The following is a 53270-nucleotide window of genomic DNA, read 5'->3' on the forward strand; positions in this document are numbered from 1 at the left end:
CGCTGTTCCTCGCCGCGATCGCCCCGACCGTCGCCCTCGCCGCCGTGCCGGCGCTCGTCGTGCTCGTCGTCCCCGGGGTCATCACCGGCCAGCCGGCCTCGCCCGTGCTCGTCGTTCTGGTCGGCATCGCGTTCCTCGGCCTGCTGTGGCTGTCGGTCCGGCCGGTGCAACGCGCGTTCCCCGCCGCGGTGGTCGGGGCGATCGGACTCGTCGTGGCCGTCGGGCTCCCCGTCGTCGTGCCGCTCAACGCGAGCTGGCTGTCGGGGGTCACCGGGGCGCTGCAGTCGCCGATCCAGCCCGGTCGCCCGGGCACCCTGCTGCAGCTCGGCCAGGACCTGCGCCAGCCGAACGAGCTCGAGGTGCTGCAGTACCGCTCGGCGGACGGGCGGCCGGAGTACCTCAAGCTCGCCGACCTGGACGAGTTCGGCTCCGGGGACTGGGTCCCGACCGTCACGGACGCCAGCACCTCGGACACCGCCGACCAGCAGCAGTTCGCGGTCGGGGTCAACCCGCGCCTGGCGAACCGGGGGGACGTGACCATCCGGGTGACCGGGCTGTCGAGCAACTACCTGCCGGTGCCGTCGGGTGCGGTGTCGGTGCAGTCCCGGTCGACGAACCTGGACCTGGCGAACTGGCGCTGGATGGGCGACTCGAACACCATCCGGTCGACGGGGCCGACGACCCAGCGGGGATCGACGTACGAGGTCTACGGCGCCTCGACCTCGTCGGGGGAGTACCTCGACGCGATCGCGTCCTCGGGGCTGCTCGGTCGCGCCGACGGTCGCGGGTTCCAGGCGCCGAGTCGCGCCCAGCTCCGCACCGACCTGTCGCTGCCGGACGACCTGCCGAAGGACATCGCGTCGACCGCCCGCCGCGTGGCCGGTGGTGCGACGACCGACTACGAGGAGGCCCGGGCGCTCGAGCAGTGGTTCCGGAGCGACCTGTTCACGTACTCCGAGACCGCGCCCGTCGAGCAGGGCTACGACGGCGACAACATGCGCGTGATCGACACGTTCCTGCGCGTCCGCGAGGGCTACTGCGTGCACTTCGCCTCGTCGATGGCGGTGATGGCCCGGACGCTCGGGATCCCCTCGCGCATCGCGGTCGGCTACCGGGCGAACCCGCAGCAGACCGACGACGGCGAGTACACGGTCACCAACCGGCAGCTGCACTCGTGGCCGGAGCTGTACATCCGCGGTGCCGGCTGGGTCTCGTTCGAGCCGACCCCGGACTCCGACGCCGCCGCGCAGCCGTCCACCGAGTCCTCGGTGACGCCGGCCCCGGCCGACCCGCAGACCCCGCTGCCCGCACCCGGCGAGACCGCCCCGGCAGAGGCGTCACCGACCCCCACGCCCTCGGCGTCCGCCGCCCCCGGTGCCGCGGCGCCCGGCAGCAGCACCGGCGCGGGCGCCCTCGGGCTCGCGGTCGGGGTGGCCCTCGCGCTCGTCCTGCTCGCCTCGCCCTCGGTCGTCCGGGCGGTCCGGCGCCGCCGTCGGCTCGCCGCGGTCCGCAGCGGTCGGTCGCCGGCGGTGCAGGCCTGGCGCGAGGTCCTCGACGACGTCGCCGACCACGGGCTCGCACCCGGCGCGGCGCCCCCGGACGACGCCGCGGCGGCCGCACGGACCGCCCGGGCGGTGCTCGGTCGGCTCTCGGGTCGCCTGCCCGTCACGGTGCTGCCGCACCTGACCACGGTGGTCGACGCGGTCGACGTCGAGCGGTTCGCCGCCGACGGTGCGGCTGCGGTGGACCGGGACGCGCTGCTCCGGGCCGTCCTAGAGGCACGGGTCGCCCTGGACGCATCGGTGTCCCGTGGGCGGGTGGTCCGGTCGCGACTGCTGCCGCCGAGCCTGCTGCCGTCGTCGGCCTGGTCGCACGAGGGCCGGCGGCGCCGGCCGGCGTAGCGCGCGGCCGCGCGCGCGCCGCGCCGCGCGCGGTCCGCACAATGGGAAGCACGCCGCGCCACGTGATCACGTGGCGCGGCGTGCTTCCCNTTGTGCGCAGGCACGCCACACCGCGCGGCCGGGCGCCGCGCGCGCCGCGCCGCGCGCCTCAGCGCGGGCGCACCACCGCGTCCACCACGGCCGCGATGACGTCGCCCGGGTCAACCCCGGGCAACGCCGGCGCGTCGAACACGATCCCCACGTTCGCCCCGACGAGCAGCGTCGCGAAGTCCTCGAGCCGCATCCCGGGCGAGACCTTCGGGTGCGCCCCGAACCACTCCTGCACGAGCTCGAGCACCCCGTCCTGGAGCGCCCGTCGCTGACGCACGAACTCGGGCAGGAACGCCTCGTGCCGCATCGCGTAGCCCCGGAACTCGGACAGCAGGGCGAACTGCGCGGTCTGGTCGTGCCGCCCGAACGCGGCGCGCAGGACGTCGCCGATGTCCTCCGCCGCCAGGTCCGGCCCGACGAGCTCCCGCAGGGACGCGAGCACCAGGTTCGTCTGGCGCTGCATGACCTCGGCGACCAGGTCCTGCTTCGACGCGAAGTTCGAGTAGACGGCCCCCTTGCTGAACCCGGCGCGGGCGGCGACGGTGTCGAGCCGGCTCCCGTGCAGTCCGGACTCGGCGAACTCCTGCGCGGCCGCGACGAGCAGGCGCTCCCGGACCTCGGCTCGCGGGGTCCTCGGTGTGGGGGCGTCGTCTTCGCGCATCTGGTACTGGTCCCTGATCGTGGCGGTCCGGCACGACGTGCCGCGTACGGCGGGCGGACGTGCCGATCCCCGCACGGTGCTGCCGTGCGGTCCGTCGGAGCCTGCCGCGCCGCGCGTCGGTTCCCCGCGCGGCACGTGGCCGGCCCCGACCTCCTGTCGTCGACGGACGAACCGGCACGTTCGGGTCGTGTCGGTGCCTCGATCGGCGGGTGGTCGCCGGGGTCGATACCCGGCGGTACCGATGCTAGCGCCAGGGTCCGTCGTGGCCCAGTCTCAGTCGTCGGTGTGCGGTTCGTGGTCAGTCCGGACGCTGCCGGTGTCCGACCGGACGCTCCCGACGCCGGACCGTCGACCGGGTCGGCGGAGCAGGCGGACGGCGTCCGGGCGGAGTCGGCGGCCGCGCTGGAGCAGCGCGCCGAGGGTCGACTTCGGCTGCCAGTCGCGGCCGTTCGGCAGCCCCCAACCACGCTTGACGGCGCCGTAGCGCAGGCCGAGCGACAGCACGATGGCCGCGATGATCCCGATGGTGGGGGAGCCGAGGTACGACGCGACGACCATCACGGCCGAGGCGGCGACCGCGACCGTGGCGTAGAGCGCGTTGCCGCCGAAGACCGCGGGCACACGGCGGAGCAGCAGGTCGCGCATGGCCCCGCCCCCGACCGCGGTGATGGTCCCCATGATGATCGCGGCGGGCCAGCCGAGCCCGGCGTCGAAGGTCCGCTGCACCCCGACCACCGACCAGAACCCGATCACGGCGGCGTCCAGGACGGTGAACACCCGGTCCCAGGTGAGCTCGGAGAACGACACGAAGAAGGCGATGAGCGCGCCGGCGATCGCGACCGGCACGTAGAGCGGGTCGACGAGCGCGACCGGGGGGCCGTTCTGCAGCAGGGTGTCGCGGAGCATGCCGCCGCCCAGGCCGGAGACGAACCCGACGACCAGGAACCCGAACAGGTCGAAGTCCATCGTCCGGGCGAGCGATCCACCGAGCAGCGCGGACGCGAGCACGCCGGCGAGGTCGAGCACGTTCGTGACTAACGCCAGGCCCTCGGGGGACAGCAGGTTCATGAGAACAATCAAACCCCACGTCACGGAAGTGGCGGTGCGAGGTCGGGTTAGGTTAGCCTCACCTTCGCCATGATCGCCACCCTCGTCATCGGCCTCCGCGAAGGCCTCGAAGCGACGCTCATCGTCGGCATCATCGCCGCGTTCCTGCGTCGCAACCGCGCTCCGCTCACCCCGATGTGGATCGGCGTCGGCGCCGCGGTCGCCCTGAGCATCGCCGTCGGCTTCGGGCTGCAGCTCGTCGAGCAGGCCCTGCCGCAGGCCGAGCAGGAGGGCATGGAGACCGTCATCGGTGCCGTGGCGGTGGTGTTCGTCACGGGCATGATCGTGTGGATGCGGACCCACGCCCGCACGCTCTCGAAGGACCTCGTCGCCAGCGCGACCGCCGCCCTCGGCCGCGGCACCGCCTGGGCCCTCGCCGGCATGGCGTTCCTCGCGGTCCTCAAGGAGGGCTTCGAGACCTCGGTCTTCCTGCTCGCCACCTTCCAGGCGTCCGCGGACACGGGCTCCGCCGCCCTCGGCGCCGTGATCGGCATCGCCGTGGCCGTGCTCATCGGGTACGGGATCTACACCGGCGGCGTGAAGCTCGATCTCGGCCGCTTCTTCACGGGCACCGGCGTCTTCCTGGTCTTCGTCGCCGGCGGACTCGTCCTGACCGCCCTCCGCCACGCGCACGAGGCCGGCTGGCTCGTGATCGGTCAGCAGCGCACCGTCGACCTCGGCTGGCTCGCCCCGAACGGCTCGCTCCGCGGTGCGCTCGTCACGGGCGTGCTCGGCATCCCCGCCGACCCCCGGGTCGTCGAGGTCCTCGGCTGGGTGCTCTACGTCGTCCCGGTCCTCGCGATCTCGCTCTGGCCGCGCGTCTGGCGGCCGTCGCCGCAGCGCGTCCCGCGGGTGCGCGCCGTCCTCGCCGCCGCCTTCGCCGCGACGGCCGTCGTGCTCGCGGTCGCCGTCCCGTCCGGCAGCGGCGCGGACCTGCCCCGCACGGTCGCCGTGTCCGGCGACGCGCGCTCCGTCACGGCGTCCGTCGACGGGGACAGCGCGGTCCTGCGGGTGGCCGGCGGCGGCCGGGAGGCTCGGATCACCCTGCCCGCGTCGGCCCACCGCCGCGTCGCCCGGGCGGGCACGACCGCCGACCAGTGGCAGGTCACCGAGGACGTCCCGTCCGCCGACCGGCCGACCTCGCTGACCCTCGACCAGCTCGTGGGGCTGTTCGGTCGCGTCCCGGTCGGCGTGTCCCCGTCGACGAACCCCGGCCCGTTCACGGCGGACTGGACCGTCCGGGACACGGTGACCCTGACGACCGTCGACGGCGGCGTGCTCGAGGCGACCCGCTCGGAACGCGACGTGCTCACGCTGCGCGGTGGGGGCCTCCCGGCCGCTCGGACGACCACGCTGGGACGCGACGTCTGGGCCGTCCCGACCGCCGACGCGGACCGTGCGGCAACCGCCGTCGCCGCCGCGCAGACGCGCGCCGCCGAGCTCCGACTCTGGAACGCCTGGCTGCCCCTCGTGCTGCTCGTCGCGGCGGCCGCCCAGGCCGCGCTCGCGGTCCGCGACCGGCGCCGCGTCTCCGTCCCCACGACCACCACCCCCGGAACCGACCCGTCGCGCGGACCGCCCGCCGACGTCCCTGCAAGGAGCCTCGACCATGCCGTTCGGTAGTGCCGCCCGCCCCCTGGCCGCCCGACCCCTGATCGCCCTCGGTGCCCTCGGCGCCGTCGCCGCCCTCACCCTGACCGCCTGCTCCGCCGGCACCCCCGCCGACGACGCGTCGTCCGGGTCGGGGAAGGTCTCCCGCGTCACCATCACCCTGACGAACGACGGCTCCGACGCCTGCGCCGTGTCGACCACGAAGGTCCCCGCAGGGCCCGTCACCTTCCGGGTGCAGAACGAGTCGTCGACCGCGATCACCGAGGTCGAACTGCTGCAGGACCAGCGGATCCTCGGCGAGAAGGAGAACCTCGCGCCCGGGCTCGCCCCGGTGACGTTCACCGCCACGCTGACCGGCGGCAGCTACCAGGTCTACTGCCCCGGTGCGACGAAGGAGCTCACCGACTTCACCGTCACGGGGAAGGCGGCCTCGACCGCGAACAGCAGCGCCGCGACCCTGCTCGCCGACGGAGCGACCGGCTACGCGACCTACGTCGACGGCCAGGTCGACGACATGGTGAGCGCCGTGCAGCAGCTGCAGAAGGACGTCGACGCCGGCGACCTCGACGCCGCGAAGCGGGACTACGCCGCCGCCCGCCCGTTCTACGAGCACATCGAGAGCGACGTCGACGGGTTCGTCAAGCAGGGCTTCTCGGCCACGGACAACAAGGGCAACCTCGACTACCTGGTCGACATGCGCCAGTCGAACCTCGACGACGCCGTCGGCTGGAGCGGGTTCCACGCGGTCGAGAAGGACCTGTTCCAGGCCGGTGCGATCACCGCGACGACGAAGCAGACCGCGGCCGACCTGACGAGCAACGTGCAGCTCCTCGCGAAGCTCGTGCCGACGCTCGAGTACAAGCCCGAGGACCTGGCGAACGGCGCCGCCGGGCTCCTCGAGGAGGTCCAGTCGAACAAGATCACCGGGGAAGAGGAGGCGTACAGCCACATCGACCTCGTCGACCTGGCCGCGAACGTCGAGGGCGCCCGGCAGGCCTTCGCGTACCTCAAGCCCGGCCTGACCAAGGTCGACCCGGCCCTGACGGAGCAGATCGCCGCGCAGTTCGACGCGACGAACACGATGATGGACGGCTTCCGCGACGCGAACGCCCTCGGCGGGTTCAGCACGTGGGACGACGCCGCGAAGGCGAAGGACGCGAACCGCATCTCGCAGCAGGTCCAGGCGCTCCAGGACCCGCTGTCCCGCCTGGCCGAGAAGGTCGCGACAGCGTGACCGCGTCCCGCTTCTCCCGTCGCGGACTGCTCGGCGCCGGGCTCGCCGCAGCCGGTGCCGGGGTCGGTGCGGTCGCCGGCGTCGCCGGGGCCACGGCCGCGACCGGCGTCGACCCCTTCGCGGCGGCCGCGAACGCCGACGAGTCGATCGACCTGTCGCAGCAGGTGCCGTTCTACGCGACGGCCGCGCGGCAGCCCCAGGGCGGGATCCGCACGACCCCGCAGCGGCACTGCGTGTTCATGGTGTTCGACCTCACCGCCTCGACCGCGACCGAGCTGCAGGTGCTCCTCGCCCGCTGGTCCGCGGCGATCGCGCAGCTGCAGGCCGGCCGGACGATCGGCAGCGTCGAGCCGGCCCACGGCGAGGGCGTCGGCGCGGACACCGGCGAGGCGCTCGACCTCGGCCCCGCGTCCCTGACCGTGACGGTGGGCCTCGGCCCCGGGGTCTTCGACGAGCGCTTCGGCCTCGCCGCGAAGCGTCCGGCGCACCTGGCGGCGATCCCGACCCTGCCGAGCGACGCGCTCGAGGACGGCCTGACCGGCGGCGACCTGTCGCTGCAGGCCTGCGCCGACGACCCGCAGGTGGCGTACCACGCCGTCCGCGACCTCGCGCGGATGGCGCGGGGCACCGCGACCGTGCGGTGGACGGTGATCGGCTTCGGCCGCGCGTCCGCGGGTCCCTCGCAGTCGACGCCGCGCAACTTGATGGGCTTCAAGGACGGCACGCGGAACGTCACCTCGGACCAGGAGTACGAGCGCTTCGTGTGGCTCGACTCCGACGCCGGGTGGATGGCCGGCGGCACCTACCAGGTGGTCCGGAAGATCCGGATGAACCTGGAGACGTGGGACGCCGACGTCGTCAGCGACCAGCAGCGAGTGTTCGGCCGCACCAAGGTCGAGGGTGCGCCGCTGTCCGGCGGCAGCGAGCACACCACGCCGGACTTCCACGCGGCCGCGCACGGCGCCGACGCGGACGGTGCGACGGCGATCGACCCGCGCTCGCACATCGCCCTCGCCGCGCACGAGGCAAACGGGGGCGTGAAGATCCTGCGCCGCGGGTACAACTACACGGACGGGCTGAACCAGTACGGCCAGCTCGACGCCGGGTTGCTCTTCGCGGCGTACATGACGGACCCCGACCACTTCACCCGGTTGCAGCGGAAGCTCGGCGCGTCCGACCGGCTGAACGAGTACGTGTCGCACATCGGGTCCGGGGTGTTCGCCGTGCCGCCGGCGCCGCGGAAGGGCTCGTACATCGGGGAGCAGCTGTTCCGCTGAACCCCGGTGGTCGATGGTGGGTGCCCTCCGCCGTTTCCCTGGAGACGGAGAGCACCCGCGCCGCGGAGTCCGCGGACGGAACCACCGTCCGGCCCTGGGGGCGACCCGGCGCGGCGCATCGCTGTGCGACAGGCTGAGCGTACCCCTCCTCGCGGTTGTTGCGCGGGCCGTCACGGAAGTCGGACGGGCCGCCGCCCCTCGTTCGCCGGACGGCGGACGGGCCGTCTCACCTGGGTGAGACGGCCCGTCCTCGGATCCAGCCGGGAGGCGCGGTGTCAGTCGGTCTCGACCGTCGCGCCGCGCAGGGCCCGGTTCCGACGCACGAGCACCATCGTCACCAGCCCGGCGAGGAGCAGGGCACCGGCCGCGATGCCCGCAGGCAGGAGCTCGGCGCCGGTCCAGGCGAGGGCGCCCGTGCCGGGGCGCTGCGCTCCGTCCGCGACGCCGTTGCCCGTGCCCGTTCCGTTGCCGCCGCCGATCGAGCCGCCGCCCGTGCCGGGTGCGCTCGGGTCACCGGTGCCCGGCGTGCCGGGGTCGGTGGGATCGGTCGGGTCGGTCGGGTCGACGGCGGCCTCGATCGGCACGGTCACCGCGAGGGTGATCGTCTGGCCGTTCGGCAGCGTCACGACGAGGGGCTCGTCGGTGGTCGCGGCCGGGGCGACCGCGCGGAGCGCCGTGCCCGTCGCCGCCGCACGGGCGGTCGGCTGGTCGCCGCCGACCCCGGGCACCGTGAAGGTCAGCGTGGCGCGGCCCTGCTCGTCGGTGGTGTCCACGACCGACGTGTCGATCGGCGACGAGGCCAGCTCCTGGCCGCCGGCGCTCACCGACACCGAACCGGCCTGGTCCGCCGCGTTGCTGAAGGTCAGCGACGACAGGTCGATCCGGACCTCGTCGCCGGGGCCGAAGCCGCCCTCGGGAGCGTCGCTGACACGGACGCCGACGGCGCGCTGGTCCTCCTGCACCGCGACCGACGGGTTCGCCTCGAAGTACTCGACCTGGGCTTCGAGGTCGACCATGCCGCTGTCCTGCTTGGCCGCGGCCTGCTTGAACGCGGCGAAGTTGTCGCCGCCGGTCGCCAGGAAGGAGTTCACGGTCACCTTGTACGTGCGGTCCGCGTCGACCGGAGCGCCGTCGAGGGTCATCGAGGTGATGCGGGACCCGGCGTCCGCGAGCGGGTCGTAGGTGTACGAGAACCCGGAGGACGTGCCGAGCTTGAGGAACGGACGGCTCGCGCTCGCGGGCTGCCACTGCTGCTCGAGCGCCTGGCGGACCTGGTCACCGGTGAGGTCGAGCACGACGAGCGTGTTCGCGAACGGCTGGACGACCGCTGCCTCCTTGTAGGTCACCGGGCCGGACGCGATGTCCGCACGGAGCCCGCCCGGGTTCATGAACGCGATCTGGGCGCCCTGGCGCTGCGTCTGCGAGCGCTGGACCTCGGCCACGAAGTTGCCGAGCGTGGACTCGCCGCCGCGGTTCTCGGAGCCGTTCGACTGCACGGCGCGCTTGAGGTCGCGGTCGACGGCACCGAGCTCGACGGCACCGAGCCGGTCCGCCTCGGCGACCGCGGTGTCCACCGTGGCCTGGACCGCGGCGTCCTTCGGGAAGGTGCTGCCGGCGAGCCGGATGTTCTCGTTCTTCGTCGGGGTCACGGTGCCGTCCGCGGCGACCGTGAGCTGCACGTGCCCGAGGTTGAACCCGTACGAGCCGGTCTGGATCACCGGACGGGGGACCGTGCCGCCCTTCGGGACCACCGAGTACGTGTAGGTCTGGTGCGTGTGCGCCGAGAGGATCGCGGACACCTTCGGGGTGACCCCGTAGACCGCGCGGGCGAAGTCGGACCCGCCGTCGGCGGTGACCGGCGTGGGGGACTCCGCACCGTCGTGCACGAGCAGCACGAGCACGTCGGCCTCGCCGTTGCCCTCGTCGCCGTCGGTGAGCTGCGCGGCGACCTTGTTCACCTCGGTGGTGATGTCGCCCATCTCGAGGCCCGCGATGCCGTCGGGGCTGACGAGCCCTTGTCCGACCAGGTCGACGGTCGCGCCGATGAACCCGACGCGCTTGCCGCTGATCTCCTGGATCGCGTAGGGGTCGAACGCGGGCTTGCCCGTCGCCGAGTCGAGGATGTTCGCGGAGACGTAGTCCCACTTCGCGTTGCGGGCACCGTCGGCCCCGATCACGCGGTCTCGCAGGTCGGTCTGTCCACGGTCGAGCTCGTGGTTGCCGATCGCGCTCACCGTCAGGTCCATCTGGTTGAGCACGTCGATCGTCGGCTGGTCCTCCTGGATGAAGGACTCGAACGTCGATCCGCCGATGTTGTCACCGGAGCTGACGAAGGCGGAGGTCGACGGGTCGCTGCCACGGAGCTGTTCGAGCGCACCGGCGAGGACGGCGGCACCGGCGGCGTCGCCGTCGCGCGGCGGCGAGGAGAGCGACTGGGCGATGCGCCCGTGGAAGTCGTTCACGTTGTAGAGGTCGATCGTCGCGTCGCCCTCGGCGGCGAGGGCGGCGGACGGGACGGACAGCGCCACGAGGACGCCGGCGGTCGCGAGCGCCGCTCCGGCGGCGGCGCGACGCGTTCGGGTGTGGGAGGTGGTGTTCATCGGCGACGAACCTAGGAGAACCCACAGGGGACGCGCCAGGGGTTGCCGCGATGTGTCACGAGGTGTTCACATCGGCAACACGTGACGGGCGTCCCCGCCCGGCGGTCAGTCCCGGCCGAACGCGCCCTTCACCCGCTCGACGGCCTCGGCCGCCATGGCCTTCGCCGAGTCCTTGACCACCCCGAGCTCGGCCGGGTCGCCCTTGAGCAGGCTCTTCGCGGTGTTGATCGCGTACTCCGCGGTGATGTGCGGCGGCAGGGGCGGCACGTTGCGGCTGACGTACGCGTCGATGAGCGTGACGCCGGGGTTCGCGAAGGCCCGCTCCACCGCCGCCTCGACCTCGTCGTCCCGGTGCACCGCGATGCCCGTGAAGCCGAGCAGCTGCGCGTACCCGGCGTAGTCCATGGTCTCGACGTCCTGCGAGCCGGACCACATCGGGTTGCCGTCCTCGGTGCGCATCTCCCACGAGACCTGGCCGAGGTCGTCGTTGTGCATGACGACGATGACGAGCTGCTGGTCCGGCCACTGCGCCATGTACTTCTTGACGGTGATGAGCTCGTTCATGCCGAGCATCTGGAACGCGCCGTCGCCGATCGTGCACACCGCCGGGGCGTCCGGGAAGGCGAACTTCGCGGTCACGGCGTACGGCATCGCCGCGAGCATCGTCGCGAGGCGTCCGGACATGTCGCCGTGCATGCCGCGTCGCAGACGGATGTGGTGGCCGTACCAGTCCGCGGTGGTCCCGGCGTCGCAGGTGACGGTGACACGCTCGGGCAGGCGTTCGTTGACGGCGCGGATGACCCGGCGCGGGTTGACACCGTCGTCGTAGTGCACCTCGGCCTGGCGGTCCATCTCCGCCTCCCACTCGCGCATCTCACCGGCGAGCTTGTCCTGCCACGCGGTGTCCTGCTTGTCGTGCAGGAGCGGGAGCACCGCCTCGAGCGTCGCGCCGACGTCGCCCCACAGGTTGAGCTCGGTCGGGTAGCGCAGCCCCATCTGCTCCGGCTTGATGTCCACCTGCACGCCGCGGGCCTGGCCGCTCGCCGGCAGGTACTCGCCGTACGGGTAGTTCGAGCCGAGGAGCACGATCGTGTCGCACTCCTTGATCTGCGTGAGGCTCGGGCGTGACCCCAGCAGGCCGACCTGCTGCGTGTGGTACGGCACGTCGGAGGGGACGACGTCCTTGCCGCGCAGGGCCGTGATGATCCCGGCGCCGGTCTTCTCGGCGGCGGCGAGCACCAGGTCGGTCGCACCGCGGGCACCGGCACCGACGAGGAACGTGACGCGTTCACCGGCGTTCAGGATCTCGGCGAACCGCGCGATCTCGTCCTGCGGCGGGGTGATCCGGATCGACGGGGCGACGTCGCTCGACCGGGACACCCAGTGCTCGACGGCGGGGGCCTCGTACGCCATGGCCTGGACGTCGTGGGGGAGGACCACCACGGCGGGCTGCTTGCGGAGCATCGCGGTGCGGAAGGCGGTGTCGACGACGACCCCGACCGCGTCCGGCGTCGCGACGGTCTCGACGTAGCAGGCGACGTCGGCGAACACGCGCTCGAGGTTCGACTCCTGCTGGGTGAACGACCCGATCGACGCCAGGCCCTGCTGGCCGACGATCGCGACGACGGGTTGGTTGTCCATCTGCGCGTCGTACAGGCCGTTGAGCAGGTGGAACGCCCCGGGGCTCGACGTCGCGACGCAGACGCCGACCTCGCCGGTGAACTTCGCGTGCGCGGTCGCCATGAGCGCCGCGATCTCCTCGTGCGTCGGGCGGACGTACTCGAGCGCCCGCTCGCTGCCGTCGGCCTTCCCGAGCGCGCCGTCGAACGCCCCGATGCCGTCCCCGGGGTACCCGAACACGCGGGAGACCCCCCACGCCTTGATGCGGTCGATGACGAAGTCGCTCACGGTCTGGCCCATGCGCTCCACCGTGCTCGCCGCTTCCTGTACGCGCTCAGGACTCTGGCACTCGCGAAACGCAACGTGGGCGATTCCTCGCAGCGAGATGTCGCTGCGAGAAACCGCCGACGTTGCGTCTTGCGAACGACGCGGACGCGCTCAGGACTCCCGTGCGATCAGGGGGCGCAGGGTGCGGTGTGCGATCCGGAGGCCCTCGAGCACCTTGTCGTCGGTGCCGCCCCACAGCGGGTCCTCGTGCTCGACGCTCAGCGTGCCGGTGAACCCCGCCTCGTACAGTCGGTCGACCACGTGCGGCCAGTCCACGACCCCGCGGCCCGGGACGCGGAAGCGCCACCAGCCCATGTCCCACGGGTCGTCGCCCTTGTCGACCTTCCCGAAGAACCCGTACTCGTCCCGCTTCCGGGGGAACAGCTCGACGTCCTTCGCCTGCGCGTGCACGATGTGCTCGGCGAACGGCAGGATCGTCTCGACCGGGTCGATGCCGATCCAGGTCAGGTGCGACGGGTCCCAGTTCAGGCCGAACCCGAGTCCGGTGACCCAGTGCCAGAGCTCGGGGGAGTACGCGAGGTTGCCCGGGTACCCGTCGGGGTGCCAGCCCTCCATCACGCAGTTCTCGACGATCAGCCGGACTCCCCGCTCGCCGGCGTACTCGACGAGCTCGGGGAGCACGCGGTCGCCGAGTGCCATGTTGTCGCGGACGGACAGCGTGTTGTCCCGGCCGACGAACGTGCCGACGGACGGCACGCCGAGCATCGCGGCGGCGTCGACCGCGTGGAACAGGTGCTCCTTGACCGCGGCCCGGTGGTCGGTGTCGTGGTGCAGGTTGTTCTCGTAGTACGCCAGCGCGGAGATCTCGAGCCCGTACCGGTCGAGCACCTCCCGCGTCGCGGCGGCGTCGGACTCGGTGAAGGTGGCGACGGGCAGGTGCGCCGCCTCGAAGTCCCGCGACCCGGTGTCGGGCCAGACCGCGACCTCGAGCCGCTCGTAGCCCTGCTCGGCCGCGAACGCCGCGATCCGCTCGAGCGACCACCCGGGCAGGCATGCCGTGAGCATCCCGAGCTTCACCGGATCCCCCGCCACGATCCGTCGGCCGCGCTGCCGATGACCGCCTCGATGATCGACGCCGCACGGGCGCCGTCCGCGAACGTCGGCAGCCCGTCGGGCCACGCCGACCGGTCGCCCTCGCTGCGGACCGCCGCGTAGGTGTCGGCGACGAAGGCCCCGAACGCGTCGAGGTACCCCTGCGGGTGGCCGGCCGGCACGACGGCCAGCCTTCGTTGGTCCTGGAAGCCGAGCGACGGGTCGCGGACGACGATCTGGGCGCCCCGCTCGTTGCCGAACCACGCCGACTCGGGCTGCTCCTGGTCGAACGCCGCCGAGCCGAGGGTGCCGTCGACCTCGAACCACAGCCGGTTCTTGCGTCCGGCGGCGACCTGCGAGATGACGACGTTCCCGATGCGGCCGGAGGCGGAGCGGAAGGTCGCGACCGCGGTGTCCTCGGTGGTCACCTCGGCGCGCTGCCCGGCGTCCGCGACCGGGTCGGGGTCGGGGGAGCCGGAGAACGACGGACCCGAGGCCGCCGGGCGGGTCGGGTAGACGATGTCGGTCGCGGCGGAGACGGACGCGAACGGCTCACCCGTGACGAACTCGACCAGGTCGCACCAGTGCGAACCGATGTCGGCGAAGGCCCGCGACACCCCGCCGGCCCCCGCGTCGACCCGCCACGACGAGGCGTCCTCGTCGAGCATCCAGTCCTGCAGGTAGTGCCCGTGCACGGCCAGCAGCCGCCCGAGCTCGCCGGCCGCGATCCGACCGCGGATCTCCCGGACCACCGGGTGGTACCGGTACACGAACGGCACGGTCGCGACGACGCCCGCACGGTCCGCGGCGTCGACCAGCTCGGCTGCCTGCGCGGCACTGATCGCGAGCGGCTTCTCGCACACGACGTTGATCCCGGCGCGGATGACCGCGAGGGCCTGCGGGTGGTGCTGGTCGTTCGGCGTGCAGACGTGCACGACGTCGGGCGCGTCCGCGATCACGTCGTCGAGCGAGGCGTACCCGCGGGGGACGTCGAGCTGCGCGGCGACCTGCTCGGAGCGGGACGGCGTCCGGCCGAGCACCCCGACCACCTCGGCCCCGGCGGCACGCGCCGCCCGCGCGTGGACGCCGGCGATCATGCCGGTCCCGACCACGGCGACGCGGATGCGTCGCCCTCCGTACCCACTGCTCATGGTGCTCCCTCGCGCCGGACTGGGACCACCGTACCGACGCAGCCCGGCCACGCGCCGGAACGCGTGAGTACCGTCTGGGGCATGTCGAGCCTCCAGACCAGCCTGCTCATCCTCGGAGCCAGCGGCGACCTGTCCAAGCGACTGCTGCTGCCCGGCCTCGCGACCCTGCTGGAGGTGAAGGAGGACTGGGACGTGCAGCTCGTCGGCGCCGGCGTCGAGGACCTCTCCGACGCCGACTGGAAGGCGCAGGTGAAGACCTCGTTCGAGAACGCCCAGGCGTCGAAGAACGAGGAGGACGAGGGTGCCCACGACGGCGGGGAACGGCTCAGCAAGCGGCTGCTCGACGTCGTCGCCGCCTCGACGTACCGCAAGGCCGACGTCACCGACGCCGACGACCTCCGGGCACTCCTCGCCGCGTGCGACCACGACCCGGCGGTCTACTTCGCGCTGCCGCCGGCGGTCACCGAGAAGAGCTGCGCGGTCCTGAAGGACCTCGACCTGCCGTCGGGCACGCGCCTGGCGCTCGAGAAGCCCTTCGGCACCGACGCCGCGAGCGCCGAGCACCTCAACGACGTGCTGCACTCCTTCCTGCCCGAGGAGCGGATCCACCGCGTCGACCACTTCCTCGGCCGCTCGACCGTGCTCAACCTGCTCGGCCTGCGCTTCGCGAACCGCATCGTCGAGCCGCTGCTGTCGTCGCAGCACGTCGCCCGCGTCGACATCGTCTACGACGAGACCCTCGGGCTCGAAGGTCGGGCGCGCTACTACGACAAGGCGGGCGCCCTGGTCGACATGATCCAGAGCCACCTGCTGCAGGTGATGGCGGTCGTCGCGATGGAGGCCCCGGCGTCGATCGACGCGGACGACCTGCGCACCCAGAAGGAGCTCGTCCTGCGCGCCGTCCGGCCGTGGGGCGGGAACGTGGTGGCCGCGGGCAGGCGGGCCCGCTACACGGCCGGCACGATCGGGGACCGGTCGCTGCCGTCCTACGTCGACGAGGACGGCGTGGACCCGTCGCTCGACACCGAGACGCTCGCGCAGCTCACCCTCGAGGTCGCGAACTGGCGGTGGGCCGGCGTGCCCTTCACGCTCCGCTCGGGCAAGGCGCTCGAACAGCAGCGCCGCGAGATCGTCATCACGTTCAAGGACTCGCCGCACGTGCCGAACGGGCTCACCGGCGCCGAACGTCCGGACAAGCTGCGGATCTGGATCGCGCCGGACGAGATGCAGCTCGAGCTCAACGTGAACGGCCCCGGCGACCCGTACACGATCGACCACACCTCGTTGACGACCACGTTCAACCCGGGGCGGCTGAGCGCCTACGGCGAGGTCCTCGCCGGGGTGCTCGAGGGCGACGCCACGCTGTCGGTGCGCGGGGACAGCGCGGTGCAGGGGTGGAAGGTCGTCGAGCCGTTCCTGCAGGCCTGGCGCGCGGGGGACACCCCGCTCGACGGGTACGCGGCGGGCTCCGTCGGCCCCGACTCCTGGGACAACATCGACTGCTGACGCGGTGCGCGCGGTGCGCGCGGACGGACGGGAGGATCGTGACGGGCCCCGCCACGATCCTCCCGTCCGTCTCCTGGTCGCGCGGCGTAGCGTCGCGCATCGTGAAGACCACCGACGACGTCCTGTCCACCGTCCCCGCTCCCGCCGACTCCGACGTCCGCGTCGAGCCCGTCCGCTACGACCACGAGGGCACGGCGCTCCTCGGCGTCCTGGCGAAGGACCACGCCGAGTCCGGCCCGCGCCCCGCCGTCCTCGTCGTGCACGACTGGCACGGGGTGAACGAGCACGTCGAGGCCCGCGTCGCGATGCTCGCCCGCCTGGGCTACGTCGCGTTCGGTGCCGACGTCTACGGCGAGGGCGTCCGCCCGGGCGACGACACCGCCTCCGAGGTCGCCGGCTCGTTCTACCAGGACCTGCCGCTCTTCCGCGCCCGGCTGACCGCGGGGCTCGACCGGCTCCGCGAGGACCCCGACGTCGACCACTCGCGCATCGTCGTGATGGGCTACTGCTTCGGCGGTTCCGGCGCGCTCGAGCTCGCCCGCACCGGGGCGGACCTGGTCGGGGCCGTCTCCTTCCACGGCGGACTCATCGCGCACGACCCGTCGGACGCCGCCGCGATCCGGGCGAAGCTGCTCGTGCTCACCGGCGGCTCGGACCCGGTCGTCCCGGACAGCGCGGTCACCGCGTGGCAGGACGAGATGCGGGGCGCCCCGGAGGTCGACTGGCAGGTCGTGACGTACGCGGGTGCGATGCACGCGTTCGCGGTGCCGGGGACCGACGCCCCCGACCACGGCGCGCAGTACCAGGAGCGGGCGGACCGTCGGTCGTGGCAAGCGCTGCAGGTGTTCCTCGCCGAGGTGTTCGACGAGGAGCCGACCATCGTGTGAGTCCTGCGACACGCCGAGGACCCGGGTCGGCGCGGCTCGATTCGCGTTCCGCGCCGCACCTGTTGTAGAGTCTTCCACGGCCGCAAGGCCGGTTCGGCTGGAAAGCCGGATGCGCTCGTAGCTCAATGGATAGAGCATCTGACTACGGATCAGAAGGTTGGGGGTTCGAGTCCCTTCGAGCGCACGGATCGACGGCAGTCTTGTAGCCGAGACTGTAGCCGAAGCACCAAAACAGAAGGCCCCGCTCGATGCGAGCGGGGCCTTTTCGTGTCACCTGAGGACGCTCGACAGCGGCACTCCGGATCTTTCGCAGGCCGATGCAAGCTCCGCGCAGTCGGGGTCGTCTTCAAGGGTGATCGGAAGTCCGAGCTCTTGAGCTCGTCGGCCAATCTCGCGTGCCAGGGAGCGCGCGGTGCTCTGATCCATCGGGTGTCCCTCCTTGGGGCTGTGGTTGCTCGAAGGTACGTTCGACCACTGACGCGCACAACCCGTGTACTGCTCAGCTTCAAAAGTGAGCGGCGAGTCGACACGTGTTCGTTACGCGGATAGCCGCCACGCGCACATACGACGAACGCCCCCACCTGACTCGGTGGGGGCGTGGTCGCGTCCGGTTTGAAACATCCACGGTTGATAGGTGAATCCGGACGCAGGGGCAGGGTAGCGCGTGTGTGTTCCCAGTCAAACAACGAGCCGCGTAGGCATGCGGATCGGCTGCGGCGGTGGCTTCCGAGTCAAGCAACGCCGCCGAGTTTGGGGCGGCTACGAGTTTCGCACTACCCCCAAACTTGCCCCAAACTCAGCCATGTCGCCGGCCACGTCTACCCTGCCGCTCATGGGTGTCCGTCGTTGTGATCGTTGGCTGCCACCGGACGCGTTCTCGTTGTCGGTGGAGGCGCGTGGTCCGGTGGTGCAGGAGTTCGACCCGCCGATGCCCGTCCACTGTTGGTTGCAGCACCCGGACCGTCTGGTGCGTGTTGAGGCGGTCGCGTTGGCTGCGAGCACGGATGCGGTGCTGGTCGAGTGGGGTAGCGGTCAGGCGCGTACGTCGGCGTGGATTTGGCGTGCAGCAGTCCGGCATCGGCGTTAACCAGCAAACGCAGCACCCTGTACGTGGAACATGAGCACATCTATGCTTCGTTCTGTGAAGAAACACATGGTGGTTGCTGCGGTTCTGGCGTTGACGTTTGGTGTCGCGGGTTGCAGCGCTGGGGGTAACGACGTGGCGGCACCGGACCAGTCTGAGGTGGAGTCGACGCCGACTGAGACGATGCAGACGCCGGTGGAGAACATCGACAAGACGTGGACGTTCGACTACCAGGGCGCGTCAGGCACGTTCAAGCTCGGCGGCGACCAGAACAGTGACGCGTTGACGGCGCTCGAGACTGCCCGCACATCCGTCAACGGCACCACGTACACGTTCGTCCCCGTCGAGCTGGACAACACGAACGGCAGCACGTCTCTCAACATGTACGGCCTCACCGTCGTCACCAAGGACGGACAGCAGATCGACTCCACCAGCCTGCAGGACGTGTTCTCCTCCTGGCGTGACGCTGCCGGTGACGACGTGGAGAAGTACAACGCCATCGTCGACCTCAGCAACGAGTACGGCCAGTTCGACCTGCAGCCTGGCGCGAAGGGCACCGCTGTAGTCGCGTTCCAGCAGCCTGTCACGTCAGCGTGGCGTGTGACCGTTGCGCCGGCCGGTGGGTCGGAGCAGGTGGAAGCAGTCGCGAAGTAGCGGCACAAAGCACGAACACGCCCCACCCCCGCATCGGGAGGTGGGGCGCATCATGAGCAGCACTTAGGATCAGAGGATCATGGGGAACGGATTCGTGGACTGGTTCAGCCGGTCGTACAAGGGCATCATCGTCGGGCTGCTGGCAGTGTTCGCCGCCACCATGGTCGTGCTAGCCATGCAGCACGTTGACTCGTCGAAGGCAGCAGTAGGAGCGACGCCGAGGTCCGTTACGTACCAAGCGCAGAACGCCGAACAGAGCAGCACCGTCGCGTTCATTGGAGACTCGTACACAGGCGGGACCGGAGCATCTGCAAAGGACCAGGCTTTCCCCCAGGTCCTAGCGGCGCGAGAAGGCTGGACGGCAGCTGTCGTCGCATGCGGTGGCGGCGGGTACGTCAACCCGGGCAACTGCGGCACCGCTTACCCGGACCACCTCAGCGAAGCGATCGACGCGAAGCCCGACATCGTGATTGTCAGCGGCGGACGGAACGACATCAAGTCATCAGCGAGCGAGGTGCAGGCCAACGCGACGGCAACGTTCCACAAACTGCGCGAGGCGCTGCCGAACGCGAAGCTCTACGTGACCTCACCCATCTGGGATGACGACGACCCAGCCGCCGCACTCGCCGGCATCCAGACCGCAGTACGCGCCGCCGCGACTGCGACCGGAGCGACGTACATAGACATAGGCGAACCCCTCACGGGACGTGCTGACCTGCTCATCGACGACAGCATCCACCCGAATGACGCCGGACACGCTGCCATCGCGGACGCCATCCAAGCCGCGCTTCCCAAGAGCTGACGAACGACGAAAGACCCCCTCGAGCTCCCGAAGGAACCCGAGGGGGTCTTTGTCATCCTGCTGCGAGAGCGGTGAGGTTCACAATCGTCGACTGAGCGAACCGTACCGACACGTCAATCGTCGGACTCACCGACGTCGTGAAGATGAGGCTCTGGCGCAGTGTGTCCGTCCCGGCGGGTACGGTGAACTCCTGCCAGAAAATTCCGTCGTAGGTCCCACCGAAGCCACCCTCCACGGTGGAGAGCAGCGAAGTCCCTCCCTGCCGAGCCTCAAGCTTCAGCGTTGCGTTCCCCATAGTGCCGTCGTCCGGGCATGCAGACCGCACGCGTGTGGCGACGGCAACGCGGTCTCCGGCGGCGAAGTTCGTGGTCGCGTTCCACTGGAGACCTCCTGAGTTGGCGGCCGACCCCGCCGTCTGCGTCAAGATCTGCCAATTCCCAACAGCGGGGTCCGTCGCGGCCGCCTGGGACAGCGTGTAGGCCGTCCCGTTGCCCCCATACGCCGCCCACCCCGCGGGGACATTTGCGCCGTTAACCCCTTGATTGAATAGCCCGCGGCCTGCCGGAATGAGATTGGCGGCGTCGAGCACATCGGTCGATAGGTGGGGAGTGTCATTGTTGAACCGACGAAGGAACTCCGGGTCTGTCGCGGCCCTCTTGCCAATTAGGTAGTGGCCGAGCGCGTTGGGGTGCACGCTGTCGAGATTGTAGCCGCTCTTGTACAAGCCCGTGGCGGGGTCGACCACTGCGTTGTACGCGTCGACGTACGGCAGGCCGAGCCGCTGGGCCGTGGACTTAACCCACGCGTTCCAGCGCTGCGTCGATGCGTTTACGGTCGTCGAGTCGTTTCGCGGCGGCGGGCACCACAGAACCGGCATGACACCAACGGCCTGCAGCTTGCTGACCATCCGCAGTAGCGTCGCCCGTGCCGCGACTGGGTCGTACGCGCCGGTAGAACCCGTCGCCCCGATGTTGTTCGTTCCACCCGCGATGATGCACGCACCAGGCAGCGGGTCCATCGCGAGAACCGACGGCAAATGCGTCGTCTCGATCTGCTCGAGCGTGTACCCACCGGTTGCGAAGAAGCCACGGTGACGAATCTTCCCCGCGACGGTCGCGAGTGCCTTGTGCCACGCGTTCCCGACCGTGGAGTTGTAGGCGGTGATGGAGTCACCAATGACAACGAAGCCACCGCGGCGCTGCGCTGTGGACAGTGGCGCAACCGCGGCACTGGCTGCGCTTCCAGCCGACGCCGCCGAGCTCGCCGCCGCCGTGGCAGAACTCGTCGCCGATGACGCTGCGCCAATCGCACGATTAGCGATCGACTGCGCATCGTTCCACAGGCTATTGAAGTCGCCAGGACCAGCAACCATGTCACGAGTGTCAGTTACCCACGCAAGTTCGCCGTCTGCGAGGACCGGATTTGCAGTCTGCCAGTTCGCCAGCGTGTCTCGCCTGACTCGGATCTGCTTCGCGTCGGCCATGCTTCCTGCTTCCAGTCGTGCGCCGTGGCGCGGTAAAACGAAAACCGCCCCGACATGCAGGGCGGCGAAGATGATGAGCGGGCTTGTCGGTTAGACGTGCCGCGGTGGTCGGCGGGGCTGCGTGGCCTCGAGCGCGGACGGGATCACATCAGCGAGCGTCATCGCGTCGTCGCCTTCCGGGTACGGCATCTCCGGCTCCACGCCCCATGCGTTCATGATCTGACCGACCCAACGAGCCAACGCGGTACGGAACTTGCGGTCCTCCTGCTTGAACGCTTCGAACGCACGCTCGATCCGGTCCGCTTTCGCCTCAGCCGCTTCCACACGTTCCGTCAGTTGCGCGTTCGACCGGAGCACGTCCTTCACGAACTGGCCCGGGTCAGCCGAGTATCGTTCGACGGCTTCCTGTTCCTCGTCGTCGACCTCAGCCGCACGACGAGCCTTACGCGCCTTGATCGTCTTGATCCCAGCTGGCGCGCCGATTGCCGCGGTGGCGAGGGCTGTAACACTGATGATGATGGTGTTCGTTACTTCGTCACTGAGCACGCGGAATCCCCCCGGTGTGCGCCTCCTGGTCTGCTTCTTCGCGACCGATCTCCGTGAACAGGTCGTTGATCCGCCACGACAGTGCAACCAGTCGGATCAGCACAAGCACCAGGGTCAGCGTCGAGTTCGACGATCCCGACGCGATGTACATGACGATCGCGGCGACGTAGATCAGCAGCCCGATACCGACCGCGAACCGTCCCCACAGTTCCGTCCGCTTCCGCAGGAAAACGAGACCCAGCAGCGCCACAACGGCACCGATCAGGATGACCGCGCCCCATGCGACACGGAACCACGGCAACGTGAAATCGCCGACGATCTTCGAACCGACAATCAGCGAAGTCAACCCGAACGTAATCAGGCCAACATCGATCACCGGCAGCAGCACCGTGTAGATGCTGCGGAACCGTGGGGGCACAAGAGGAAGTGCGTCCCGAGACCAAACCGTCTTCATCTTGTGCCCCCCAGGTCATTCAGCGAGGTGCTTCGGCGTGTCGTCGTCGCCAGCAGCAGTCTCAGCGGGCTTGTTTGGCACCGCATACGTCGCCACAGCAGTCAGAACCGCCATACCCAGACCAACCCACGGCTGCACCTCATCCGGCAGCGTGAACGCACCGGCCGTCAGAACCGCACCAACCAGCGAAACGATCGCCTTCGCGTACTGCTGCACCTTCGCGAACATCAGCGCACCGCCGTCGCATACTTGGCGAGCATCACATCAACTTCCTGCTGGTACAGCTGACGTGCACCGTCCTCACCATTGCCGTAGATGATCGCCCGCAGCTTGTTCAAGTCATCAAGACCCTCAACAGCCTTCTTCTTGCCAGTATCAAGGTTGTGGACATACCAGCCGCCAACAACACCGCGCTGCACGTTGCGCTCGTCGGCGGGATGCGGAATCAGTCGCAGGTTCATGTCGATCCAATCGGAGATAGGGATGATGGGCTTACGGTCGAGAGTGATTAGCACAGGCGGGTTCTCAACACCGGACCGGGCGTACTCGACACCTGCAGTGGTGTCGTGACCAAGGAAGTCCTCAGTCCAGCCGAGCATCGGACGGGCGATCTGCGCCGCCCGAGCACGGAACGACATGACGCCAGGGGTGCCGTTCGGGGAGTCCGTGAAGATGCCGTACCCGCCGCCGAGGGACAAGCCAACATCGCCGGCTGCGCGGTTCTTGTCGGTGCGGGTCGGGCTAATACCGAACCACACCGGGACACCAGCGGGTGCGGTCAGCATGTCCGCGTGCCGCTTCGTTGCGTAGTTCCAGCCCTGCAGTGCAACGTCGTACTTCCCAGCACCGGGGCCGATCGACGGCACCGACCCCCACCAGGCGTAGTTGTTGGCGAGGCACATGCCAGCACCGTCCGGCTTCCCCATCGCCGCACGGGCGCGGAGAACGGCAGCAGCAGAATCGAGAACAGCCATCAGAGTGACCCCATCCCACCGGTCTGGTCACCGGTCGTAGCAGCGTCCGGGATGCCGCCGAGCTCGTCGGCGGTCGTGTACACGACCGCGTCGATGTGGATCGTTTCGGGCACGTTGTCCTCCTAGTAGCCGATTGCGACGTACGGCATGAACACGGTCGTGCTCGCCTTACCGCCCCAAATGGTGCTGAACCCGGTCCGGGTCACGCTGTCCTCGATGAGGGTCGGCATCGACGACGGTGTGCCGTTGCTGTTCTGGTGCGGGGTAAGGATCACGGTCGAGATGCCGTTAGGGAACGGGACCGGGAACGTCCAGTTCAGGCGTCCGCCGCTGTTCGTTGTGCCACCCGCCTGCCCCATACGGAACAGGGGCAGCACATCGCCAGCGTCCTTATAAGAACCTGAACCGCCAGCCGTGGTACCCCACGACATGACCTGCGAAAACGGGCCAGGCTTAGCCCACCCGACCGCGCTGCCCTTCCACACGTAAACGAAGTCCTTCGCGACGACGTAGATACGCCGGCCAACCCAGTTACCTTGCGTGGGGAGGTCGCCGACGGTCGCGACGTTGCCGTCCACGTTGTCGCGCACCCAGTCAGCAAGGTCGTTGTGATCCGCCCGCAGAGTCGGGGCAGGGTTGCCCTCAAGCCTTGGGACGCCCTTGGTCGGTTCGGGAGTGGTCGTCATGTGCACCTCCGGGCGCGACAAGACACCCACCACAATCAGGTAGGTGTCGGAGAAGTAGTTGGTTAGACGTGCCAGCTGATGTCGAGCGCGCCAGCCTGACCGTCCGTCTGGGTACCGCGGAAGATCGCGAAGCCGGCTCCGTCGAAGCCGACGCCCCACTGAGCGCCCGTCTTCAACAGGTCACCGAACGAAGTCGGCAGCTCCACCCACCCGGACGCGTTCGGCAACGACAGCAGGTTGCTGATCGTCGGCGCACCACACGGGTTCGACGTGTACCCGTGCGTGCCGATACGAGGCTGATTCCCGCTGTTCCGAGTCGGCGACAAGTACACCAAGATCCGGTCGATCGTCGCCGTCGACGGGATGGTGTCCGCGATCTTCGACCCGTAGAAGTACGCCGACTTGTTCGACGCCGACGCGTACACCAGGTTCGTCCACCACCGGCCGTTCTGGAACGAACCAGAATCACCCGCCGTGAACGTCTGCCGGAACGACGTCTGCACCGGCTGCCCACCAGGGTCCGGCGGTTTCGGCTGCTCAGTCTGAGACGACACAATCGCCGTCACCGTCCGTGCCGCCTCGCCATCCCAGTTGATGACCACCAGGTCGCCAACCTCCGGCGTTGCGCCCTTCGGCATCGACATCGCCTCGACCACACCCGAACCGGGCGGGTACTCGATGTCGCACTTCGGGGAACCGACCGCGTTGACGCGGCCCTGCGTTGCCCGCTGCTGCACCGAACCGAGCAGCAGCGTCTGCTTGCCGACCCGCAGTAGTCGCACGCGGTCGCCGACGATCGGCCACGACCCACCCAAGGCGGGAACCGTCAACTGGCGGTCGTCGACGTTCACCAGTGCCTGCGTGCCGTCCGAGGACGGGCCGGCGAACACCCCCAAGATGCTTGCGTCCACACCCGGGATATCGGCGAGCTTGTCGGCGAGAACATCAGCTGACGTTGACGGCACGGCTCAACACATCCCCAGTAATCGTCATCGTGCCCGCACTACCGAGCATGCACTTCGACACACGAACCGTCCACGTCGCCTGCCCATCATCAACAGTGCGCACATCGCCCACCTCCACCGACACGTCAGTGATGCACTGGATCTCGAGCGACGACGCGCGCGGCTGCGAATACTGCGCCAACAGTCCCGGTGCAGCCTGCGCGGCCTGCGTGCCCGTCGTGATCTGCGGCGACGAGTAGAACCGCGGCACCCGGTGATACGGGGTCCGCTCACCACCAGCCGGCGTCGCACGAAGCGGACCAGACTGCACCCACAGTTCTGCGAGCACCTGCTGCTGCTCGTTCGACTCAGCACGGATGATGACGCCGTTGTAAACCTGCTCCGAGTCCAGGGATGAACCGATCTGCGTGATCGTTCCACGCGGACCAACACGGAGCTCAGCAGTCGCCGGGCCAGGCGTCACCGGACGGGCCGTGAGCGTCCCATCAGACGCCATATGCGGCACACCCCCGACAATCGCCATCAGGTCCGTCAGCGCCGCCACCCGATCTTCCTCGTACACGACGCTACGTCGGATCGCAGCGTCCGGCAGGGAGCGGGTCAACTGGAACCCCGTCAACGCGGCAGCTTCCGCCCACACCGAGCTCATGTTCGACGGCGACGACAACCGGGTGAACCGGTCCCGCTGCACCTCCACCATCCGGTCCTTGAGGTTCAGCTTCACCTTCGACCCGACCACGATGCGGGTCTCCCCGAAGATGAACACGCTGTCATCAGCGGACGGCACCGACACGATGGTGAAGTCACCGATCTGCACACGCTCCGAGAACGCACTACCGACCGACACGATCGCGTAGACGACGAGGCGCGCGCCGAACGGAGCCAACCAGTCCTGCGGCTCATGCGGCGACAGAGACTTGCCCTGATCGTCCGTCCACACAACCGTGACCGTGCCCGAACCCTCAATCGCGCCGGACGCGTCCCAGTCGAACGACGGGTCCACAACGGGCAGCCCCTCGAACAGTCGCTGCCCGTCATAGTAAAGGTCCGCGGAGTAAGACAGGTCGAACGAACCGCCCCGGATGACGTCACGGCATGCATCACTGATCAGTCGCACGTCACGCTCCCGCCAGATCGAAGTCGGTTTCCGCATCCAGGTACGTCAGGTACGCACCCTCAATGTCGGCGTACGTTGCGTACGCGTTCTCGAGACTCGAGTACGCCAGCAGGGGGCGCACGATGCCCTCAACAGGAGGGGCGACCTCCTGGCCGGACAGCCGCCACATCACCGCTTCCTCACCACCCGCGTACGCGTACGGTTCAGCTGCAGGTTTCGGCACCACCATGAACATCACCGCCGGCAACCCAGTCGGCAACGACGACCGGAAACACACAACCGGTAGCTGCTCGTCGCCGTCGTACCCGCCGAACACCGACGACATGCGTGCCGCGTCCTCAGCGGTGAACGTCACACAGTCGACGTTGATGTCCTCGAGCCCCGACCGGCCAGTACCGATGTACACCGGTACCGACCGTCCGATTGGCTTGATGACCTCACCCTCGAACGGCCGCGACAACGTCTTCGCCGCACCCTGAGCGAGCAGCACCGAAACACCCCGCGACGGGTCGATCGGCTGATGGATCACCGTTCCGGCGTAGTCGACGTACGTGTCTGACGTCTCCCCGAAACCGAGGCTGACCCCGTTCACGTCGAAGTACTCGGCCCGGTACGAAACCGTCTGCTGCAACGGCGGTTCCGTGTCGATCCCACCGAAACCACCCGCAGCGGGCACGTTCACCAGGCCGCGCACCCGCATCGTCCGGTCGTCCTGAATCCGGTACAGCGTCGCCGTCACCGTCCCAGGAACCACCGTGTCAAGCGTGATCTCCACATGCGGCACCGGGTCCATCGACGGCACCGGAACGAGCCCCGGACCGTAGATAGTGAACGCGTTCCCACCATCTAACGTGTCCGTGAAGGTGGATGTCGCATTGCCACCATCAACGACATCCACCATCACAGGCCCCTCACTTCTTGCCGTTTAGAATCGTTGTCCGCTGACGGCCATCCGCAGAAGCAACACGATCGTCAGCAACCTCGACCATCCGAGCTCGCATGTACTCACCAGTCCACGGGTTCTCGACGTAGATCACCGACGGCTGACTGCTCGCACCAGCGAGGCTGTCCTTGAACGACGGCGACAACGGCACCACCGCCTCGTCGTAACGGCCCTCACCGACGTTCACGAGCGTCCCGCCAGGACGGCGACCGATCATCGCCCCCGCAGCCAACTGCGGCACACCCTTGAACTCGAAGTGCCACGGCTCACGCTGCGAAAACCCGAGACCAGTGTTGATCCAGCCGAACTTCGAACCGTTCGCCCGCAACCAGCCCTGACCCGCAGCAACATCCGCAGCGAGACCGAACCCGTGCTGCGACGTACCCGGAGCGGCAGCCAAGTTGCCGCCCTTCTTGAACAGCGACCACCGGTACTGCTGAGCCGCCAAATCGCGGTAACCCTCAGTCAACCCAAGAGCACCACCTGACGCCTGATACGCGGCGTTCCAAGCGTTCGCCGCAGCCTTCCGCAGCAAACCACCCGTCGGCCCCACACCAGAACCAGGAGCAAACCCCATCGCCTTACCAAGATCCGTCGACGGCAGCTGACCGTTCTGCCCGTTACCACCGAACACGCCCGTACCCAGATCGGCGAGCTTCCGCAACGCCTCCACAGCGCCGTCGAGGATCTTCCCGCCCATGCTCTTCGCGAGCTCGAGCATCCCACCAGCACCAGGGATCTGCGCCGCAATACCGTTCACCAGCTTGCCGAGCGTCCCCGTCGGATCAGACACCACAGAAGCCGCAGTCTGAGCAGCATTCGCCGCCCAATCCCACGCCTTCCCAGCCTTACCCGCGATCCAATCCCAAGCGCCCGACGCGGCACCAACAAGGCCACCGTTCGCATACCCATTGTTCGCGATCGCAGCGAGCTTCCCGACGCCGATACGAGCCGTCTGCTCCTTCGTGAACACGTACTCACCAGCATGCACAATGCCCGCCGGCTCATACTTGCCACCATCGCCCGTGTAGCCACCGGTCGCGAAGCCCTTCGGCAGCTGCACGGTTGGCATCTTTTTCGTACCGAAGAAATCAGCAACCTTGTTGAAGTTGCCGATGATGCCATCGTTCACCACCGTGTCGATGACGAAACGGATCGGAGCCTTTGCCGCTTCCTTGATAGCGTTCCAAGCAGTCGCGACTGCGCTCTTCATGACCTCGAACGCTGCCGGAATGCCAACGGATGCTACATTCGACAGGCGGTCAAAGACCGGCTTAATCAGTCCCCAAGCAACAGCGATTGCCGTCTGAATACCAGACCAAACCGGCTTTATCACTCCTGTGTAGAGGAAAGAGAATGCCGCCCCGAGGGTGCTGCGCAGATAGGTAACCACAACATTGAACACCGCGCTCGTCACCGACCACCATGTGCTCACCGCATTACCGATCCAGGTGAACACGGGAGAGATCACAGACGTGTACAGCCAGTTGAATGTCGCACCCAATACGCTTCGGACAACACCAACGACCGTATTGAATGTCAGGCTTGTTGCCTGCCACCACAAACTGATCGCATTGCCGATCCAAGTGAACACCGGCGAAATGACCGAGTTCCAGAACCACATAATGACCGGCGCAACAGTCTTCGTGAAGATTGCCGCGACCAGCTCAAAGATCGGCTGCAAGTAGTTCGAGTACATGTACGACGCGGCGTCGGCTACCCACTGGAAGACCGCGATCCACATTTTGAAGTAGCTGACGTAAATGCCAACAACAAACATGACAATCTTGCCGATTGCGTCAAACACAGGCTCCAGAACTGACCAGAGCCACTGAGAGCCACCAACGATCCAGTCGATCGCGGGCTTGATTGCGTCAGTCCACAGCCAGGTGAACCAATCGCCGACTGCCTGCGCTGCCGCGCCGATCACCTTGAACGCGCCATCAACGAAGTCCTTGAACCAGCCAATGTTGTTGTACGCGTAGACAACAGCCGCGACGAGAGCGCCGAGGACCGTGATCACGATGCCGATCGGGTTTGCGCGGAGAGCAGCGTTGAACACCCACTGCGCCGCAGCAGCAACCTTCGACGACAGGGCAAACGCCTTGTTGACGACCGTCGCAGTCCGGCCCGACGCAGCCTGCGCATACGTCGCACCGGCAGCGCCATACGAACGAGCGATCAGGATCTGCTGCACCGCGTTCACAGCACCAACCACGCCGCGGTACGCCTTGAACGCAACCACGCCGCCACCGGCTGCGAGAGCGAGTGCGGTGACGAGTTGCGTGTTCTTACCGATCCACGTCGCCAGCGGCAGCAGCTGATACGACAGCTCCGCCACGTACGGCATCGCGACGGAAAGCGCAGTCGCCAGACCAGTACCGACAGCGACGATCAGCGGGGCAAGTGCGGAAACAAGCTCCGACACCACGCCTGCCAGCACCGTGATCAGCGGCGAAGCATTGATCAGCACCATGCTGAGGCTCGCGAACAGCTGCGCCACGACCGGCAGAAGCGGCGCAAGAGCAGCACCGAACACTCCTGCCAGCTGCAGCACGATCGGCACTGCGGCCTGCACGGCGACCGCGAGCACGCCGCCAACCGTCTGCACCAGATCCGCCAGCTGCGGGAGGATCGCAGCAATCGCCGGACCGAACGCGCCACCAACCTGCGACGCGAAACCGCCGAATGCAGATGCGGCACCAGCCAGCGCCGATTGCAGCTCCGGGCTCACCGCAACCAAGCCACCGAGAAGAGCAGCGAACACGCCCAGAGGGCTCGCCAGCGCAGCCAAGGGACCTGCGAGACCACCAATACCAGGGATCATCCCAATAAGCGGGGCGAGTCCTCCTACGCCCAACGTGGAAAACGCTGCGGCTAGCGGAATCAGAATAGGAGAGAGGTCCTTTAGGGAAGCGACAAAACCAGAAAGGTCGGTCTTGCCAGACAGAAGCGCTGTCAGCCGATCCACCGCAGGCAGCAGGACCGTACCAATGGCATCCCCCACGCGCCCCGCAAGCGTCTCAACGGGGCCGAGCGCGTTAGTCAGCGCCTGGAAAAGCGGAGCTAGCTTAGGGAACAGTCCATCAAGAAGGTTCGCACCAATACGGCTAAGAGAAGCGCCAACATTCGCCACTGCGCCGCTGAAGCTATCGCCCATACTGAGGGCAGCCCCGCCGATGTTCTTCTCGATGACTGCCTGGAATGCCTCAGCAGAGATCTTTCCCTCCGAGGCAAGGGTCTTCACCTCGTCGGTTGTGACACCGAGCTGATCAGCGAGATACGAATAGACCGGGATGCCCTTTTGGGCAAGGATCTGTAGCGAGTCATTGTAAGCGCTACCGATAGTCGTAACGTTGTTCATCACGTTACCGATGTCGGACAACGACGAACCGGTGATAGCGGCAGTGTCAGCGGTCAACTTCAGGTAGCGCGTAAGCTCCTGGCCTGGCTTGACGCCTGCCGCAACCGCCGAAGCGGCGATAGTTGCAGCGTCGCCTAGCCCATACGCAGTCCCACGAACCGCCGCAAGCGCCGACTCCATGATTGTCTGCACATCCTGTGCAGAGTTGCCGAGGCCACGCAATTTCGAGGTTGCCTGGTCAATTGAGTTTAGGCGAGCAAAACCCTTGACAAGTGCAGTGCCGATTGCCGCAGCCGAGGTCGCAATCGTTGCAGTAGCAGCGCCCTGAAGTGTCTTGCCAACGGCCTGAGCAAGCCCGGTACCCACCTTTCGACCAACCGATGCACCTACCGCGTCCGGGTTGATCTCCTTCTCAATCTGCTTACCAACCCCACGGGCCGAGGCAACAATGCTGACGTAAGCAACGGCGGACTCAGTAGCCATCGGCTAACCCCTGTTCTTTTGCAGCACCGCCCTCGCCTCATCCGGCGTCAGCGTCGTCTTACCGAGACGGTTCGTGTTGTTGTCTTTCCAAGGGCGCGGATACGGCTTCGGCTTACGACGACCGCTGTTCGCTTGCAGGAACGCGTCCAACATGTCCGCCTGAGCAATCCACTCGCGGCTGACCGGGAAATCCCAGCCGTTCATCGCGGCATAGAGAGGTGACGAGGGCTCTCGAGTGGCGACACGCAAAAGGCGATCGACCTTCACGTGGTCGACCGCCTCCCCAATGTCCTCAACGTCGATACCGAGCTTGTGCAGCTCCCACACCAACTCGTCAGGGTAGGACTCCGCTAGTTCCCGGAGTCCTTCGATTCCCCCAGGCCCACATGCTCCGACCACGCCTCAAACACAGCGCCAAGGTCTTCCATGTCCAGAGCGCCCTTGAAAGCATCCGGGACCACGAGCTCGTAGAACTTGTTGATCGCCGCGACACCCAGGTCCCGCTGGAACTGCTCCTGTACATCCTTCGCAGGATTGCGGGGACGCTTGTACTCGGCCTGAATAGTCATGATCTCGGACGGAATGCGCCCAGACAGGGTGTACTCAACGCCGTCATACTCGACCAGCAGCGGCTTGCGGCTCTTCGCCTTAATCGACAGCGCCTTCACGGCAGTGCTCTCAGTCATCGGTTTCTCCTAGCTTGGTTAGAGAATGCTTGGGTGAGAAGGAAGGCATGCCGGAGCCCAAGCGCCCCGGCATGCCCGTCAATCACTTCTTGGTAGAAGCGGTCTTGTTCTCCGGCTCAGCGTCGACGCCGGTAGGCACATCAGCCGGCGCGGTCTCCTTCACATCCCCAGTAATGCGCACCCAGAAGTTCTTGTCCTGGTTCGCGCGCTGATCCTCAGTGACCTTCTTGATCTCGCCCGACTGAACGTGGCGGACGTAAAGCGTCTTCGCAGTCATGGTCACGCCCCCGTCGTGTCAAGGCTCGTGTACCACTTGACGGCCGAGTACACCTCGTCGCCCACGGTGGTCGCGTAACCGGTCACCGTGATCTCGTAACCGATCGGGTCGCCGTTCACGTACGTCTGGTCACCAACCTCAGTAACCTCACCGTTCGGGACGTAGATGCGGATAACCTCGTCGCCATCAATCACGTCAAAGACGTACGACTTACGGCCACCCGTCTTACCCGGGTCAATCTTGATCGAACCGTCAGCAGCAACCGTGGTGCCGTAATACTCGGCAACGGTTTCCTTCTTCGTCTCGATCATCACGAAGTTGTACGTGATGCTCGACTCAGTAACCGGCTCGCGGACCAGGGCGCTGTTCTGCCATGCACGGATCTGATTCGTGGAACGATCCCGGGTTTCAGTGATGCCACCATCACTGATGTATCCAAGATCCTTGTAGTCGACACCAAGTGCGCTGGTTGCCGTGGTCGGGGCGGTCGCGGTTGTGGTGGCGACGTACGCCGCACCCGTGACGGCCACCCGTACGTTCTCGGAATTGAGACTCACGTGAGTCACCTTTCGTCAGTGGTTGCGGGCGCGGTGGCCCCTGGTATCCCTGCTTGGTGGGAGGTCTGCCGGGTGCTCCCGGACATGCAAAAGCCCCGCCAAGAGGCAGGGCTTTCAAGTAGTTGTGTGGGTTACAGGTTTACGCCGCGATGCCGAAGCTCGAGCTCGGCCGTCTGAACGTAGAATCCGTCAGCCGCCGGATCACTGTTCGGCCCACCATTGAGTTGCGCGTCCAGCAGCGGGTCGCCGTCGACCATGCCGCCCGGACCACGGGACATTGCAAGCGCCAGGACAAGGTTCGCGAGATCCGCCGCGTCACCCTCATCGTCCGCAAACACGTCGACCGTCACATACGACGTCTTTACGGTGTCACCCGTGCCGCCACCAGGGCTCGTCGTGAACACAACAGCCCGCTTACTGGCGGATGACTTCCGGTTTGACACCTCAACGTTCCGGGCGTACGGTTCCGGCCGGCCAGCAAGCAGCTGACCCATCCGGACGATCAGAGGTACAAGAACATCGCTGTACAAGACGCCGTACATCACACCTCCTTCGCGCGGCCAACCACCGCACGAACCGCAGACACAAGATCTGCACGAGCAGACACCGTGTTCTGCACACGCAAACGAGTACGCGCATTACCCGTGCCAACCCCGGTCCGGATAGCAACGATCTCGGACCCCGGCACCCGAGCAGCGACCTGATCCGCGTACGGACGCAGCGCCGCTTCGATCTCAGGCGACACCATCAGCTCACCGAAACCCTTACGGTTCAGCACAACTCGGGTCTTAGCCATCTGCGTAGTCCCTGTCCTCGAGGTGCACGACGTTCCCCGGCTGCCACTGCGAGTAGAACGCCCGCCAGTTCTCCGACGCACCGCGGGTCTTGTACTCGACACCGCGCACACGGAAGCGAGCGTCCGGCCCTGACCTGACCGCAGCCGGTAGGTATAGAGTCATCCCGCCCGTGGTGATGACCGCACCCGTAGACGGATCAATCGTGGACGTTGCCGGCGCAACCGCAACGCCATCGACCGATGTCTCTACGTCCGTGTACGTCGGCTTCCCGTACCTATCGACACCCGTCTGCTCCCGCGTGATCAGAACAACCGTCTCACCCATCAGCCGACCCCATCTGCACGGTGAACGCAGCCTGGAAACCAAGCCCCAGCAGTTGCCGTTCGCGCTTCGTTAGGTACAGGTCACCAGTCGGATTCGAGTACGTGAACGACCGGGAAAACGGCCCAGTCGTCTCCTGCGTCGTCGTCACCCCGGCAGCCGTGTCGCCAGCAATCATGCTGCGTTTCACCATTCCGCATACCACTACACGGGCAGCATCAGCATCGAACTCAGGGGCGAGCTCATCGACGCCGGCACGCTTCAGCAGGGAACGCACCTCCACCGATGCGTCCTCAAGCAACACGGCGGCGGTTTCCCGCTCCGCGTCGGTGAGGGGTCGCCACCGCTTCTCCACATCGTCCACAGACGCAAACGGTTCAGCCATGACGACCCCTACCAATCACTCTTCGGTCTTCGAAGCTCGAGGCTTCCGCCCCGGCTTCGGCTCCGCATCCGTCTTGGGCTTGTACCCAACACGCGACGCAGCAGCCTCCGACACCTCAATTTCAACGCCCGCAGGCGTCACGAAGAGAGGCATCAGGCGGTCGGCGCGTCGATCGCGGCGAACGCGTCCAGATCGAAGATCGCCACGTAGATGACACCCTCAACGCGGTACGCGATCTGGTTGTTGCCCTTAAGGTCGCCGCCACCATCCGGGTCGCCGTACTCGATGACCTCAACGGGGAAGCGACGCTGGAATCCCCACTTCACCTGCGTGTAGTCCCCAACGAGCGCGCGAAGCTTCGTGTCAGCTGCTTCCGGCTGACCGGAAACCGTCGACGACGTAGCAACCGACAGGCCCTTCCAGTTCTGGATGCCCGTACCGAAGCCCATTCCCGGGTTGCGGTCGCGGCCATCCGCGTACTGCTCAGTGGCAAGCGAGAAGCCATAGCCAGCGTCGAGGCCGATACCGGTCGCCTGGTAGTTGCCGCCAGCAATCGCACCGACAGCAGCAATCAGCTCGTCGGTCGGCTTCGACCCAGCCGTGGTGCGGTTCGTCGTCTGGTTCAGGTACGACGTCACCGACGACGCACGAGCACCAGTGATCGGGTTGATGCCGTGGATACCGATCAGGTCGACGGCGCGAGCGGCGGACTCGCCGAGCGCGTCAACAAGATCCTGGACGATCAGAAGACGGTGGTCCTCGTCCACCCACTTGACCTCATCGGTCATGCGGACGGTCGTCTGGAACTTGATCGGCGACGCCATCACGTTGTCCCACGAAGCCGTGTCAGACGTCTTCTGGGCACCCTCAGCGACGATCTGCGCACGAGGCTTGCGGGACATCTTCACGGCCTTCACGTCGCCGTACAGCGTGGGACGCTCCGGCGAAAGGGAGGCGAGAACGGAGTCGTTCTGCACCCGCTCAGCGATACGGCCGAGCTGGTTCGTGGGGATGTCGAACGACGACAGCCCCGAAGTGTTCAGAGTGGGCATGATTGCTCCTAGCGTCAGCCGGCCGTGTGGCCGGTTAGGAAGTTGGCGAAATCGCGGTCCGCTGCTGCGGCTGCGTCGCCCCTGACCTCGGGCACCTTGCCCTGACCAGGAATGACCGGCCCACCAGGAGCCTTGAGCAGTCCGGCGATCCGAGTTGCACGGGCTTCAAGCTCGTCCTCGTCGTTGCCGAACAGAAGATCAGCAGCATCACCGGTGAGGCCATGCTTCGCGGCGATCATCAGCCGAAGCGTCTCGGCTTCCTTCGCCTGCAGAGCCTTTTCGGCTGCTTCCGCACGCTGCTGCGCCTTCTCGAGGTCGCTGAGGTTCGCCTGCTCAATCTTGTCGAGCTGCGCCTTGAACTCCGCGGCCTGCTTCTCCGCAGCCTTCCGTGCGTCACGTTCAGCTGCGATGGCCTTCTTCCCGGCGTCGCCCAGATCCGCGTCGCCTGCAGGATCGCCCTGCTGCTCAACCTGCGGCTCATCGTTGGTGGGCTGCTCGCCGGTCTCACTGCCGGTGGTGTCGGTCATTGTGTTCTCTCCCGAATCGCTCGGATGGGTTCCGTTGGCGTCGCACCAACGAAGTCGAAACGGGCATGAGCCCGGTTAGTGGATGTGACTGTCTGTGAACGCGTCCGGGTACAGGGCGCGCATCTGCGCCGCAATGTTCCGGTCCGTCAACGGCAGCCCGAGCGCGTCAGCAGCTGCGCGGGCATCCTGGTATTTGGCGTACATCGCGTCGGGGTCGTAGCCGGCGATGTAGTGCCTGTCCGCTTCCCACTCAGCGACCGCCTGGCAGTCGCATTCGTTGTGGTAGTGGTCCGTCTGCTGAGCCGTCTTCTGCGTCAGGTACACGAACCCGCGGGATGACAGCAACGTGCACCACGCGCATGTCTTCGCTCCCGTCGGCACCCGCGCAAACCGTGGCTTCGACGGGTCAAGCTGCACGTTCCGCGCAACCGTTCCCCGCTGCGACGCCATCACGTACCGCTGCACACCGCCAGCAAGCAACGTCAGCATCGACGACGGATCATCGCCAAAAAGCTTCCCAGCAGCTGACCGCACACCCGCCTGCACCTGCGCAACATCGGTAGCGTTCACCGTCGTCGCGTTGTACGCACCCACCGCGTCGAAACGGACCTGCTCATACCATTCCGCTGCGACCGTCGCCGCAACATCCCCGTACTCCCGGACGAGCTGCGGAACGAAATCCAACAGCTCATCACGGGCAGCCTCGGGGCGGGTCAGGTCAAGCGAATCCCAGAACGACTGCAGATCCTGCCGAGCCAACGCAACAACGCCACGCCCCGCATCACGGAGCTGCGTCACATCAGCCCTGGTTGTCATTGCCTTGCTCACGGATCGTGATCGGCTGCCCAGGGATGAACACGACATCGCTCAAGCCAGCCAGGCGCGCAGCATCCTTCGCCTCAACGCCAGCCCGTCGAAGAACGCCCAGCGCGTCCGCCTTAGCCTTGAGCACATTCGCCTCTTGCAGCGGATCACTGCTTGCAGTTGCATCCTGTGCACTTGACTGGCCTGTGGCATTAGCTGCATTGGCAAAGACAGACAGCGCACTCGTCGTCTGCGACCGACGCTTGTCCGACAGCAGCCGCGTAATCTCCGTGTGCGAGAACCCAGCGAACTCGAGCGCCACCTCAGACTCCGATAGCCACGGGAACACCAGCGACAGCTTCTGCAACGCATCAGCTGCCGCAGTCGGTGACGTGAACGCCGGGTTAGCCCAGGACGCGTCGATCTGCTGCAGCTCCGGCGTCAGCTCCGAACCGTCACGCAGGCGCACGATCTTCTGCGCCACACGACGGAGCGAGGATGCCATGATCCGGTTCTGCCGCTTCGCAGTGTTCACCAGACGGCGATCGTCCGCGTACAACGCCTCAGCAGACGGCGGGTTGTCCGTCACGATCCCCAGGTTCGCGACCGGAACACCAGTTGCCCCGGAGAACTGCGTCGCGTACATGCGGTACAGCTCCGTGAGGGGCTGCATCGTCATCTGCGGGAACTGCTGTACCGTCGGGGTGTCGCCATCCTCATCCTTCGAGATAGCGAACCACCGGTCAATAGCCGCCTGCCACTTCCCACGCGAGAACGCGTCCTGCGTGACACCAAGCGCCATCATCCGAGGGGCTGCGTAAAAGTCCGCCGAGATCTCCGTGCGAACAATCGTCGTCAGCGCGTGGTCGGTGATGTTCATCACCGGTCGGCTGATTCGCGACCGACCGAACGGGCGATCGATCTGCGGGTCGTACGTCAACGGCTCAACCAGCACCTCGCCCAGCGGGTTCGGCAGCCGGTCAGTTGCCCACGAACCTGATGGCCGACGAGTCATTGACAGCACCACGTCCGGCAGCCAAATGTCCATCGCGTTCGGTGCGCCATCAGCGTCGGTCCCGGTCACCGTCAGTGCCGCCGAGATCACTCGCCGACGCGCATCCCAGATCGCTGTCGACCACTCAGCCGACCGCGACATGACCATCACATCCGGCTCACCCGACTGCACATCACCCAGCGCCGTCGTGATGAACGAGCATGAGTGCTTGTACGCCGACGTGATCGCCTGCGGAAGCTCAAGATCGAACCGGTTAGCGTCGAGTACGCCGGCGAGCTCGAACGGGTCCTGCTGCCCACCCGGCGTCACGAACCCCTCGAACACGGACCGCTCAGCGAGCGCAGACACGGCCTTCTCCGGCCAATCAAGCACCGCCGCGATCCGCGACATCGCCTCTTCGGGAATGTTCCCCGTCGGCTTCAGCGGCATTTTTGCGTCGAAATACATCGACCGCACCAGGTTCCGCGGATACTTCGCAGCCAGCGTCGTAAACAGCTGCCGAACAACGTCCAGCTCCTGATCAGTCACACCCGCAACGAAGCGAGGGGCCTGCCACGTAGGCGTCAAAGCCACGCTCATATCAGCTCCTGCTTCCGTCCGGGGACTCGTTTCGTTGTGCGCGCCGCCCAATAAGCGACGCTGACGGCCTCGACCGGAGTCTCATCGCCGCCAGGAACCGTGACCGTCCAGCCCCAAGTTCCCGTCGTTCCGCGCATCTTCTTGTCAGACACTGCAACCGACTGGTCAAGCACCGCCTGACCTTCCGTCGCGAGGTGCGTAACCGTCTTGTCCTTCACGGCGTCGTAGAACATCGACGACGACGCGAAGTACTCAGGCGTCGACACCACATGGACCGCGGACTTCGACACACCACGCTCGAGCAGCGCCGACCGAAGCGCATCAGTGCCCGCACGGCCGGAGATAGCGACCATCGCCGTCTTCCGCCACCGCTCAGCCAGCCAATCAGCCAACGAAGCAATACCCGAAGCCATCTGCCCCGACTGCGCATCCACCAGCTCGACGTGAATGCCCCCGTCATGCTTCGCGGCACCAGCAACGGACACCCGCGAACCATCGAACGAGAACGCGACACCGAACGAACGGATACCGTCAGCCGGCGCTGCCTCAACGCCCGTCGCACGCCACTCGTCGTCCGTGATCAGCCGTGAACCCTGCTGGTCACTGTCCCAAATCCCGAGCGCTTCACGCTTCCACGACTCATCCGACGGGAGGTTCTTCCGCAGACGCAGCATCGACCGCAGCGGCGTTCGATGCGGATACGACGGGTTCGCAATCGCCCACTGCTCACGATCATCCGGCTCAGCATCCTCATCCGCCGAACACTCGATGTACACAGCGTCCTCAGTCTCACCAGACAACGCCTCACGACGACGCAGCTTGAACGCCTCAGACGGGTCAGAGGGACGCGGAGGGGTACCCATGAAGAACAGCAGCGCACCGGCCGGGAACCGGGACTGGTTCGTCGCCGCAACCATGTCCTCGAGCGCCTTCTCCGTCAGGATCTGCGCCTCGTCGAACACCTCAACATCGACCTCATCGAAACCGCGACCGAAACCGCCCTCGCGAGCGCCGAACATGATCACCGAACCGTTGGTGAAGTGAATCTCCTGCTCACCGTTCACCGCACGCACAGTCCGCACGTACGGGGCAACCGTCTTCCGCCCAGCGAACCCACGCAAAGACGCGAACGTTTTCGTAGCAGTACGCGTCCGGTGCGCAGTCCACAGAACCGTCAGATTCGGGAACAACGTGCACAACGCGAACACGATCCTGCTGATCATGTACGTCTTAGCCACCTGGCGCGGAATGCTCAGAGTGATACCGCCGACCGTCGCCGCGTAATCACCGTTCTCGCGCTTCGCGAGGATCAGCTTCGACGTGCCACGCTGCCACTCATCAAACTCGTCGCCGAAATCCTTGATCCGAGCCTCAACAGCCGGCCACCCAGTCGACGTGATACCGCTCGGAACAACAACATGCCGTGCTACCTCAGATAGCTTCCGCATCGAACGCTGCATCGGCGACATGAGCTGCATCCGTCCGTTCCTCGGCCAACTGACGACGCAGCAGCTCGATCTCCTTCGAAATCTCCATCTGCCGCCGCGTCAACGCCGCAAGATCTCGAGCCGGAGTCGCCTCGTCCTGCACCGCCTTACCGATCCGCATATGCACCGCAGCGAGCTCCGAAAGCCGATCACCCACCTCGATCGCCTCAACGATCGTCAGCTTCTCCGGAGCAGCCAAACGGTCATCAGGCCCCACAGCACGAAGCGCGCGCTTTGGCATGATCAGACCTCGGAACCCCGGAAAACCGGGCTAGAAAGCGTTACAATTGACAGGTGAGGGAATGCATCTGGTGCGGACGATCGATCGTCGCCAAGAACCGTCAAGCACGGTTCTGCTCAAGCAAGTGCCGCGTCTACGCACACCGCAACCCCATCCCCAAAGCGATGACCGCAGCCGAGCGTTGGGTGCGACGCAGCGCCACGAAAGTGCCGCTCACCGTCACCGGATCGGCAGCAAGCAGCACCAACCCCGACACATGGTCGAGCTACCAAGACGCGACCGCATCATCAGCCGGCGTCGGGCTCGGATTCATGCTTGGCGACGGGTTCGCCTGCATCGACCTCGACCACTGCCTCATCGACGGCGTACCCAACGGAGCAGCAGCCAGGTTTCTCGAGCAGTTCCCCGGAAGCCACGTAGAGATCTCACCATCCGGCGACGGACTCCATATCTGGGGCACGGCCGGCGAACGACCCGGGAAGATCCGCGCGGAACACGACGGGCTCCACGTCGAGCGGTACAGCCGAGAGCGCTACATCACCGTCACCGGGAACGCCTACCGGCACGGGCAGCTCCTGCCGCTGTAACGGTTTTCGCCGTCAGGGCCGATCTGCAGCCCTAGGCCCCTTTTTAGCGCCTCATCGTGCGGCGCTTGGGAAAAACACGGCTCGTGCCACCACCTACAGCCCCTTCGGTGCACTTTTGGAATTGGAGCGGGGAGGTATTGGCCCTATTACCTATGGGAGGGCCGGACGAGGCGGGGTAGGGGGTCATGCCCCTTGCTGCATGGTCACCAGCTGAATCCTGTGCTGATGGTTGCTGGTGTTGCTGTTTGTCCTGCTCGTGCGGCTCGTGCTTCGGCGAGTGTCATGGTGGATTTCCACCTGTTGCAGTCTCGGCACATGAGGTGCGTGTTGCCCCGGTCGAGTGGTGAGCCGCCTCTGACTCTTGGTATGTCCTCGTCTACTACCGGCGACTTGGGATGCCATGCGCAGCCTGTGCATTCGGGGCGTGCGCATTTGGGTCCGTGTTTGCCGGCGATGTATTTGAGTGTTTTGTTGACGGTCATGCCGCAGAGTGCACAGTTGGTTTCTTCTGCGAGTACACGTCGGATGAGTTCGCGTCGCCTGTGTCCGTTGGCGTTGGCTGCACCCATGCGTGTGTTCCTTCGGGTGTGACTTCTAAGACCAAGTCGTCTGGGTCGAGCCAGTCTTTCTTGCGTGGCTTACGTGCGTCGTAGGTGCCAGGCTTTTTCGCGGCGGATCATGCGTCGCGTGTACCCGTGCGCCTGGAGGTAGGCGTCGATGTCGTCGGTCATTCGCCGCCTCCGATTGCGTCGTCGAGGTAGCGGCCGGTGATGGCGTGCAGTCCGATTGCGGTTGCCAGTGTTGTGCCGGGTCCGGTTGCGTAGTCGACTGCGGTGACTCGGGCGTCCATGCCTTCTTCGTCGGTGAAGCTTGTCTGCTCGTAACCGATTACGAATGAGGACACGAATCCGCTGTCTTCGCCGTTCACTTCAACTGCGTAACGCTGAACGGCTTCGTGCAGCTGCTCAATGGGGTTGTCGGTCATTGCTTATCTTCAATCGCTTCGTATGCCGCGTTGGCAACAGCCACGAGAGCGCGGTCGGACTCAGGCGGCGGTTGTTCCGGCCATCTGTTGCTTCGGACGCGGTGTGCGCTCAGCAGGTCATCGTCCGTCGGCATGTGTGAACAACTCGCTTCGAAGACGCACCGCGGCCTGTTCGGCTACGTGCAAATCGTCGAAAGTGCCGCCGTAGTATTTGCGCCCATGGTGCCGAACTACGACCCGATAGGGTTTCCCGACCTTCTGCGAAGACGGAATAACCCCACGTATACCGGTCTTGCTGCGAACAGTCGCTCCCCTCAGGTGCTCGCTGTTCTGCTTTTGAGAGGCCACGCGCAAATGCTTGGGGTTCACATAAGACGTGTTGAAACAGATGTGGTCGACGACCTGGCCTGCTTCGATTTCGCCCATGACCAGGGTCCACGCCACGCGATGCGACGTGTGGTACTTGCCGGCGACTCTAGCTCGACCGTATCCCTGCTGGTTCTTCGCGGCGCGCCAAATCCAGCATCCGTTGGTCTTGTCTACCTTGGACCAGAAGCGCGCAGCGTCTGCTTCTGAGATGTCGGCTACAGTTAGCACATCGACTCCTTCCCGAGTCGTTCAAGCCCCGGGGTGTTGGTAGCACCGCCGGGGCGTTCTCTGTTTGGTTAGTTCTCGTCGTGCTCGCGTCGCTGCGAGTAGTTGTCGCGACTCTCCCGATGTCTGCCGTCGCAGGTTGACCGGGGCCGCATGCCTCGATGGATGATCGACGGGCGCGACGAGAAGTATGTGTGGCACGACTGAGTGGGCAGAGGCGGACGATGGCCTTATCGCCTTGTCTGTTGAGCTTGCCCACTCAGTCGGCTGGTTCCCGCGAGCGTCCTGGTCGTTGAGATAACCAGGGCGAGCGGGTGCCTCTTATGCGTCCTAGAGGCGACAGGCTCTTGTTCACCACTCCGCCACTACCTGCGGGGGTCAGCGCGTCATGATCGCGCTTGCTTGTGGGTATGAGTAAAGCCACCGACCCGATGGTTGGTGGCTTTTGGTTGCGAGTTCACATGGCTGTGCCCTCTTGGTGTCGATACTAACCGATTTCGGCTGGTGTTGTCGACTGTGCTGCGTTTTCTTCTTTCGGCGTGTCGTGCTCGATGTTGGCGAAGTACCGAAGCTCGCTGATGCCCTTGATGCCTTCCCAGAGACCGTCGCAGTCCGGGTTGCCGCATTCGGCGTACACCTGTGTCACGTTGAGTCGGATCGCAAACCGGTTCTCGTCGTTGACGGTGATGCGTCGTAGCCCGCACTTGGGGCAGCTCGCTTCCCATTCGCGCCACTTGTCGGGGTTGAACTTTTTTTGGATGTCGGTCACCCACTGTTCAACCGTTTCGCATGCGATCTGCTCGGCTTCTCGTGAGAGGTGGCGGTCGCGGACACTGTTGACGTGCACTTCATGCCACTTGCCAATGGAGTGAATGACGTCACCACGTCGGTAGTCGAACATGATCCACCGGGACCATTCACCGAGCGTCCGGCTGATGCGGTCGAGGATGATCATTGCTTCTGCGTCGATTGGTACGCCTGATCCGTTACCGCCTGCTCCTGACGAGTTGCCAGTTCCGGTGATGAGCATGTCAATCAGCGCGTCATGTTCGAGCATGTGCATGCCGACGAACTTGCCATCATCGTCGTATGCGCTGACTGCTTCGGTTTGTGGCTCGGTGAGCAGGTGTACCGCTGCGGCCAGTCTGTCTTCGAGCTCTTGGGTCATTCGTCCTCCCAGGCCACATCATGTTTCGGCCAGTACGGGTATCTGCACACGTCGTCGGTGGCAGCAGTTGGGGCCACAGTCATGTCGACTGTGGCCCCTTGGTTGCTGGTTGCTTCTTCGAGTAGCCAGCGGCGGTATGTGCGGATGGTTGCTTCATCCATCGGTGTCTTCTTCCGGTCGCGGCACCACAATGGGCGGGTCGAGTACGTCGTCGCGTTGGTCAAGTACCTGCCCTACAGCACGCACGAACTCGTGCATGTCCCCACTGCCGACGTAGCGGGCGTACTCGGCGCGGATGGTGGCGAGTTGCAGGTGCGCGGGTGATGTCCACTCATTGAGGTCCGCCCCGATGCCGAGCGCTTCGTCGTGTAGTCGTTCGGCGTAACCCTGCTGCCGTTTCTCCCATCCGAATTCCCGCATGCCGCAGATCGGGCCGCAGGTAGGGCACGCGTCGTCGGTCATGCGTCTTCACCGCCGCCTCGGATGCCCTGGTTCCGCGCCCGTCGTTCCTCGGCCCGTTTCGCCTGCAATGCACGCTGTTCTGATGTCATCGCGGCGAGCACGTTAAGGGCGCTGGCGTGGAGTGATGCGGCCATGCCGTGGTCGTTCTCGCCGGTGCCGATCTTGTCGAGCTCGGCTTGGCGTTGCAGTTCGTTGACGTCGATGAACACGCACTGATCCCCGTCGAGTCGCGCCACGTTCGCGTCCATGCATGCGGTGGAGTGCGGACTGCTGATGCGGCCGCAGAACTCGTCGTGCTGGCAGATGTACTCAGACATTCGCGTCCGCTTTCCAGCAGGTGCAGGGGATGCGATGTTGAGTACAGCCACCGACAAGCCCGACCGTGCGGTGCGCGTCGGCGGCGGCACGAAGAGCGGTAGCAGCTATCCGGTGCGAGTCAATGTCCGCCTGCTCCCCAGCCTCGAACGTGTCCTCGATGCCGTCTGCGTAGCCGTCAAGCCATGCCGCCAGCGCGCGCATCTGCTCCGGCGTCACCACGGCACCTCAGCATCCGCAATCTGCCCCGCGGTCTGCCAGGACCCCTGTGCGCCCGTCTGCGCCCCGTTTGTAGCCTGCGTGTCCCACTGGGGCTGCGGGGCGGTGTTCGGGGCGGAGACGGGCTGCTGGGCGTTCTGGGGCACGCTTCCGACTCGTTCGATGCGTGGGCTGTTCAGGCTGACGTCGGCGTACACCTTGCCTTCCTGATTCGGCTCGTTCACCTTGACGCTGAGGAACCCGGACACGTTCACGATGTCGCCGATGCTCACCCCCGCGTCTTCCTTCGGCCAGATCTTGTAGTACGACCGGTACGTCTTCCCGTTCGACTCGTTCTGCTCGATGACGGAGAAACCGAAACCGGACTGATTGAGTCGGTTCACGGTGCCGTTCTTGATGCTGACAAGTGCCATTACGCTGCTGCCTTCCTTGCCCGGTACGCCGCGATGGACGCTTCGAGCTGTCTGTCGTGTTCGGTGATGTGTGCGTTGATGGTGCGGTCGGCGTCCGTGAGTTGGAGGCGGTGCACTTCGCCGGCCATGTCCTCGTCGATGGCTTCCTGGATGCGTTGCTGCTTCAACCAGTCGTGCGCGTGACGCATCTCGTGGTCCTGCCTACTGCCGGGCCGTTCGTGTTCGAGGTTGCCGTGGACGCGCATCCGTTCCCGTTCGAGCGCTACCGGGTCGATGGAGGCGATGAAGTTCGCCCACGCGTCATCGGTCATCCCGGCTCCCGTTTGCCGTACAGAGCATCGATGATCGGGTCGAGCGGAAGCCAGCCGTTACCGTCCTCGTCATCGAAAGCGTGCTCGTCCACTGCTCGCTCGATAGCTGCAACGATCTCGAACCAGCTGCGATCATCCATCTGCTCTCTCCTTCCGGTAGTGCTCGATCCACTGCTGCACTTCCGCTTCGTGTGCGTCGCGGTCGAATTCGAACGGTTGCGGTTTCGTCTGCGGTGCCGGCCACACGTCCCAGTCGGTGCCGTCAGTCACGCGGAACGTCATTTCCGAGCCGTCCGAGTTCACCGAGGCTGCGCGGGTTCTCGATGACACGTGCTTCGATTTCTGCGGCTTGTCTCGCGAACGCCTGACGGGCTTCTGCGAGACGTTCAGCGACCGGGGCGGGCAACGGCTCACGTGCAGGCCATGAGGCGTCCAGGAGGCCGCGTGCCTTCGCTGAACGCACGTCCTCCTCGATCGCGGTTGTCGTCTGCCGTGTCAGCACCCGGATCTCGTCCATGAGCACGTCCAGCGACAGGTACGGGCGCGGACTCGGTTTGCGGAAGTGTCGGCGTACGGCTTCCTTGGCGACGTCGAAGCTGACTTCGGGCAGTTCCTCCGACCACACTTCAGCGGTCGCGTCGGACAGGGCACGGTTGTCGAACCCGGCTGATATGTAGCCGAGCAGTCGACGCACTTCAGGCTTGTTCATGCTTCGATCTCCCACTGCTGTTGGTTGTTGTTGTCGTCGCGGGTCATGAACGCGAGCAGTTCGTCGTCACGGCGAGTGCCACGAGACATCTGCACGGGTGGTCTGCCCTGGCGTTGCTGAGCGAACTGCGCGTCCTTCTGCAGCCAGTTCGTGAACGCTGTGTTCCAGTTCTTTTGGCGGCGGTGATTGCGGTGTGCGTGGTCGACGAACCGTTCGAAGGTTCGCTGCTTGTCGAGGTGCAGCGAATCGGCTAGATCAATGTGCTTCTGATTCGGTCGCCAAGCATCATCAAGCAACGTCCCGGCGTCGGACGCGTCAGCGTCAGACAAAGGGTTTTCAGTGTCGTGTAGTGACGTGACGTGACGTGTAGTGACGTGGGGCGCGGAATCCGAGTGGATTCCGTCCGGATTCCGCTCGGAATTCGGGGTTACTTCCGCTTGTTTCCGCGCCTTACGTTCACGGTCACGGCGAAGCGTCCTGCCGATTTGCTCCGCACTCTTGTTCCACTTCAGGTACGAACGCACCTGGAACCCGCCGTCAACGCGCAGCAACAAGCCCACATCCAGCAACGTTTCGATGCGCTTCTCGACGCTGCGAAGGTTCACGCCGACCGCGTGACGCATCTGCAGATCCGAGATGAACCCGTCCGAATCACCGGTCGCGAGGAACGACAGGCAGCGGACGAACAGCAGCTCGGCGTGCTCCTTCGCCTCGAGGATTGAGTCGTCGAGGAAGTAGTTAGCTGCGAGTGGCGTGTACGGTCCGTTGGACTTCGGTCTTGCCACGTTCTCTCCTTCCTGTCATGCCCCGTCGTCCGCTCGTTCGAATGCGCCGCGGAGGAACGAGATGGGTACGTGTGTGCGTGTGCCGTCGAGCAGCAGCAAGTCGACTTGCCCGTCCTGATGCACGTTGGTCACTTTGATGAGTTCCCACCGGTCCGTGATGCGACGCAGCCACGTGCCGGCAATGAGACGTGGCATCGGTGTCATGGGGCGTCCTCCCGCCATTCACGCCCATCTAGGGAGTGGTGGATGTAAAGCCAGGAGTACGAGCCATCCGATTGTTTTATCGGTTCCATTTCAGGGCCGCAAATACACGATCCTTGGCTTTCAAGATCATGTTCTATGACGTCACCACTTGGATACGTATGCACATGCATCGTCATGGATTTACCGTTGCTAGGAAGCTGATCAATTGGTGCCCGAGGTACCTTGTGTAAGCGGGCGGGACGGCTTCGCTGAGTTCTCGCAGCGTCGTCCAGTCCATACCCATCGCTTGCTGCTGCACTTCGAGTGGGATACGCCACACGCCTACCTCGACGGTGCTGCGGAGGTTTGTGCGATTACTAGCAGGCGCGAACCGTGGTGTCTGCCACGAGTGATCGCACGGAATGGACATGAGCGGCACATTCGACTCGAACAGTCGATGTCGCCGCACATCGAGGCCGAAGCTCGAGCCACAGAGCTGCATCGGATCGCGCAGTGGAGCTCCGGGCACGTTCTCGATCACCCAAGGCACGTCGTACTGGTCGAGCGCTTCCTGCGTTTGCGGCAGTAAGTTGAGGTAGTTGTCTCGCCACCCCTTCGTGTCGCTGCGGCCGTAAGCGGTGAACGTCTGGCACGGCGGACTTGCATGGATCGCGTCGAACTCGTGTCCGTGCTTCGCCAGGTACTCGAGCGCGTCGCCCTGGTGGAACTCAAATGGGTAGTTCGGCTGCGGATCAATGTCCACCCCTACAACGTCGAAGCCGGCCCGGGCGTACCCGGTGCCGGCTCCACCTGCACAGCAGAACAGGTCAAGTAGTCGTGGCTTAGGCATCGTCGCCCCAGATTGCTGCGTGCATGAGTCGTTCGACGTCGCGGATGTCGAGTATGACTTTGCCGATGTCCTCGAGTGCGTGTTCGTCGATCTGGTGTCGGATGCGGCGGGTGACGTCGGTGATTGTCTCGGTATTAGGCATCAGTCACCTCTTCCACGTACAGTTGCAGCCCTGACTGCTGTCCGGGCCGGTAGACGATGACGGGCATGACTTTCTCCATCAGGTCAGGGGTGTCGTCGGGAACCACTTCGGCGTCTACGAGGCCGTCGCACAGCGCTTTGAGCGTCGGTACGACGTTGTCGGCGTCGCGACGTGTCGTTGTGCGAACGAACCAGGTGAGGGTGACGCGCACCTTGTCGCAGCGGAGCACGCCGGCTGACTTGGCTGCGTAGAACGAAGCGGCCCTGACCTGTTTGGTCAGAGCCGCTTTCTTCGCCCAGTGCATGCGCTGGTTCGCGTTGAGGGGCGGGCGATCGTACGGAAGATCAAGCGTCCACTGCATCCGCGGCCCCCTGGTGCTGCTGGTGCTGTGCTGCACGACCCGCTGCTTCGATGCGTCCGAGCACGTCGGCTGATGCGCCGGCTCCTCGTGCTGCACCGTGTAGGGCGCGGAGAGCATCAACGTCGTTACCGGCGAGCTGCAACTCTGACTGCCAATCGCGTTGTGGCGCAGTGTCTGCAAGCGGCAGCACCTTGAACGTTCTCCGCTTTCCGCGCTTCTCGAGCACGGACACCTCGACGGGGCGGTCGATGCCGCTCATGGCGGCGATCTCGATGCCGCCCACTACCTGACCGCCGAACTTGATGTCCGGGTTGCGGATGAGGGTGCAGCGCTTTCCAATCCATTCGTCTGTCTCGTCACCCCATACTGCTCCGAGCACCTTGCGCATGGTGAGGGACGGCCGATACGTCTTCCCCTGCACCTCGGCGACACTGATCAGCACCGGCTGTTCTGCGGTTCCCTCGACGGCCCCGGTGATGGTGACCGTGACAGGCGAGCTCAGGATGTCGTCAGCGTTGATCTGCTGGCTGTTTGACTGCCGCAGCTTTGAGATGTTCATAGGTACCTCACGGTGGTGGTTTCGACCGGCCCGTACTCGTCCTCATGCGCGTAGACAAGGTAGTTAGGCGGGCTGAGTAGTTGTGTTTCGGTGGGGTAGCCGGGCCAGATGCCGGCCTGTGAGCATTCGGCGTATAGCTCGAGCGCTCTCTGCACTTTCGCGGCACCCATCTGCTCCCACTCGACGTCCAACGAGTGGACGGCGACGAGGTGGGGCGCTTCGGATTCGACGACGACGAATACGAACGGGATGCGCGGGTAACCGGTTGCCTGCTCGAATGCGCGCTCGTAGAACTCCTGCTGCACGTCGTAGCCGTACGAGGCAACGGTTCGCGCGAAGCCGTCGACTGATGCGAGCTTGGCGGTCGTCTTCAAGTCCACGGCCACGGGGTCCGGCACCTCGATCGCGATCCGGTCGAACCGCGCACGCATCTCGACACCCGTGTCCTCGTCGGTGGCGAACACGGACGCTTCAGAGTGGCCGGGCTGCTCGAACAGTTTGCGTGCGGTCGGGTGCGCGAGTACTGCTTCTGCCATGCCGTCGACCCGTGCTGCTTGTGCCGGCGCGATGGGTGTCAGTCCGTTGGCGCGCTGCTCGTCAGCCCATGCGACGGTCGCGGCTTTCGTGCTGACTGACCCGGACGCGGTGACATGCTCATCCGGGTAGGCGATTGTCCCAGCGCCGACACCGAGCACCTTCGTGTGTACTGCGGTGCCGACGTCGAACGACTGCTTGCCTGGCTCCTGATGCGTGCGCCAGTAGTTGAAGCGTGCAGGGCTCTCGAGCAGCCGGCGCGCCCCGGTCGAGCTCAGGGCGCGGTGTGCGTGGTACTCGCGCTCGGTGACGTCGTAGACGATCTCATTGGTGAGCTTCACAGTGAACGCATCTCCTTCCTAAGCTGCCAGATCATCCGCATCCGCTGCCACCAGGACGGCAGGCGCGCCCATTCGTCGGTGTCGCGTCGGTCCCAGCCGGTGCAGAACGTGCCGGTCATGCTGCGTCCTTCGGTGGCTGAACGTCGCGTATCGTGGAAGGGTTGATTGCTGCGATGTCGCGCGTGCGGGTCGGCTCGGAAGCAGCGGCACGTTCTCGCAGAATCCTGGCGTTTACCGCTGCGTCGCGGATGGCTTCACGGGCGTCCTCTTCCCAGCCGATGTAGTTGTCGTCTGCGAGGGCGAACAGTTCCTCCGGTGTCAGTTCGGTACTCATGTCACTGGTCCTCTTCGTCGGTGCTGCCGGACTTCCAGCAGCGGCAAGGCTTGTCGGGCGTGCTGGTGCGGATGCAGAACGGTGTGTGCGGCGTCTCGGCGGTCGAGGTCGGCTGCGAGAGCGGGGCGCGGAGGTCTCGGGCGATGTTGTTTGCCCAGACCTGATCTGCGCGCTTCGCCAGCGATTCGATCAGCGGCACGGGCACCTGCACGGCGCGGTCGTCGGCGTTCATGCCTTGTCCAGTTCCTTGTGTCGGAGTTCGCATTGGTGCGCCCCGTTCCATGTGGGCCATTCCTCGTTGCAGTAGGTGCAGATGTAGGTGACGAATTCTTGGACCATTACTGTTCTCCTGTGCGGTCGTTTGCGATCCATTGGGATCTGCGTACTTGCAGTTCGGGCAGCAGTTCGTCGAGTTCGCGTAGGTCGAGGCTGGTGAATGCGCCGCCGTAGATGCGTTGCCCTTCGTCGTCGTACGCATCCCAGCTGCCGTCGAAGTACATGACGAACGTGCAGTCTTGCGATTCGAAAGCAATCTGCGGGTCAGTCACGGCGCTTACCCTCGCTGACTCGTTCCCACAGCTGACCGCCGAGGGAAGCGTTAAGTGCGTGCATCATGTCGCCGTCGAAACGGTGATCAGGGAACCACTTTCGCTCTTCGTCGCGGGCAACGTTTAGTACTATGCGTGCCGTCATTTCGTGTCCTCCCATATGTGTGTCACGTTGTCTTCGAGTGTTGTCATGTACTTGCGCAGTTCGGCGATATCGCGACCGTCGAGTGTGCCGGTGGTCCACGATTTGCCGTCGCGCATGAACGCCATGTATTCGCCGTCGGCATAGATCAGTAGCCGGCCGTCCGCGATGATGAGGGGTGGGTCACGGAACGACTAGGTCATGAGTTCGTCCAGAACGTGTTGACGAGCGCCCAGAACCGGATGCGCTCGATCGGTTCGAGCTCTACGTCGTCGTGCTCATCAGTGACAGCCCTAATGCGTGCCCACAGTTCCGGCGTCATCAGATGTTCCCGACAGCGAGCACCGAGAAAAGAAGAACCGCCACAAACAACGTTGCGGCGGCTTCACGGAGGAACGTGCGGAGGTGGCGTCTAGTCACCAGAGTCACGGTTCCGATCAGCGAAATGCTCCATCATGTGGATCGGAAAGAATTGCTCTGAGCACAATTGCGCGCAGATGCTGCATTCGGTCATGTTCGTCTCCTTGGTAGGTGTTTCATGTCGTCGGTGGCGCGTCGTTCACGTCCACTCAAATCACCTCCGCGTGCGTAATCGGCACGCCAGTCGTGTTGCGACGCCCAGAGAACGGTGATGACGGTCGTGCGGTCTTCGCTGACATCGAGCGAGATACGACCACGCGTGTAACACCACGCCTGATGCTTCAACGACCATCGCACGTCGGTGGGGTGTTCGAAACCGGCGCGGATCTCAGCGCCGGTGACGTTCATTTCGAGCGCACGGTCAAGCGCATGATGCGAGACGGTGAATGGGAGGTCGTCGGTCACAGCGCGTCCGCTTTCCAGCAGGTGCAGTCCCGTTCGTTCTTCGTCCATGTGGATTGCGGGTCGACTAGCCAGCAGGAAGAGTCGTGCGGGGCGTCCTCGATCGCGGCGCGCAGCCCCGCAACCACCTCCTCGTACCCGCCCGCACGGTTCTCGCTGATCGCCAGTTCGGCCCGCAGCTGGTCCACCTCGTCAGCGGCAGCGCGAAGGCTGGCATAGGCTCGATCGAGTTGCGCCATGGGCATCGGGCCAAGCAGGGCATCTGCTCGTTCGCGCAGCGCGTCCGTGTCCACCGGGTCAGTCATGATCTCTCCGCAGGTTTGGTCAGGTCATAGATCATCAGTGCGTCAAGGAGCCAATGCGCGGTTGTGAGGATCCCCGCGATATGACGTCCGCAAGCGAAGTAGCGGATGATCGGCGCGAGGTGTTCCGGGTGGTCGTCCTCGAACTCCCCGATCGACCAGCGAGCGAACGCGTTGCAGCGGTCGCAATGTGGGTAGTAGGGATTCGGATCGTCCACAGATGACAACGCCCATGACGGCTTGCGTCCCGGCTCATTCATCACGGTCCTCCTGGGGTGCGGTGTCGGCGGTGAGGAGCTGCTCGAGCACGTCGTGCGCGAGCGAGCCGAGTTCCTTCGCGGTCCAATCGGTCTGGTCGTCTTCGTGGACGCTGACGAAAGTGCGCTGGCATCGGGTGAGTTCGAGGACGAACTCCTCGATGAACTGTTCACGAGTGGGAACGGTCATTGGTCAGCCCTCTTCGTCGGTGCTGCCGGACTTCCAGCAGCGGCAGGGGTTTTCGGGTGTGCTGGTGGTCACGCAGAACGGCGTGTGCGGGGCCGCTTTGAGTTGGTCGGCGGCGGAACGGAGAGCAGCTGCGGAACCGCTAAGCGTCATCGCCACGTGCGGTTCGTCGAAGTCCATTGCTCGCGACTCTGCCATCTGCGACAGATGCTCGGCCAGCGCGCGCATCTGCTCCGGCGTCACAGTGTTGCCCTTGTGTCGGCAACGGTGCGGAGGACGTAGATTGCATTGCTGACCGCCGGATCGTCCCAGTTCATGCTGAACAATCGGTCGGCAGCTTCGTGCATCTGCTCCGGGGTGAGGGCGGTCATCGGAGTGCCGCCTTCTCATAAGCCTTCCAACCAGCCCGGAAATCACGTTCCGCGTCAGGGTCGTGGTCGGACAGATTCGCCTGCTGATACGCCCCAAAAGCATCGTCGCGATCAGTCTTGCTCGGCAGTTCGATGTACGCCTTACCGTGACGGGCGGCCTGCAAGTTGAGGAACCGGTCGTATCGCTTCGGGTCTCTCCAAGCCATCCACCTGATTGACGCCTTGAGGATCGCACTGAGCAGAGCGCCACCAAGGTAGATTGCCGCGAAAACGATCACGATGTTGATGAGGATGCCGACCGTATCGGCGGTGATGTTGATGGTCATGCTTCCGTTCCTTCCGCTCGGGCTAGCACGCTCGCCGCCCAATGCTTGAACTGGCTGTCATCGATCAACGCGTGCGCTTGCGCAATCGCGTCCGGGGTGGGGGTCATGCGGCACGACCAGACGCCTGCTTACGGGCCGAACGCAGATCCGTGTCACGCTTGCACACACGGCACCGCAACCGTCCCGCCGAGTTCCGGTAACCGTGCTCACTGCGCTGATGGCCGTGCTTGCATTCCACGTTCGGGTCATGCTTCGGCGGCTTCTTCGTCCACGCTTCCCGGGCTGTCGGGTTGAACGCGGACACGGACGGTGCGAGACCGAGCATCTGCAGGAACATGACACGCTCATCCGGGTCAGCTGTATGCGCGTCAACATGCGCCGTCATCGCGTCCGCCTGCTCGTCGGTTGCTTCGAACGCGATCGTCCACTTCTCACCCGGGAACACGCGGCCATACATGTCATCCGCGGACTGACTGTTCATGCTGCTGTCTCGATTCGTCGTGTGGCGATGGCACCTTCGCTCGCCTCGTACTGACTCATGCGCTTCAACGCCTCAACGACCGCAAGCTCTTCACTGGTGGTCATGATGCGGAACTTGCGGCCCGTGATAGCCGTGACCTCGAAGATGTGGGCGGTCATGATTGCCTTGCGTTCTGGAAGACGATCCCGATGACTAGCTGCTCGGCGGAGGCTTCGGTCCAGCCGGCGTTGATGAACTGGTTCTTCATGCCGGTAAACATCTCTACTCCCTTCGCTGCGTCCTCCATCGCTCGGGCCATTTCCTCGGTGGTCATGCTGGAACCTCCACGTATCCGTAACGGCCGACCGTCTTCCCGTGCGAGCTCTTCGTCGTGCCCACCTTCTGCAGACGCTTATCGAGACGGCGGGCATCCGAGCAACGCTTGCGAACCGATTCCCAGTCGCAGACAGGCCAGTTGAAGCCGTCGAGGTGGCGGAAGTACAGGTCAGCGATCTGCTCGTCCGAAGCGGGGCCGAGCGTGTACAGCCAGATCACCGCCTCGAGTATGATGTGCGCCTGGTCCGGGTCGTACGCGGCTGCGGACTCGGACGGGTCGGAGGATCTGGCGTTCGTGAGCATCAGGCGGCTCCTTCAACTTCATTGCCCCAACTTGACCAACCCTCGCGCGTACTGCG

71 protein-coding genes and 1 tRNA gene (1 of these 72 only partly in view) are annotated in these 53270 nt (G+C 65.7%); 10 read left to right on the top strand and 62 right to left on the bottom strand.

Annotated elements, in window-relative coordinates:
• Window positions 1-1901 (top strand): transglutaminase family protein (locus HUN59_RS05015; protein ID WP_217483621.1); only part of this gene is annotated, 1901 nt, incomplete at its 5' end.
• A gap of 148 nt (window positions 1902-2049) precedes the next feature.
• Here the strand turns inward: HUN59_RS05015 and HUN59_RS05020 are convergent.
• Together HUN59_RS05020 and HUN59_RS05025 are read right to left on the bottom strand one after the other, a co-directional pair.
• Entirely contained in the window at window positions 2050-2652 is a 603-nt protein-coding gene (locus HUN59_RS05020) for a TetR/AcrR family transcriptional regulator (RefSeq protein ID WP_174777700.1), read from the bottom strand.
• A gap of 273 nt (window positions 2653-2925) precedes the next feature.
• On the bottom strand, window positions 2926-3720 hold the full coding sequence (locus HUN59_RS05025; RefSeq protein WP_174777701.1) for a trimeric intracellular cation channel family protein: 795 nt from the start codon (window positions 3718-3720) through the stop codon (window positions 2926-2928).
• Between the two features lie 69 nt (window positions 3721-3789).
• Here HUN59_RS05025 and efeU point away from each other — a divergent pair, with 69 nt between their 5' ends.
• Genes efeU through HUN59_RS05040 form a run of 3 tightly spaced genes read left to right on the top strand, consistent with a single transcriptional unit; the run spans window position 3790 to window position 7881 of the window.
• A complete protein-coding gene (gene efeU / locus HUN59_RS05030; RefSeq protein WP_174777702.1) occupies window positions 3790-5382 on the top strand; it encodes an iron uptake transporter permease EfeU in 1593 nt (530 codons plus the stop codon).
• Window positions 5369-6604, top strand: coding sequence for an iron uptake system protein EfeO (gene efeO, locus HUN59_RS05035; protein ID WP_174777703.1), 1236 nt, complete (start codon window positions 5369-5371; stop codon window positions 6602-6604). Before efeU ends, efeO begins: the two co-directional genes overlap by 14 nt.
• A complete protein-coding gene (locus HUN59_RS05040; RefSeq protein ID WP_114850476.1) occupies window positions 6601-7881 on the top strand; it encodes a Dyp-type peroxidase in 1281 nt (426 codons plus the stop codon). The genes efeO and HUN59_RS05040 overlap by 4 nt, the downstream gene beginning before the upstream one ends.
• Window positions 7882-8156: 275 nt before the next feature.
• Here HUN59_RS05040 and HUN59_RS05045 read toward each other — a convergent pair whose 3' ends face one another.
• The 4 genes from HUN59_RS05045 to HUN59_RS05060 all read right to left on the bottom strand — a co-directional run bounded on the left by HUN59_RS05045 (window position 8157) and on the right by HUN59_RS05060 (window position 14632).
• Entirely contained in the window at window positions 8157-10481 is a 2325-nt protein-coding gene (locus HUN59_RS05045) for a bifunctional metallophosphatase/5'-nucleotidase (protein ID WP_174777704.1), read from the bottom strand.
• Window positions 10482-10586: 105 nt separating this feature from the next.
• A complete protein-coding gene (locus HUN59_RS05050; protein WP_174777705.1) occupies window positions 10587-12401 on the bottom strand; it encodes a thiamine pyrophosphate-requiring protein in 1815 nt (604 codons plus the stop codon).
• A gap of 138 nt (window positions 12402-12539) precedes the next feature.
• Entirely contained in the window at window positions 12540-13454 is a 915-nt protein-coding gene (locus HUN59_RS05055; protein ID WP_217483622.1) for a sugar phosphate isomerase/epimerase family protein, read from the bottom strand.
• An 8-nt stretch (window positions 13455-13462) separates the two neighbouring features.
• Entirely contained in the window at window positions 13463-14632 is a 1170-nt protein-coding gene (locus HUN59_RS05060; protein ID WP_174777706.1) for a Gfo/Idh/MocA family protein, read from the bottom strand.
• A gap of 81 nt (window positions 14633-14713) precedes the next feature.
• Here HUN59_RS05060 and HUN59_RS05065 point away from each other — a divergent pair, with 81 nt between their 5' ends.
• The 5 genes from HUN59_RS05065 to HUN59_RS05085 all read left to right on the top strand — a co-directional run bounded on the left by HUN59_RS05065 (window position 14714) and on the right by HUN59_RS05085 (window position 19565).
• Window positions 14714-16138 carry a glucose-6-phosphate dehydrogenase gene (locus HUN59_RS05065; RefSeq protein ID WP_174777707.1) on the top strand — a complete coding sequence of 475 codons (1425 nt, stop codon included), beginning with the start codon at window positions 14714-14716 and terminating at the stop codon, window positions 16136-16138.
• A 101-nt stretch (window positions 16139-16239) separates the two neighbouring features.
• Complete coding sequence (locus HUN59_RS05070; protein WP_174777708.1) at window positions 16240-17025, top strand: dienelactone hydrolase family protein; 786 nt, start codon at window positions 16240-16242, stop codon at window positions 17023-17025.
• Between the two features lie 111 nt (window positions 17026-17136).
• Window positions 17137-17209, top strand: a tRNA-Arg gene (locus tag HUN59_RS05075).
• Between the two features lie 957 nt (window positions 17210-18166).
• Window positions 18167-18763: a hypothetical protein gene (locus tag HUN59_RS05080; RefSeq protein ID WP_174777709.1), complete on the top strand. Its 597-nt coding sequence runs from the start codon at window positions 18167-18169 to the stop codon at window positions 18761-18763.
• 79 nt (window positions 18764-18842) lie between these two features.
• A complete protein-coding gene (locus HUN59_RS05085; protein WP_174777710.1) occupies window positions 18843-19565 on the top strand; it encodes an SGNH/GDSL hydrolase family protein in 723 nt (240 codons plus the stop codon).
• A gap of 52 nt (window positions 19566-19617) precedes the next feature.
• Here the strand turns inward: HUN59_RS05085 and HUN59_RS19335 are convergent, their stop codons facing one another.
• The 23 genes from HUN59_RS19335 to HUN59_RS05200 all read right to left on the bottom strand — a co-directional run bounded on the left by HUN59_RS19335 (window position 19618) and on the right by HUN59_RS05200 (window position 39308).
• On the bottom strand, window positions 19618-21048 hold the full coding sequence (locus HUN59_RS19335; protein WP_217483646.1) for a GDSL-type esterase/lipase family protein: 1431 nt from the start codon (window positions 21046-21048) through the stop codon (window positions 19618-19620).
• Window positions 21049-21138: 90 nt separating this feature from the next.
• Window positions 21139-21594 carry a hypothetical protein gene (locus HUN59_RS05095; protein WP_174777711.1) on the bottom strand — a complete coding sequence of 152 codons (456 nt, stop codon included), beginning with the start codon at window positions 21592-21594 and terminating at the stop codon, window positions 21139-21141.
• Window positions 21584-21982 carry a hypothetical protein gene (locus HUN59_RS05100; RefSeq protein ID WP_174777712.1) on the bottom strand — a complete coding sequence of 133 codons (399 nt, stop codon included), beginning with the start codon at window positions 21980-21982 and terminating at the stop codon, window positions 21584-21586. The genes HUN59_RS05095 and HUN59_RS05100 overlap by 11 nt, the downstream gene beginning before the upstream one ends.
• 81 nt (window positions 21983-22063) lie before the next feature.
• Window positions 22064-22276 (bottom strand): hypothetical protein, encoded by a 213-nt coding sequence (locus tag HUN59_RS05105; protein ID WP_174777713.1) that lies wholly within the window; start codon window positions 22274-22276, stop codon window positions 22064-22066.
• On the bottom strand, window positions 22276-23022 hold the full coding sequence (locus HUN59_RS05110) for a hypothetical protein (protein ID WP_174777714.1): 747 nt from the start codon (window positions 23020-23022) through the stop codon (window positions 22276-22278). The genes HUN59_RS05105 and HUN59_RS05110 overlap by 1 nt, the downstream gene beginning before the upstream one ends.
• A 122-nt stretch (window positions 23023-23144) precedes the next feature.
• Entirely contained in the window at window positions 23145-23708 is a 564-nt protein-coding gene (locus HUN59_RS05115) for a gp53-like domain-containing protein (protein ID WP_174777715.1), read from the bottom strand.
• 62 nt (window positions 23709-23770) lie between these two features.
• Complete coding sequence (locus tag HUN59_RS05120; protein WP_174777716.1) at window positions 23771-24598, bottom strand: hypothetical protein; 828 nt, start codon at window positions 24596-24598, stop codon at window positions 23771-23773.
• 55 nt (window positions 24599-24653) lie between these two features.
• Window positions 24654-25790, bottom strand: a complete 1137-nt coding sequence (locus tag HUN59_RS05125) for a hypothetical protein (protein ID WP_174777717.1) — start codon at window positions 25788-25790, stop codon at window positions 24654-24656.
• 1 nt (window position 25791) lies between these two features.
• Window positions 25792-26691, bottom strand: coding sequence for a hypothetical protein (locus tag HUN59_RS05130; protein WP_174777718.1), 900 nt, complete (start codon window positions 26689-26691; stop codon window positions 25792-25794).
• A gap of 10 nt (window positions 26692-26701) precedes the next feature.
• Window positions 26702-30580 (bottom strand): tape measure protein, encoded by a 3879-nt coding sequence (locus HUN59_RS20135; RefSeq protein WP_174777719.1) that lies wholly within the window; start codon window positions 30578-30580, stop codon window positions 26702-26704.
• A 3-nt stretch (window positions 30581-30583) separates the two neighbouring features.
• Window positions 30584-30907 carry a hypothetical protein gene (locus HUN59_RS05140; RefSeq protein WP_174777720.1) on the bottom strand — a complete coding sequence of 108 codons (324 nt, stop codon included), beginning with the start codon at window positions 30905-30907 and terminating at the stop codon, window positions 30584-30586.
• Between the two features lie 23 nt (window positions 30908-30930).
• Window positions 30931-31266 (bottom strand): hypothetical protein, encoded by a 336-nt coding sequence (locus HUN59_RS05145; protein WP_174777721.1) that lies wholly within the window; start codon window positions 31264-31266, stop codon window positions 30931-30933.
• Window positions 31267-31348: 82 nt separating this feature from the next.
• Window positions 31349-31549 (bottom strand): hypothetical protein, encoded by a 201-nt coding sequence (locus tag HUN59_RS05150; protein ID WP_174777722.1) that lies wholly within the window; start codon window positions 31547-31549, stop codon window positions 31349-31351.
• Window positions 31546-32100: a phage tail tube protein gene (locus HUN59_RS05155; RefSeq protein ID WP_174777723.1), complete on the bottom strand. Its 555-nt coding sequence runs from the start codon at window positions 32098-32100 to the stop codon at window positions 31546-31548. The genes HUN59_RS05150 and HUN59_RS05155 overlap by 4 nt, the downstream gene beginning before the upstream one ends.
• A gap of 131 nt (window positions 32101-32231) precedes the next feature.
• The gene (locus tag HUN59_RS05160; protein ID WP_174777724.1) at window positions 32232-32642 is read right to left on the bottom strand and encodes a hypothetical protein; all 411 of its coding nucleotides are present in this window, start codon (window positions 32640-32642) and stop codon (window positions 32232-32234) included.
• The gene (locus tag HUN59_RS05165; protein ID WP_174777725.1) at window positions 32642-32896 is read right to left on the bottom strand and encodes a hypothetical protein; all 255 of its coding nucleotides are present in this window, start codon (window positions 32894-32896) and stop codon (window positions 32642-32644) included. Before HUN59_RS05165 ends, HUN59_RS05160 begins: the two co-directional genes overlap by 1 nt.
• Before the next feature lie 317 nt (window positions 32897-33213).
• Entirely contained in the window at window positions 33214-33603 is a 390-nt protein-coding gene (locus HUN59_RS05170; RefSeq protein WP_174777726.1) for a Gp19/Gp15/Gp42 family protein, read from the bottom strand.
• A gap of 152 nt (window positions 33604-33755) precedes the next feature.
• The gene (locus HUN59_RS05175) at window positions 33756-34655 is read right to left on the bottom strand and encodes a major capsid protein (protein WP_174777727.1); all 900 of its coding nucleotides are present in this window, start codon (window positions 34653-34655) and stop codon (window positions 33756-33758) included.
• 14 nt (window positions 34656-34669) lie between these two features.
• Entirely contained in the window at window positions 34670-35182 is a 513-nt protein-coding gene (locus tag HUN59_RS05180) for a hypothetical protein (protein ID WP_174777728.1), read from the bottom strand.
• Between the two features lie 75 nt (window positions 35183-35257).
• On the bottom strand, window positions 35258-36010 hold the full coding sequence (locus HUN59_RS05185) for a VG15 protein (RefSeq protein WP_174777729.1): 753 nt from the start codon (window positions 36008-36010) through the stop codon (window positions 35258-35260).
• Window positions 35982-37529, bottom strand: a complete 1548-nt coding sequence (locus tag HUN59_RS05190; RefSeq protein ID WP_174777730.1) for a phage portal protein — start codon at window positions 37527-37529, stop codon at window positions 35982-35984. The genes HUN59_RS05185 and HUN59_RS05190 overlap by 29 nt, the downstream gene beginning before the upstream one ends.
• Before the next feature lie 47 nt (window positions 37530-37576).
• A complete protein-coding gene (locus HUN59_RS05195; protein WP_174777731.1) occupies window positions 37577-39058 on the bottom strand; it encodes a terminase in 1482 nt (493 codons plus the stop codon).
• Window positions 39012-39308 carry a hypothetical protein gene (locus tag HUN59_RS05200; RefSeq protein WP_174777122.1) on the bottom strand — a complete coding sequence of 99 codons (297 nt, stop codon included), beginning with the start codon at window positions 39306-39308 and terminating at the stop codon, window positions 39012-39014. The genes HUN59_RS05195 and HUN59_RS05200 overlap by 47 nt, the downstream gene beginning before the upstream one ends.
• Window positions 39309-39361: 53 nt before the next feature.
• Between HUN59_RS05200 and HUN59_RS05205 the strand changes: the two genes are divergently transcribed.
• Complete coding sequence (locus HUN59_RS05205; protein ID WP_174777732.1) at window positions 39362-39895, top strand: DNA primase; 534 nt, start codon at window positions 39362-39364, stop codon at window positions 39893-39895.
• A 727-nt stretch (window positions 39896-40622) separates the two neighbouring features.
• Here HUN59_RS05205 and HUN59_RS05210 read toward each other — a convergent pair.
• The 33 genes from HUN59_RS05210 to HUN59_RS05360 all read right to left on the bottom strand — a co-directional run.
• Window positions 40623-40880 (bottom strand): hypothetical protein, encoded by a 258-nt coding sequence (locus tag HUN59_RS05210; protein WP_174777733.1) that lies wholly within the window; start codon window positions 40878-40880, stop codon window positions 40623-40625.
• 117 nt (window positions 40881-40997) lie between these two features.
• Window positions 40998-41477: an HNH endonuclease signature motif containing protein gene (locus HUN59_RS05215; protein ID WP_174777734.1), complete on the bottom strand. Its 480-nt coding sequence runs from the start codon at window positions 41475-41477 to the stop codon at window positions 40998-41000.
• A gap of 484 nt (window positions 41478-41961) precedes the next feature.
• On the bottom strand, window positions 41962-42642 hold the full coding sequence (locus HUN59_RS05220; protein ID WP_174777735.1) for a DUF7341 domain-containing protein: 681 nt from the start codon (window positions 42640-42642) through the stop codon (window positions 41962-41964).
• 153 nt (window positions 42643-42795) lie between these two features.
• On the bottom strand, window positions 42796-43104 hold the full coding sequence (locus tag HUN59_RS05225; protein WP_174777736.1) for a hypothetical protein: 309 nt from the start codon (window positions 43102-43104) through the stop codon (window positions 42796-42798).
• Window positions 43101-43421 carry a hypothetical protein gene (locus tag HUN59_RS05230; RefSeq protein ID WP_174777737.1) on the bottom strand — a complete coding sequence of 107 codons (321 nt, stop codon included), beginning with the start codon at window positions 43419-43421 and terminating at the stop codon, window positions 43101-43103. The genes HUN59_RS05225 and HUN59_RS05230 overlap by 4 nt, the downstream gene beginning before the upstream one ends.
• Window positions 43414-43638 carry a hypothetical protein gene (locus HUN59_RS05235; RefSeq protein ID WP_174777738.1) on the bottom strand — a complete coding sequence of 75 codons (225 nt, stop codon included), beginning with the start codon at window positions 43636-43638 and terminating at the stop codon, window positions 43414-43416. Before HUN59_RS05235 ends, HUN59_RS05230 begins: the two co-directional genes overlap by 8 nt.
• On the bottom strand, window positions 43635-44051 hold the full coding sequence (locus tag HUN59_RS05240) for a hypothetical protein (RefSeq protein ID WP_174777739.1): 417 nt from the start codon (window positions 44049-44051) through the stop codon (window positions 43635-43637). The genes HUN59_RS05235 and HUN59_RS05240 overlap by 4 nt, the downstream gene beginning before the upstream one ends.
• Window positions 44051-44362, bottom strand: a complete 312-nt coding sequence (locus tag HUN59_RS05245) for a hypothetical protein (protein WP_174777740.1) — start codon at window positions 44360-44362, stop codon at window positions 44051-44053. The genes HUN59_RS05240 and HUN59_RS05245 overlap by 1 nt, the downstream gene beginning before the upstream one ends.
• Window positions 44359-44502: a hypothetical protein gene (locus HUN59_RS05250; RefSeq protein ID WP_174777741.1), complete on the bottom strand. Its 144-nt coding sequence runs from the start codon at window positions 44500-44502 to the stop codon at window positions 44359-44361. The genes HUN59_RS05245 and HUN59_RS05250 overlap by 4 nt, the downstream gene beginning before the upstream one ends.
• Window positions 44495-44632 carry a hypothetical protein gene (locus HUN59_RS05255; protein WP_174777742.1) on the bottom strand — a complete coding sequence of 46 codons (138 nt, stop codon included), beginning with the start codon at window positions 44630-44632 and terminating at the stop codon, window positions 44495-44497. The genes HUN59_RS05250 and HUN59_RS05255 overlap by 8 nt, the downstream gene beginning before the upstream one ends.
• A complete protein-coding gene (locus HUN59_RS05260) occupies window positions 44625-45071 on the bottom strand; it encodes a hypothetical protein (RefSeq protein ID WP_174777743.1) in 447 nt (148 codons plus the stop codon). Before HUN59_RS05260 ends, HUN59_RS05255 begins: the two co-directional genes overlap by 8 nt.
• Window positions 45068-45856: a hypothetical protein gene (locus tag HUN59_RS05265; protein ID WP_174777744.1), complete on the bottom strand. Its 789-nt coding sequence runs from the start codon at window positions 45854-45856 to the stop codon at window positions 45068-45070. The genes HUN59_RS05260 and HUN59_RS05265 overlap by 4 nt, the downstream gene beginning before the upstream one ends.
• A gap of 376 nt (window positions 45857-46232) precedes the next feature.
• A complete protein-coding gene (locus HUN59_RS05270; RefSeq protein WP_174777745.1) occupies window positions 46233-46889 on the bottom strand; it encodes a DNA cytosine methyltransferase in 657 nt (218 codons plus the stop codon).
• Window positions 46882-47031 carry a hypothetical protein gene (locus HUN59_RS05275; RefSeq protein ID WP_174777746.1) on the bottom strand — a complete coding sequence of 50 codons (150 nt, stop codon included), beginning with the start codon at window positions 47029-47031 and terminating at the stop codon, window positions 46882-46884. Before HUN59_RS05275 ends, HUN59_RS05270 begins: the two co-directional genes overlap by 8 nt.
• A complete protein-coding gene (locus HUN59_RS05280) occupies window positions 47024-47392 on the bottom strand; it encodes a hypothetical protein (RefSeq protein WP_174777747.1) in 369 nt (122 codons plus the stop codon). Before HUN59_RS05280 ends, HUN59_RS05275 begins: the two co-directional genes overlap by 8 nt.
• Complete coding sequence (locus HUN59_RS05285) at window positions 47376-47951, bottom strand: hypothetical protein (RefSeq protein WP_174777748.1); 576 nt, start codon at window positions 47949-47951, stop codon at window positions 47376-47378. Before HUN59_RS05285 ends, HUN59_RS05280 begins: the two co-directional genes overlap by 17 nt.
• Window positions 47948-48826: a PD-(D/E)XK nuclease-like domain-containing protein gene (locus HUN59_RS05290; protein ID WP_174777749.1), complete on the bottom strand. Its 879-nt coding sequence runs from the start codon at window positions 48824-48826 to the stop codon at window positions 47948-47950. The genes HUN59_RS05285 and HUN59_RS05290 overlap by 4 nt, the downstream gene beginning before the upstream one ends.
• Window positions 48823-48945, bottom strand: coding sequence for a hypothetical protein (locus HUN59_RS19935; protein WP_302691006.1), 123 nt, complete (start codon window positions 48943-48945; stop codon window positions 48823-48825). Before HUN59_RS19935 ends, HUN59_RS05290 begins: the two co-directional genes overlap by 4 nt.
• A complete protein-coding gene (locus tag HUN59_RS05295; RefSeq protein WP_174777750.1) occupies window positions 48942-49160 on the bottom strand; it encodes a hypothetical protein in 219 nt (72 codons plus the stop codon). The genes HUN59_RS19935 and HUN59_RS05295 overlap by 4 nt, the downstream gene beginning before the upstream one ends.
• Window position 49161: 1 nt before the next feature.
• Window positions 49162-49392, bottom strand: a complete 231-nt coding sequence (locus HUN59_RS05300; protein WP_174777751.1) for a hypothetical protein — start codon at window positions 49390-49392, stop codon at window positions 49162-49164.
• Window positions 49393-49498: 106 nt separating this feature from the next.
• On the bottom strand, window positions 49499-49708 hold the full coding sequence (locus HUN59_RS05305) for a hypothetical protein (RefSeq protein WP_174777752.1): 210 nt from the start codon (window positions 49706-49708) through the stop codon (window positions 49499-49501).
• Window positions 49709-50360: 652 nt separating this feature from the next.
• Window positions 50361-50675: a hypothetical protein gene (locus HUN59_RS05310; protein ID WP_174777753.1), complete on the bottom strand. Its 315-nt coding sequence runs from the start codon at window positions 50673-50675 to the stop codon at window positions 50361-50363.
• Window positions 50672-50977 carry a hypothetical protein gene (locus HUN59_RS05315; protein WP_174777754.1) on the bottom strand — a complete coding sequence of 102 codons (306 nt, stop codon included), beginning with the start codon at window positions 50975-50977 and terminating at the stop codon, window positions 50672-50674. The genes HUN59_RS05310 and HUN59_RS05315 overlap by 4 nt, the downstream gene beginning before the upstream one ends.
• A complete protein-coding gene (locus HUN59_RS05320) occupies window positions 50974-51237 on the bottom strand; it encodes a hypothetical protein (protein ID WP_174777755.1) in 264 nt (87 codons plus the stop codon). The genes HUN59_RS05315 and HUN59_RS05320 overlap by 4 nt, the downstream gene beginning before the upstream one ends.
• Window positions 51227-51421 carry a hypothetical protein gene (locus HUN59_RS05325; protein WP_174777756.1) on the bottom strand — a complete coding sequence of 65 codons (195 nt, stop codon included), beginning with the start codon at window positions 51419-51421 and terminating at the stop codon, window positions 51227-51229. Before HUN59_RS05325 ends, HUN59_RS05320 begins: the two co-directional genes overlap by 11 nt.
• A 3-nt stretch (window positions 51422-51424) precedes the next feature.
• Window positions 51425-51661 (bottom strand): hypothetical protein, encoded by a 237-nt coding sequence (locus HUN59_RS05330; protein WP_174777757.1) that lies wholly within the window; start codon window positions 51659-51661, stop codon window positions 51425-51427.
• Window positions 51658-51789 (bottom strand): hypothetical protein, encoded by a 132-nt coding sequence (locus HUN59_RS19940; protein WP_302691007.1) that lies wholly within the window; start codon window positions 51787-51789, stop codon window positions 51658-51660. Before HUN59_RS19940 ends, HUN59_RS05330 begins: the two co-directional genes overlap by 4 nt.
• Window positions 51786-52115 (bottom strand): hypothetical protein, encoded by a 330-nt coding sequence (locus HUN59_RS05335; protein WP_174777758.1) that lies wholly within the window; start codon window positions 52113-52115, stop codon window positions 51786-51788. Before HUN59_RS05335 ends, HUN59_RS19940 begins: the two co-directional genes overlap by 4 nt.
• Window positions 52116-52218: 103 nt before the next feature.
• Window positions 52219-52596 carry a hypothetical protein gene (locus tag HUN59_RS05340; protein ID WP_174777759.1) on the bottom strand — a complete coding sequence of 126 codons (378 nt, stop codon included), beginning with the start codon at window positions 52594-52596 and terminating at the stop codon, window positions 52219-52221.
• On the bottom strand, window positions 52593-52754 hold the full coding sequence (locus tag HUN59_RS05345) for a hypothetical protein (protein ID WP_174777760.1): 162 nt from the start codon (window positions 52752-52754) through the stop codon (window positions 52593-52595). The genes HUN59_RS05340 and HUN59_RS05345 overlap by 4 nt, the downstream gene beginning before the upstream one ends.
• Window positions 52751-52909, bottom strand: coding sequence for a hypothetical protein (locus tag HUN59_RS05350; RefSeq protein ID WP_174777761.1), 159 nt, complete (start codon window positions 52907-52909; stop codon window positions 52751-52753). Before HUN59_RS05350 ends, HUN59_RS05345 begins: the two co-directional genes overlap by 4 nt.
• Window positions 52906-53214, bottom strand: coding sequence for a hypothetical protein (locus tag HUN59_RS05355; RefSeq protein WP_174777762.1), 309 nt, complete (start codon window positions 53212-53214; stop codon window positions 52906-52908). Before HUN59_RS05355 ends, HUN59_RS05350 begins: the two co-directional genes overlap by 4 nt.
• Window positions 53214-53270 carry the final stretch of an MT-A70 family methyltransferase gene (locus tag HUN59_RS05360; RefSeq protein WP_174777763.1) on the bottom strand. The gene runs 537 nt beyond the window's last position, so only the last 57 of its 594 coding nucleotides appear in the window; its start codon lies off the right edge, out of view — the gene reads right to left on this strand; its stop codon occupies window positions 53214-53216. The genes HUN59_RS05355 and HUN59_RS05360 overlap by 1 nt, the downstream gene beginning before the upstream one ends.

The sequence above is a fragment of the Curtobacterium sp. Csp2 genome, assembly GCF_013347165.1.

Bases quoted from the DNA above. Each gene is read 5' to 3' on its own strand.
- HUN59_RS05020 (WP_174777700.1), bottom strand. From the start codon at position 2,652: ATGCGCGAAGACGACGCCCCCACACCGAGGACCCCGCGAGCCGAGGTC.
- HUN59_RS05025 (WP_174777701.1), bottom strand. From the start codon at position 3,720: ATGAACCTGCTGTCCCCCGAGGGCCTGGCGTTAGTCACGAACGTGCTC.
- efeU (WP_174777702.1), top strand. From the start codon at position 3,790: ATGATCGCCACCCTCGTCATCGGCCTCCGCGAAGGCCTCGAAGCGACG.
- efeO (WP_174777703.1), top strand. From the start codon at position 5,369: ATGCCGTTCGGTAGTGCCGCCCGCCCCCTGGCCGCCCGACCCCTGATC.
- HUN59_RS05045 (WP_174777704.1), bottom strand. From the start codon at position 10,481: ATGAACACCACCTCCCACACCCGAACGCGTCGCGCCGCCGCCGGAGCG.
- HUN59_RS05050 (WP_174777705.1), bottom strand. From the start codon at position 12,401: ATGGGCCAGACCGTGAGCGACTTCGTCATCGACCGCATCAAGGCGTGG.
- HUN59_RS05055 (WP_217483622.1), bottom strand. From the start codon at position 13,454: ATGCTCACGGCATGCCTGCCCGGGTGGTCGCTCGAGCGGATCGCGGCG.
- HUN59_RS05060 (WP_174777706.1), bottom strand. From the start codon at position 14,632: ATGAGCAGTGGGTACGGAGGGCGACGCATCCGCGTCGCCGTGGTCGGG.
- HUN59_RS05065 (WP_174777707.1), top strand. From the start codon at position 14,714: ATGTCGAGCCTCCAGACCAGCCTGCTCATCCTCGGAGCCAGCGGCGAC.
- HUN59_RS05085 (WP_174777710.1), top strand. From the start codon at position 18,843: ATGGGGAACGGATTCGTGGACTGGTTCAGCCGGTCGTACAAGGGCATC.
- HUN59_RS19335 (WP_217483646.1), bottom strand. From the start codon at position 21,048: ATGGCCGACGCGAAGCAGATCCGAGTCAGGCGAGACACGCTGGCGAAC.
- HUN59_RS05105 (WP_174777713.1), bottom strand. From the start codon at position 22,276: ATGTTCGCGAAGGTGCAGCAGTACGCGAAGGCGATCGTTTCGCTGGTT.
- HUN59_RS05110 (WP_174777714.1), bottom strand. From the start codon at position 23,022: ATGGCTGTTCTCGATTCTGCTGCTGCCGTTCTCCGCGCCCGTGCGGCG.
- HUN59_RS05115 (WP_174777715.1), bottom strand. From the start codon at position 23,708: ATGACGACCACTCCCGAACCGACCAAGGGCGTCCCAAGGCTTGAGGGC.
- HUN59_RS05130 (WP_174777718.1), bottom strand. From the start codon at position 26,691: ATGGTGGATGTCGTTGATGGTGGCAATGCGACATCCACCTTCACGGAC.
- HUN59_RS20135 (WP_174777719.1), bottom strand. From the start codon at position 30,580: ATGGCTACTGAGTCCGCCGTTGCTTACGTCAGCATTGTTGCCTCGGCC.
- HUN59_RS05145 (WP_174777721.1), bottom strand. From the start codon at position 31,266: ATGACTGAGAGCACTGCCGTGAAGGCGCTGTCGATTAAGGCGAAGAGC.
- HUN59_RS05160 (WP_174777724.1), bottom strand. From the start codon at position 32,642: ATGTACGGCGTCTTGTACAGCGATGTTCTTGTACCTCTGATCGTCCGG.
- HUN59_RS05165 (WP_174777725.1), bottom strand. From the start codon at position 32,896: ATGGCTAAGACCCGAGTTGTGCTGAACCGTAAGGGTTTCGGTGAGCTG.
- HUN59_RS05170 (WP_174777726.1), bottom strand. From the start codon at position 33,603: ATGGCTGAACCGTTTGCGTCTGTGGACGATGTGGAGAAGCGGTGGCGA.
- HUN59_RS05175 (WP_174777727.1), bottom strand. From the start codon at position 34,655: ATGCCCACTCTGAACACTTCGGGGCTGTCGTCGTTCGACATCCCCACG.
- HUN59_RS05180 (WP_174777728.1), bottom strand. From the start codon at position 35,182: ATGACCGACACCACCGGCAGTGAGACCGGCGAGCAGCCCACCAACGAT.
- HUN59_RS05195 (WP_174777731.1), bottom strand. From the start codon at position 39,058: ATGCAGCTCATGTCGCCGATGCAGCGTTCGATGCGGAAGCTATCTGAG.
- HUN59_RS05200 (WP_174777122.1), bottom strand. From the start codon at position 39,308: ATGCCAAAGCGCGCGCTTCGTGCTGTGGGGCCTGATGACCGTTTGGCT.
- HUN59_RS05210 (WP_174777733.1), bottom strand. From the start codon at position 40,880: ATGACCGACAACCCCATTGAGCAGCTGCACGAAGCCGTTCAGCGTTAC.
- HUN59_RS05220 (WP_174777735.1), bottom strand. From the start codon at position 42,642: ATGACCCAAGAGCTCGAAGACAGACTGGCCGCAGCGGTACACCTGCTC.
- HUN59_RS05225 (WP_174777736.1), bottom strand. From the start codon at position 43,104: ATGACCGACGACGCGTGCCCTACCTGCGGCCCGATCTGCGGCATGCGG.
- HUN59_RS05230 (WP_174777737.1), bottom strand. From the start codon at position 43,421: ATGTCTGAGTACATCTGCCAGCACGACGAGTTCTGCGGCCGCATCAGC.
- HUN59_RS05240 (WP_174777739.1), bottom strand. From the start codon at position 44,051: ATGGCACTTGTCAGCATCAAGAACGGCACCGTGAACCGACTCAATCAG.
- HUN59_RS05245 (WP_174777740.1), bottom strand. From the start codon at position 44,362: ATGACCGATGACGCGTGGGCGAACTTCATCGCCTCCATCGACCCGGTA.
- HUN59_RS05250 (WP_174777741.1), bottom strand. From the start codon at position 44,502: ATGGATGATCGCAGCTGGTTCGAGATCGTTGCAGCTATCGAGCGAGCA.
- HUN59_RS05260 (WP_174777743.1), bottom strand. From the start codon at position 45,071: ATGAACAAGCCTGAAGTGCGTCGACTGCTCGGCTACATATCAGCCGGG.
- HUN59_RS05270 (WP_174777745.1), bottom strand. From the start codon at position 46,889: ATGCCTAAGCCACGACTACTTGACCTGTTCTGCTGTGCAGGTGGAGCC.
- HUN59_RS05275 (WP_174777746.1), bottom strand. From the start codon at position 47,031: ATGCCTAATACCGAGACAATCACCGACGTCACCCGCCGCATCCGACAC.
- HUN59_RS05280 (WP_174777747.1), bottom strand. From the start codon at position 47,392: ATGCAGTGGACGCTTGATCTTCCGTACGATCGCCCGCCCCTCAACGCG.
- HUN59_RS05285 (WP_174777748.1), bottom strand. From the start codon at position 47,951: ATGAACATCTCAAAGCTGCGGCAGTCAAACAGCCAGCAGATCAACGCT.
- HUN59_RS19935 (WP_302691006.1), bottom strand. From the start codon at position 48,945: ATGACCGGCACGTTCTGCACCGGCTGGGACCGACGCGACACCGACGAA.
- HUN59_RS05295 (WP_174777750.1), bottom strand. From the start codon at position 49,160: ATGAGTACCGAACTGACACCGGAGGAACTGTTCGCCCTCGCAGACGAC.
- HUN59_RS05300 (WP_174777751.1), bottom strand. From the start codon at position 49,392: ATGAACGCCGACGACCGCGCCGTGCAGGTGCCCGTGCCGCTGATCGAA.
- HUN59_RS05315 (WP_174777754.1), bottom strand. From the start codon at position 50,977: ATGACTGACCCGGTGGACACGGACGCGCTGCGCGAACGAGCAGATGCC.
- HUN59_RS05325 (WP_174777756.1), bottom strand. From the start codon at position 51,421: ATGACCGTTCCCACTCGTGAACAGTTCATCGAGGAGTTCGTCCTCGAA.
- HUN59_RS19940 (WP_302691007.1), bottom strand. From the start codon at position 51,789: ATGACCGCCCTCACCCCGGAGCAGATGCACGAAGCTGCCGACCGATTG.
- HUN59_RS05335 (WP_174777758.1), bottom strand. From the start codon at position 52,115: ATGACCATCAACATCACCGCCGATACGGTCGGCATCCTCATCAACATC.
- HUN59_RS05340 (WP_174777759.1), bottom strand. From the start codon at position 52,596: ATGAACAGTCAGTCCGCGGATGACATGTATGGCCGCGTGTTCCCGGGT.
- HUN59_RS05345 (WP_174777760.1), bottom strand. From the start codon at position 52,754: ATGACCGCCCACATCTTCGAGGTCACGGCTATCACGGGCCGCAAGTTC.
- HUN59_RS05350 (WP_174777761.1), bottom strand. From the start codon at position 52,909: ATGACCACCGAGGAAATGGCCCGAGCGATGGAGGACGCAGCGAAGGGA.
- HUN59_RS05355 (WP_174777762.1), bottom strand. From the start codon at position 53,214: ATGCTCACGAACGCCAGATCCTCCGACCCGTCCGAGTCCGCAGCCGCG.